Origin of the sequence: Acetobacter sp. P5B1 (assembly GCF_018811985.1) — a bacterium.
GTDB classification, from domain to species: Bacteria; Pseudomonadota; Alphaproteobacteria; order Acetobacterales; family Acetobacteraceae; genus Acetobacter; species Acetobacter cerevisiae.
In genome coordinates, this window is sequence record NZ_JACRVS010000010.1 from 57,672 (window position 1) to 113,672 (window position 56,001).

55 protein-coding genes and 1 pseudogene (1 of these 56 cut by a window edge) are annotated in these 56,001 nt (G+C 57.4%); 27 read left to right on the top strand and 29 right to left on the bottom strand.

From position 1 onward, the window contains the following. The 10 genes and pseudogenes from dxs to KP703_RS08520 all read left to right on the top strand — a co-directional run. Positions 1–303 (top strand): annotated as a pseudogene (dxs, locus tag KP703_RS08475) (1-deoxy-D-xylulose-5-phosphate synthase) (its annotated part extends 1,538 nt beyond the left edge of the window); the annotation flags it as partial. A 20-nt stretch (positions 304–323) separates the two neighbouring features. After that, positions 324–761: an ABC transporter substrate-binding protein gene (locus tag KP703_RS08480; RefSeq protein ID WP_373687460.1), complete on the top strand. Its 438-nt coding sequence runs from the start codon at positions 324–326 to the stop codon at positions 759–761. Between the two features lie 73 nt (positions 762–834). Continuing rightward, a complete protein-coding gene (gene hpnI / locus KP703_RS08485; protein WP_062141955.1) occupies positions 835–2,004 on the top strand; it encodes a bacteriohopanetetrol glucosamine biosynthesis glycosyltransferase HpnI in 1,170 nt (389 codons plus the stop codon). A gap of 91 nt (positions 2,005–2,095) precedes the next feature. Further along, positions 2,096–3,520 (top strand): hopanoid biosynthesis associated radical SAM protein HpnJ, encoded by a 1,425-nt coding sequence (hpnJ, locus tag KP703_RS08490; protein ID WP_043550193.1) that lies wholly within the window; start codon positions 2,096–2,098, stop codon positions 3,518–3,520. Between the two features lie 59 nt (positions 3,521–3,579). Next, positions 3,580–4,431: a hopanoid biosynthesis-associated protein HpnK gene (hpnK, locus tag KP703_RS08495; protein WP_215754501.1), complete on the top strand. Its 852-nt coding sequence runs from the start codon at positions 3,580–3,582 to the stop codon at positions 4,429–4,431. Between the two features lie 505 nt (positions 4,432–4,936). Beyond that, positions 4,937–6,658: a carbohydrate porin gene (locus KP703_RS08500; protein WP_215754502.1), complete on the top strand. Its 1,722-nt coding sequence runs from the start codon at positions 4,937–4,939 to the stop codon at positions 6,656–6,658. Positions 6,659–6,818: 160 nt separating this feature from the next. Then, positions 6,819–7,097, top strand: a complete 279-nt coding sequence (locus KP703_RS08505) for a hypothetical protein (RefSeq protein ID WP_082779638.1) — start codon at positions 6,819–6,821, stop codon at positions 7,095–7,097. Continuing rightward, on the top strand, positions 7,088–7,642 hold the full coding sequence (gene dcd / locus KP703_RS08510; RefSeq protein ID WP_043550190.1) for a dCTP deaminase: 555 nt from the start codon (positions 7,088–7,090) through the stop codon (positions 7,640–7,642). The genes KP703_RS08505 and dcd overlap by 10 nt, the downstream gene beginning before the upstream one ends. Positions 7,643–7,646: 4 nt before the next feature. After that, complete coding sequence (murA, locus tag KP703_RS08515; RefSeq protein ID WP_062141957.1) at positions 7,647–8,909, top strand: UDP-N-acetylglucosamine 1-carboxyvinyltransferase; 1,263 nt, start codon at positions 7,647–7,649, stop codon at positions 8,907–8,909. Positions 8,910–9,160: 251 nt separating this feature from the next. Continuing rightward, complete coding sequence (locus tag KP703_RS08520) at positions 9,161–10,231, top strand: hypothetical protein (RefSeq protein WP_062248449.1); 1,071 nt, start codon at positions 9,161–9,163, stop codon at positions 10,229–10,231. A 92-nt stretch (positions 10,232–10,323) separates the two neighbouring features. Here KP703_RS08520 and KP703_RS08525 read toward each other — a convergent pair whose 3' ends face one another. From KP703_RS08525 to budA, 6 genes are all read right to left on the bottom strand, one after another. After that, on the bottom strand, positions 10,324–10,911 hold the full coding sequence (locus KP703_RS08525) for an LUD domain-containing protein (RefSeq protein WP_061506107.1): 588 nt from the start codon (positions 10,909–10,911) through the stop codon (positions 10,324–10,326). Then, positions 10,911–12,320, bottom strand: coding sequence for a lactate utilization protein B (locus KP703_RS08530; protein ID WP_062274835.1), 1,410 nt, complete (start codon positions 12,318–12,320; stop codon positions 10,911–10,913). The genes KP703_RS08525 and KP703_RS08530 overlap by 1 nt, the downstream gene beginning before the upstream one ends. Then, positions 12,317–13,060 (bottom strand): (Fe-S)-binding protein, encoded by a 744-nt coding sequence (locus KP703_RS08535; RefSeq protein ID WP_062141960.1) that lies wholly within the window; start codon positions 13,058–13,060, stop codon positions 12,317–12,319. The genes KP703_RS08530 and KP703_RS08535 overlap by 4 nt, the downstream gene beginning before the upstream one ends. 27 nt (positions 13,061–13,087) lie before the next feature. After that, entirely contained in the window at positions 13,088–14,785 is a 1,698-nt protein-coding gene (locus KP703_RS08540; RefSeq protein ID WP_215754503.1) for a thiamine pyrophosphate-binding protein, read from the bottom strand. 278 nt (positions 14,786–15,063) lie between these two features. Next, a complete protein-coding gene (gene alsS, locus KP703_RS08545; protein ID WP_062141962.1) occupies positions 15,064–16,752 on the bottom strand; it encodes an acetolactate synthase AlsS in 1,689 nt (562 codons plus the stop codon). A 57-nt stretch (positions 16,753–16,809) separates the two neighbouring features. Further along, positions 16,810–17,592, bottom strand: coding sequence for an acetolactate decarboxylase (gene budA, locus KP703_RS08550; RefSeq protein WP_062141963.1), 783 nt, complete (start codon positions 17,590–17,592; stop codon positions 16,810–16,812). A gap of 117 nt (positions 17,593–17,709) precedes the next feature. Here budA and KP703_RS08555 point away from each other — a divergent pair, with 117 nt between their 5' ends. Then, positions 17,710–18,645: a LysR family transcriptional regulator gene (locus tag KP703_RS08555; protein WP_062274845.1), complete on the top strand. Its 936-nt coding sequence runs from the start codon at positions 17,710–17,712 to the stop codon at positions 18,643–18,645. 43 nt (positions 18,646–18,688) lie between these two features. On the opposite strand, the gene KP703_RS08560 is transcribed toward KP703_RS08555, so the two are convergent. The 5 genes from KP703_RS08560 to KP703_RS08580 all read right to left on the bottom strand — a co-directional run bounded on the left by KP703_RS08560 (position 18,689) and on the right by KP703_RS08580 (position 26,905). Beyond that, positions 18,689–20,884, bottom strand: a complete 2,196-nt coding sequence (locus KP703_RS08560) for a beta-N-acetylhexosaminidase (RefSeq protein ID WP_215754504.1) — start codon at positions 20,882–20,884, stop codon at positions 18,689–18,691. 65 nt (positions 20,885–20,949) lie between these two features. After that, positions 20,950–21,744, bottom strand: coding sequence for a glucosamine-6-phosphate deaminase (gene nagB, locus KP703_RS08565; protein WP_215754505.1), 795 nt, complete (start codon positions 21,742–21,744; stop codon positions 20,950–20,952). Between the two features lie 6 nt (positions 21,745–21,750). After that, positions 21,751–23,052, bottom strand: coding sequence for a glucose/galactose MFS transporter (gene gluP, locus KP703_RS08570; protein WP_373687461.1), 1,302 nt, complete (start codon positions 23,050–23,052; stop codon positions 21,751–21,753). A gap of 89 nt (positions 23,053–23,141) precedes the next feature. Further along, entirely contained in the window at positions 23,142–25,568 is a 2,427-nt protein-coding gene (locus tag KP703_RS08575) for a TonB-dependent receptor (RefSeq protein WP_215754506.1), read from the bottom strand. A gap of 197 nt (positions 25,569–25,765) precedes the next feature. Further along, the gene (locus KP703_RS08580) at positions 25,766–26,905 is read right to left on the bottom strand and encodes an ROK family transcriptional regulator (protein WP_215754507.1); all 1,140 of its coding nucleotides are present in this window, start codon (positions 26,903–26,905) and stop codon (positions 25,766–25,768) included. Between the two features lie 183 nt (positions 26,906–27,088). Between KP703_RS08580 and KP703_RS08585 the strand changes: the two genes are divergently transcribed. Genes KP703_RS08585 through KP703_RS08605 form a run of 5 tightly spaced genes read left to right on the top strand, consistent with a single transcriptional unit; the run spans position 27,089 to position 32,451 of the window. Then, positions 27,089–28,015 (top strand): ROK family protein, encoded by a 927-nt coding sequence (locus KP703_RS08585; protein WP_215754508.1) that lies wholly within the window; start codon positions 27,089–27,091, stop codon positions 28,013–28,015. Next, the gene (locus KP703_RS08590) at positions 28,002–28,733 is read left to right on the top strand and encodes a copper homeostasis protein CutC (protein WP_215754509.1); all 732 of its coding nucleotides are present in this window, start codon (positions 28,002–28,004) and stop codon (positions 28,731–28,733) included. Before KP703_RS08585 ends, KP703_RS08590 begins: the two co-directional genes overlap by 14 nt. Continuing rightward, the gene (locus KP703_RS08595) at positions 28,730–30,217 is read left to right on the top strand and encodes a sodium:solute symporter (RefSeq protein ID WP_215754510.1); all 1,488 of its coding nucleotides are present in this window, start codon (positions 28,730–28,732) and stop codon (positions 30,215–30,217) included. The genes KP703_RS08590 and KP703_RS08595 overlap by 4 nt, the downstream gene beginning before the upstream one ends. After that, entirely contained in the window at positions 30,214–31,518 is a 1,305-nt protein-coding gene (locus KP703_RS08600; protein WP_215754511.1) for an exo-beta-N-acetylmuramidase NamZ domain-containing protein, read from the top strand. Before KP703_RS08595 ends, KP703_RS08600 begins: the two co-directional genes overlap by 4 nt. Before the next feature lie 18 nt (positions 31,519–31,536). After that, positions 31,537–32,451, top strand: coding sequence for an N-acetylmuramic acid 6-phosphate etherase (locus tag KP703_RS08605; protein WP_215754512.1), 915 nt, complete (start codon positions 31,537–31,539; stop codon positions 32,449–32,451). Between the two features lie 24 nt (positions 32,452–32,475). Here the strand turns inward: KP703_RS08605 and KP703_RS08610 are convergent, their stop codons facing one another. The 7 genes from KP703_RS08610 to KP703_RS08640 all read right to left on the bottom strand — a co-directional run bounded on the left by KP703_RS08610 (position 32,476) and on the right by KP703_RS08640 (position 37,995). Next, positions 32,476–32,931: a 23S rRNA (pseudouridine(1915)-N(3))-methyltransferase RlmH gene (locus KP703_RS08610; protein WP_215754513.1), complete on the bottom strand. Its 456-nt coding sequence runs from the start codon at positions 32,929–32,931 to the stop codon at positions 32,476–32,478. A gap of 86 nt (positions 32,932–33,017) precedes the next feature. Continuing rightward, positions 33,018–33,470, bottom strand: a complete 453-nt coding sequence (gene rsfS / locus KP703_RS08615) for a ribosome silencing factor (protein WP_043550215.1) — start codon at positions 33,468–33,470, stop codon at positions 33,018–33,020. A gap of 89 nt (positions 33,471–33,559) precedes the next feature. Continuing rightward, positions 33,560–34,222 carry a nicotinate-nucleotide adenylyltransferase gene (locus KP703_RS08620; RefSeq protein ID WP_215754514.1) on the bottom strand — a complete coding sequence of 221 codons (663 nt, stop codon included), beginning with the start codon at positions 34,220–34,222 and terminating at the stop codon, positions 33,560–33,562. 8 nt (positions 34,223–34,230) lie between these two features. Beyond that, positions 34,231–35,460, bottom strand: coding sequence for a glutamate-5-semialdehyde dehydrogenase (locus KP703_RS08625; RefSeq protein WP_373687463.1), 1,230 nt, complete (start codon positions 35,458–35,460; stop codon positions 34,231–34,233). Between the two features lie 124 nt (positions 35,461–35,584). Beyond that, on the bottom strand, positions 35,585–36,679 hold the full coding sequence (gene ychF, locus KP703_RS08630) for a redox-regulated ATPase YchF (RefSeq protein ID WP_062248424.1): 1,095 nt from the start codon (positions 36,677–36,679) through the stop codon (positions 35,585–35,587). Beyond that, positions 36,679–37,260, bottom strand: coding sequence for an aminoacyl-tRNA hydrolase (gene pth, locus KP703_RS08635; RefSeq protein WP_062141976.1), 582 nt, complete (start codon positions 37,258–37,260; stop codon positions 36,679–36,681). Before pth ends, ychF begins: the two co-directional genes overlap by 1 nt. 84 nt (positions 37,261–37,344) lie before the next feature. Then, the gene (locus tag KP703_RS08640) at positions 37,345–37,995 is read right to left on the bottom strand and encodes a 50S ribosomal protein L25/general stress protein Ctc (RefSeq protein ID WP_252353949.1); all 651 of its coding nucleotides are present in this window, start codon (positions 37,993–37,995) and stop codon (positions 37,345–37,347) included. Between the two features lie 170 nt (positions 37,996–38,165). Here KP703_RS08640 and KP703_RS08645 point away from each other — a divergent pair, with 170 nt between their 5' ends. The 5 genes from KP703_RS08645 to shc all read left to right on the top strand — a co-directional run bounded on the left by KP703_RS08645 (position 38,166) and on the right by shc (position 44,906). After that, positions 38,166–39,224: a low specificity L-threonine aldolase gene (locus tag KP703_RS08645; RefSeq protein ID WP_373687462.1), complete on the top strand. Its 1,059-nt coding sequence runs from the start codon at positions 38,166–38,168 to the stop codon at positions 39,222–39,224. Positions 39,225–39,295: 71 nt separating this feature from the next. Then, the gene (gene aspS, locus KP703_RS08650) at positions 39,296–41,092 is read left to right on the top strand and encodes an aspartate--tRNA ligase (RefSeq protein WP_215754516.1); all 1,797 of its coding nucleotides are present in this window, start codon (positions 39,296–39,298) and stop codon (positions 41,090–41,092) included. Between the two features lie 64 nt (positions 41,093–41,156). After that, entirely contained in the window at positions 41,157–42,071 is a 915-nt protein-coding gene (locus KP703_RS08655) for an EipB family protein (protein ID WP_215754517.1), read from the top strand. A 143-nt stretch (positions 42,072–42,214) separates the two neighbouring features. Next, positions 42,215–42,781: a TetR/AcrR family transcriptional regulator gene (locus KP703_RS08660; protein WP_215754518.1), complete on the top strand. Its 567-nt coding sequence runs from the start codon at positions 42,215–42,217 to the stop codon at positions 42,779–42,781. A 43-nt stretch (positions 42,782–42,824) separates the two neighbouring features. Then, positions 42,825–44,906, top strand: coding sequence for a squalene--hopene cyclase (gene shc / locus KP703_RS08665; RefSeq protein WP_215754519.1), 2,082 nt, complete (start codon positions 42,825–42,827; stop codon positions 44,904–44,906). Positions 44,907–44,981: 75 nt separating this feature from the next. Here the strand turns inward: shc and KP703_RS08670 are convergent, their stop codons facing one another. The 5 genes from KP703_RS08670 to KP703_RS15790 all read right to left on the bottom strand — a co-directional run bounded on the left by KP703_RS08670 (position 44,982) and on the right by KP703_RS15790 (position 47,958). Next, complete coding sequence (locus KP703_RS08670) at positions 44,982–45,533, bottom strand: hypothetical protein (protein WP_215754520.1); 552 nt, start codon at positions 45,531–45,533, stop codon at positions 44,982–44,984. 22 nt (positions 45,534–45,555) lie between these two features. Then, on the bottom strand, positions 45,556–46,833 hold the full coding sequence (locus KP703_RS08675) for an aminopeptidase (RefSeq protein WP_062141982.1): 1,278 nt from the start codon (positions 46,831–46,833) through the stop codon (positions 45,556–45,558). Then, positions 46,830–46,973 carry a hypothetical protein gene (locus KP703_RS08680; protein ID WP_156470085.1) on the bottom strand — a complete coding sequence of 48 codons (144 nt, stop codon included), beginning with the start codon at positions 46,971–46,973 and terminating at the stop codon, positions 46,830–46,832. Before KP703_RS08680 ends, KP703_RS08675 begins: the two co-directional genes overlap by 4 nt. Before the next feature lie 10 nt (positions 46,974–46,983). Continuing rightward, a complete protein-coding gene (locus KP703_RS08685; RefSeq protein ID WP_215754521.1) occupies positions 46,984–47,538 on the bottom strand; it encodes a DUF1643 domain-containing protein in 555 nt (184 codons plus the stop codon). 288 nt (positions 47,539–47,826) lie between these two features. Then, a complete protein-coding gene (locus KP703_RS15790; RefSeq protein ID WP_256441391.1) occupies positions 47,827–47,958 on the bottom strand; it encodes a hypothetical protein in 132 nt (43 codons plus the stop codon). A 478-nt stretch (positions 47,959–48,436) separates the two neighbouring features. Between KP703_RS15790 and KP703_RS08690 the strand changes: the two genes are divergently transcribed. Continuing rightward, the gene (locus tag KP703_RS08690) at positions 48,437–49,372 is read left to right on the top strand and encodes a LysR substrate-binding domain-containing protein (RefSeq protein ID WP_215754536.1); all 936 of its coding nucleotides are present in this window, start codon (positions 48,437–48,439) and stop codon (positions 49,370–49,372) included. Between the two features lie 147 nt (positions 49,373–49,519). Further along, positions 49,520–50,806, top strand: coding sequence for a 4-aminobutyrate--2-oxoglutarate transaminase (gene gabT / locus KP703_RS08695; protein WP_215754522.1), 1,287 nt, complete (start codon positions 49,520–49,522; stop codon positions 50,804–50,806). 106 nt (positions 50,807–50,912) lie between these two features. On the opposite strand, the gene KP703_RS08700 is transcribed toward gabT, so the two are convergent. After that, entirely contained in the window at positions 50,913–51,422 is a 510-nt protein-coding gene (locus KP703_RS08700) for an RcnB family protein (protein ID WP_062272137.1), read from the bottom strand. A gap of 199 nt (positions 51,423–51,621) precedes the next feature. Continuing rightward, positions 51,622–51,768, bottom strand: coding sequence for a hypothetical protein (locus tag KP703_RS08705; RefSeq protein ID WP_215754523.1), 147 nt, complete (start codon positions 51,766–51,768; stop codon positions 51,622–51,624). A 3-nt stretch (positions 51,769–51,771) separates the two neighbouring features. Here KP703_RS08705 and KP703_RS08710 point away from each other — a divergent pair, with 3 nt between their 5' ends. After that, positions 51,772–52,011: a hypothetical protein gene (locus KP703_RS08710; protein ID WP_215754524.1), complete on the top strand. Its 240-nt coding sequence runs from the start codon at positions 51,772–51,774 to the stop codon at positions 52,009–52,011. Between the two features lie 51 nt (positions 52,012–52,062). Here KP703_RS08710 and KP703_RS08715 read toward each other — a convergent pair whose 3' ends face one another. Further along, positions 52,063–52,386, bottom strand: a complete 324-nt coding sequence (locus KP703_RS08715) for a hypothetical protein (RefSeq protein WP_062141987.1) — start codon at positions 52,384–52,386, stop codon at positions 52,063–52,065. A 352-nt stretch (positions 52,387–52,738) separates the two neighbouring features. On the opposite strand from KP703_RS08715, the gene KP703_RS08720 reads away from it, so the two are divergent. Both KP703_RS08720 and KP703_RS08725 read left to right on the top strand, forming a co-directional pair. After that, the gene (locus KP703_RS08720; RefSeq protein ID WP_167347324.1) at positions 52,739–53,317 is read left to right on the top strand and encodes an acyl-homoserine-lactone synthase; all 579 of its coding nucleotides are present in this window, start codon (positions 52,739–52,741) and stop codon (positions 53,315–53,317) included. A gap of 63 nt (positions 53,318–53,380) precedes the next feature. Then, a complete protein-coding gene (locus tag KP703_RS08725; protein WP_062247400.1) occupies positions 53,381–54,121 on the top strand; it encodes a LuxR family transcriptional regulator in 741 nt (246 codons plus the stop codon). A 394-nt stretch (positions 54,122–54,515) separates the two neighbouring features. On the opposite strand, the gene KP703_RS08730 is transcribed toward KP703_RS08725, so the two are convergent. The 3 genes from KP703_RS08730 to KP703_RS08740 form a co-directional block, all read right to left on the bottom strand. Beyond that, the gene (locus tag KP703_RS08730; protein WP_215754525.1) at positions 54,516–54,656 is read right to left on the bottom strand and encodes a BrnA antitoxin family protein; all 141 of its coding nucleotides are present in this window, start codon (positions 54,654–54,656) and stop codon (positions 54,516–54,518) included. A gap of 6 nt (positions 54,657–54,662) precedes the next feature. Beyond that, positions 54,663–54,818 (bottom strand): type VI secretion system baseplate subunit TssF, encoded by a 156-nt coding sequence (locus tag KP703_RS08735; RefSeq protein WP_215754526.1) that lies wholly within the window; start codon positions 54,816–54,818, stop codon positions 54,663–54,665. A 233-nt stretch (positions 54,819–55,051) separates the two neighbouring features. Continuing rightward, positions 55,052–55,816, bottom strand: coding sequence for a peptidoglycan-binding protein (locus KP703_RS08740; protein WP_215754527.1), 765 nt, complete (start codon positions 55,814–55,816; stop codon positions 55,052–55,054). On the opposite strand from KP703_RS08740, the gene KP703_RS08745 reads away from it, so the two are divergent. Continuing rightward, positions 55,800–56,001: transposase (locus KP703_RS08745; protein ID WP_215754528.1), on the top strand; the 202-nt coding region annotated here is incomplete at its 3' end. The two genes, KP703_RS08740 and KP703_RS08745, sit on opposite strands and share 17 nt — an antisense overlap.

A 56,001-nucleotide genomic window follows, 5' to 3' on the forward strand; every position in this document is an offset into this window, starting at 1 on the left:
ACCGTAGCCGATGCCCGCTTTGCCAAACCGATTGATACCGCACTGGTAGAAAATCTGGCCCGCAACCATGCCGTGCTGATCACGCTGGAAGAAGGCGCGATTGGCGGGTTTGGCGCGCAGGTGGGCCAGCATCTGGCCAATACCGGCCTGCTGGACCATGTCCGCTTCCGCCCCATGACCCTGCCCGATATCTTCATCGACCATAATACGCAGGACGCCCAGTACGAGCAGGCCGGTCTCACCGCCCCCCACATCGTCAAAACCGCTCTCAGCGCGCTGGGCACAGCAGCTTTGCAGAGCGCAGCCAGGTCGTCGGCGCTGGCGTGGATCAGGCTTTTGATCTGGATGCCGTGCTGCATGCCTCCATTGGCGTGCGCTATCAGGCTCTTGCTCCGGCGGACAAAGCCAAGCTGCTGGCAGCCTTCCGGGACTTTACCATTGCGCGGTATGTGTCCAGCTTCAAACCGGGGACTGACGCCCGATTCACCATGAAGCCGGGCCTTGAAAACTCCCCCGTTGGTGGTAACAAGATCGTGAACACCTATATCGGAGCGGATGACAGCATGCCCGGCACCCCGCTGAGCTACATCATGCACAGCACGCCGTCCGGCTGGAAAATTGTTGATGTACTGCTGGGCGATTCCCGCATCAGTCAGGCTGCCGCCCAGCGTTCCGACTTCAGCTCCACACTCACCTCCGGTGGCGTGTCGGGCCTGATCAATGTCTTGGAACGTAAAGTTAAAACTTTCTCCAACGACTGAGCAGGATAACGAGCGTGATGCGTAGCGGACATACAAACTGCCCGGTCATGGGCCGCACAGCGGCTGGTTTGTAATGTCCGCTTTCTCCATTCTGGCGCTGGCCAGCAGTGGTCTGGCTGCGGCGGGCTGCCTTCAGTCCATTGCCGGGGCCTCCCTGCTGGCGCGCTTCCGCCGCACGGAGCGCCGGCCCGTTACCCTCAAACCCCTGCCGCCGGTAACCGTCCTCAAACCTCTTTACGGGGATGAGCCGTTACTGGAAGAAGCGCTGGAAAGCTTCTGTACGCAGGACTATCCCGAATTCCAGATTCTGTTTGGCGTGCGGGACCATGATGATCCCGCCATCGACATCGTTCATCGCCTGCAGGCGCGGCATCCGCATCTGGACATGCAGCTGATCGTGGACCCGACTGTTCATGGTCTGAACCGCAAGATCAGCAATCTGATGAACATCCTGCCGTATGCCCGGCATGATCTGCTCATCATTTCCGATTCTGACATTCATGTCAGCCCGGATTACATGCTGCATATCGTCAGCGCCCTGCACAAACCCAATACCGGTCTGGTCACCACGCTTTATGCTGGTCTGCCTGCGCATAACACCATTGTGCAGATGCTGGCCGCTTGCCAGATCAATCATAATTTTCTGCCCGGCGTGCTGCTCTCCCGTTATCTGGGCCGGCAGGACTGTCTGGGCGCCACCATGGCGCTGCGGCGCGATGTGCTGGAGGCCGTCGGCGGTCTTGAGGCGCTGCTGCCGCATGTGGCGGATGATGCCCTGCTGGGGCGGCTGGTCCGCCTGCTGGGCAAAGATATCACCATTGCCGACTGCCTGACCTGGACCACCATCGGTGAGCCCAACTTTGCAGAACTGCTCTCCCATGAACTGCGCTGGGGCCGCACGGTCTGCACGCTGGCTCCGGCTGGCTATGGGGCCTCCTCCATTCAGCTCCCGCTGTTCTGGGCCACACTGGCTATCCTGTTTCAGCCCCACGCCCTCTGGCCACTGGTGCTGTTTGGGTGCGTCTGGGCCATCCGGGTTGTTACGGGGCTGGTCATTAACCGCGCCGTAGGCTCGCGCCCCCTCTGGCCGCTGCTGTTGCTGCCGGCGCGGGACTGGCTTTCCGCCGCTATTATGGTGGGCAGCGCCAGTGGTACCCGGGTGGACTGGCGGGGGCAGACCATGCACGTTGCTCCCCACCCGGTCGGGCCTCCTCCGGCCAGCCAATTATCACCGGAAGGCTGAGACGGGTTGTCTCGCCTCTTCCGCAAGAGTAAATCCCTACCCATATTCCTCTGATTAACTCAGATCACATGCCCTGGCAGGACACAGAACAATGATGAGAACCCTCTTTCTCCAGCCTCCGTCCTTTGATGGCTTCGATGGCGGAGCTGGTTCGCGCTATCAGGCAAAGCGCGAAATCAAATCGTTCTGGTATCCGACATGGCTGGCCCAGCCGGCCGCCATGGTGGAAGGCAGCCGCCTGATTGACGCTCCCCCGGCCCGCATGGGCATGGAGCCGATTCTGGAAGACGTGAAGAACCGCGATCTGGTGATCCTTCACACCTCCACCCCGTCCTTCGCCAAGGACGTTCAGGTCGCCCAGATGCTCAAGGACGCCAACCCGAACCTGAAAATCGGGATGGTTGGGGCCAAGGTTGCCGTACAGCCGGATGAAAGCCTGCTGAAGGGTGCGCCGATCGACTTCGTGGCGCGCAATGAATTCGACTACACCATCAAGGAAATTGCTGAAGGCCGTGACCTGAAGGATGTAGACGGCATTACCTGGCGGAACGAGAAGGGTGAGATCATCACCAATCGTGACCGCGCCATGATTGAAGACATGGACAGCCTGCCCTTCGTGACCGAAGTGTACAAGCGCGATCTGAAGATTGAAGATTACTTCATCGGCTATCTGATGCACCCGTACATTTCCATCTATACGGGCCGTGGCTGTAAATCCCGCTGCACCTTCTGCCTGTGGCCGCAGACAGTGGGTGGCCATCGCTACCGCACACGCAGCCCGGAGCATGTGGCTGCGGAAATCCGTCTGGCGAAGCAGTATTTCCCGCAGGTTAAAGAATTCTTCTTTGATGATGACACCTTCACCGATGACCTGCCCCGTGCAGAAGCTATTGCGCGTGAGCTGGGTAAGCTGGGTGTGACGTGGTCCTGTAACGCCAAGGCCAATGTACCGCGTGAGACGCTGAAAGTCCTGCGTGACAACGGCCTGCGCCTGCTGCTGGTTGGCTATGAAAGCGGGAACCAGCAGATCCTGCACAACATCAAAAAAGGCATGCGTGTTGAAGTCGCGCGGGAGTTCACCAAGAACTGCCACGAGCTCGGCATCAAAATTCACGGCACCTTCATTCTGGGTCTGCCGGGCGAAACGAAGGAAACCATTCAGGAAACCATCAACTTCGCCAAGGAAATTAACCCGCATACGCTACAGGTTTCTCTGGCCGCACCGTACCCCGGCACAGCCCTGCACAAGCAGGCGACGGAAAACGGGTGGCTGGACGAAAGTAATGCGGAACTGATTGACGAAAACGGCGTGCAGATGGCTCCGCTGCACTACCCGCATCTGTCCCACACGGAAATCTTCAACAGCGTGGAAGAATTCTACAAGAAGTTCTACTTCCGCGCGCCGAAGATTGCCTCCATCGTGAGCGAAATGGTCCGTTCCCCGCAGATGATGAAACGTCGCCTGCGTGAAGGTGTGGAGTTCTTCCACTTCCTGCGCGACCGTAACGCCGCCTGATTCTCCCTCATCATGCCTCCGCCCGGCCTTAGCTGCGCGGGGGCAGAGTTTTTTAGCCTATGAAGCGCGCCATAATTTCTGCCGATGATTTCGGCTTGTCGGTTGAAGTCAACGAGGCGATTGAAATCGCTCATCGTGACGGCCTGCTTTCCACAGCCAGTCTGATGGTGGCTGGCCCGGCGGCGGACGACGCCATTGAGCGTGCCAAACGCCTGCCCACTCTGGGCGTCGGCCTGCATCTTGTGGTGATTGAGGGCGCCTCCGTGCTCCCGCACCAGCGCTTGCCGCTTGTCACCGGCCCGAATGGCTGGTTTTCCTCCTCACAACTTGGGCTGGGTGTCGACTATTTCTTCCGCCCGGAAGGCCGCAAGGAACTGGCGGCAGAAATTACTGCGCAGTTTGAAGCCTTTGCCCGCACGGGCCTGCGGCTGGACCATGCCAATGCCCACAAGCACATGCATCTGCACCCCACTGTGGGCCGCATGATGATTGATATTGGCCGCCGCTACGGGCTGCGCGCTGTGCGTGTGCCGCTGGAACCGCCAGAACCGCTATACGCGGCAGGCACCTATACCGATACCCTGGGCGATGCCGCCCTCCGCCGCTGGACAAAGCTGCTCCGCTATCAGGCGCGCTCGGCTGGCATGGCGACCAATGACTGGTGCTTTGGTCTGGCATGGAGCGGCCATATGACGCCGGATCGGGTTGCGGCTTTAGCCGCCCATCTGCCCGAAGGTGTTTCGGAAATCTATTTCCATCCCGCCACCCACAAGAATGCTTTGCTGCAAAAACTGATGCCTACCTATGAGCATGAGGCAGAATTTGATGCCCTCTGTTCCAGTGGGTTCCGCACCGGGCTGGAACAAGCCCATGCCACGCCTTGCGGATGGCAGGACATTTTACCTGTCTGAACACACCCATGTTATAACAACTTGTTATAATATGATATATTTACCACAATTTTCGCAATTTGCAGCTCTCCTCCACTCAAGATCCTGTCATACCTTGCGGAGCGCGTTGACCGGTCCTCTGCTTTCTGATTGTAATTCTGACTGACCAGTTAAATAACAATAAAGAAACGGTCTCCTTATTATGTCAGAATGCCTCTTCCCGCATTCGTTCTGCCAGACGGCATCTTATGCTGTCTTACGGGAAGAACGGATTAAAGGACTGCCCTTTTTTTCTGCCCGCACTCCGGTCAGGCTGGTAGCAACGCTTGCCAGCCGTCAGCTATGGTCCGCAAAAATGGCGTGTCTACAGGTGCCTGCCGGGCACGTATTCCTACGCCAGCTATAAGGCAACGGCAGGCTTGGATGCCTGCGTGCCTGAATGGCTCAGATGCCCGGACATCCTCGGTTTTAGCCGTTTTTGTCCGGTCCATATCCCCCATAAAAATCAAAAAGACTGAATGCGGATATGATCTCACACAGACCACGCTGCCCTACGCCGCGCCGTGCCTCACTGCGTGCCCGGTTCTGTTTTGCCTCAACGCTGGTGGGCCTGCTGGGCCTGAAGGCAGGCGCTCCTCTGGCGTATGCTGCCCCCCTTACCTCGCAAACGCCAGTCGCTCCCGTCTCGGACGTCATCATCAGCCCGAACAGCAAGGCGCGCGCCAATCCACCGATGTCAGACCGTCCTGTGGATGCGGAAGCCATGGGGCCGGAACTCTCGGCAATCCGACGGCCGCCCAATACGCCTATTCCGCCCAGTGGTGTGCCGTTGCTGCCAACCGCAGGCTTTGCAACCATGAGCTTCACGCCTCTGATGCCGTCGGAAGACAAGAACTCCGCCCATCAGATTGAGCTGGACGCACTGCTGCCGAGCGAAGGCCCCTCCGCCCTGCTCCCGCCTCGTCTCGACGCACTACGCGACTCTGACCTGAATGACCCGTACTACGTGCCAACGGCGGGCTCCGGGCACCTGTTGCGGGCTATTGACCCCATGCGGGAATGGTTACGCAAGCGCGGCTTTACCTTCTCCTTCTCCTACAAAGGGGAAGCGATGGGGCTGATGAGCGGCGGCATCGAAAAAGGCATGAGCTACGTGCATGAACTGACGTTGCAGGCCATTTTCGATCTCCAGAAAATGGCCGGGCTGAACGGGTGGTCCGTGCATACACTGGTCATGGAACGCGCCGGGAAGGCCATTCAGAACGGGCGCGTGGGTGAATATTATGTCGCACTGCAGGAGGTCTATAGCCTGTCCGGCAACGTGGCCGCGCATCTGGTGGATTTCTACGCCGAGAAGAAAATGATGCAGAACCGGCTGGACCTCACCTTTGGCCGTATGTCGCTCACCCATGTGTTTGCAACGTCACCGCTGCTCTGCTCCTTCATGGTCACCTGCTCAGCCCCCGTTGGCCTCAAGCAGAATCCTGCCATGAGCGTGTATCCCAAAGCCACATGGGGTGGCCGCCTGCGCTTCCGCCCCACGCGTGATACCGCCGTACAGGTCGGGGCCTATTCCGTCAGTGCGCTGACGGACAACCCCAGCGGCTGGGCATGGGGCGCGGAAAACACGACCGGGCTTTCTCTGCCCATCGAATTCACCTGGCAGCCGTTTTTGACCCGCAACCGTATGCCTGGCCATTACGTGATTGGCTATGCGCATGACACCACGCGCTATGCCGACAAGATCAGCTCGGTTTATCCCGTCAAACTGGCGGATGTCCGGCGCGGCACACGTTCTGCCCCGGCCGACATGATGTGGGTGGAAGCAGACCAGATGGTGTATCGTCTGGGTGGTCGTAACATGATGGCCGGTGGCTATCTGATGGCGGGCTATGTCCACACTACACCCCACGTTGCGAACATTTCTGATCAGGCTTATGGCGGCTTTTCCATGGTCGGCATGATCCCCGGCCGCCTGACGGACCGGTTTGGCGTGCTTTACTCCTGGTATCACGTCAGCCACCGGCGGCGGCTTAGCCAGCAACTGGCGCAGGATGCCGGCCTGCCTCTGGGCTCCAGTATTCATGGCGTGCAGAACAGCTCTCACATTATCGAGGCTTATTACGGCATTGATGCCTTCCCCGGCATCCTGATCCAGCCGGAATTTCAATACATGATCCACCCCGGCGAAACGCACCGTATTCCCAACGCCGCCATGGCGGGGCTGAAGCTGATCGCCAACCTCTGATGAGCCACAAAGACTGAGACCAGAAGCAGGATGCAGGCCTGATACAGACTGCATCCTGCTAGAATACCAGTTTGTGCCGGGAATGCCCCCACCGGACCCTAGGCATGGCAGCATCGCTCTGCTACTCAGCAGGACGAACGTTCATTTCTGCGATCCTGGCATGACTGATACGCCTTCTTCCTCCTCGTCCGGCACCCGACTGTCTCCCAAAGCGGAGACGGCGCGTGCAGAGCGCGCGGCCCGTCAGGCTGCCGCCCTGCGAGCCAACCTGCGCAGACGCAAACAGCAGGCGCGCAGCAGAGAAGAGATGGAAGCCGAGGCCCCCATCAGCCAGCCGGACGCCTCTTCCTCACCTTCCGGGCCGGATGAACGTACGGCCCAACAGACCTCATCCGCTCAAAACGACCCGGATAATGGAGATATGCCACCATGCCAGTGATGCCCGATACATGGATCCGCCGTATGGCGCAGGATCACGGCATGATCGAACCGTTTGTCGAATCCCAGAAGCGCGAAGGCGTGATTTCCTACGGCCTGTCCTCCTACGGCTATGATGCCCGCGTGGCGGATGACTTCCGTATTTTTACGGATGTGAACAACGCCATTGTGGACCCCAAGAACTTCAGCCCCGATGGTTTTGTGTCCCGCAAAGCAGATGAGTGCATCATCCCGCCCAACAGCTTTGTGCTGGCACACACCATTGAATATTTCCGCATCCCGCGGGATGTGCTGGTGGTCTGCCTGGGCAAATCCACCTATGCGCGCTGCGGCATTATTGTGAACGTGACCCCGCTGGAACCGGAATGGGAAGGCCAGGTCACCATCGAGATCAGCAACACCACACCGCTGCCGGCCCGCATTTATGCCAATGAGGGTATCTGCCAGTTCCTGTTCTTCAAGGGTGAAACCCCGTGTGAGACCAGCTACGCAGACCGCTCCGGCAAATATATGGGCCAGCGTGGCGTTGCCACGCCGCGTATGTAAGCCCATGGATCGGTTTATTATTCGGGGTGGTCGCCCCCTGCATGGCGAAATCACCATTGGTGGCGCGAAAAACGCTGGGCTGAAACTGCTGGTTGCTGGTCTGCTGACCTCCGAACGGCTGGTGCTGACCAACGTGCCGCATATTGCCGATATCGCCACCATGCAGGCCCTGCTGCGCCAGCATGGCCTGACCGTGGAAACGGTGGACGGTGACAAGACAAAGCTTTCTGTTGGTGGTGAGATTACCAGCACGGAAGCGCCTTACGATATCGTCTCCAAAATGCGTGCCTCCATTCTGGTGCTCGGCCCCCTGCTGGCCCGCTGCCGGGAAGCCCGCGTCTCCCTGCCCGGTGGCTGCGCCATTGGCACCCGCCCGGTGGATCTGCACCTCAAGGGGCTGGAAACACTCGGCGCCAAGATCACGCTGGAAAACGGCTACATCAACGCCCGCGCACCCAACGGCCTGACGGGTGACCGGATTGTGCTGCCGTTTGCCTCCGTGGGGGCCACCGAAAACCTGATGATGGCTGCCACGCTGGCCCATGGCCGCACGGAAATTGTCAACGCCGCGCGCGAGCCGGAAATGGTGGATCTGGCAGACTGCCTGAACGCCATGGGCGCGCGCATTACCGGCGCTGGCACCGGGCACATCATTATTGATGGTGTCGAAGCTCTGCACGGCGCGGAACACCGCATCATGCCGGACCGGATTGAGTGCGGCACCTATGCCTGCGCCGCGGCCATTACCGGCGGAGACCTCCGCCTTGTAGGCGGCAGCGTGGACCATCTGGGCGCTGTGGTCCGGGCTTTTGAAGAAGCCGGTGTGGAAGTCACGCAGGAAGGTGATGCCATGCGGGTGCGCCGCACCGGTGCGCTACGCGGCATTGATATCATGACGGAACCCTATCCGGGCTTCCCGACCGATATGCAGGCCCAGTTCATGGCGCTGCTCTCCGTGGCGGAAGGTGCGTCCATGATTACGGAAACCATTTTTGAAAACCGGTTCATGCATGTGCCGGAACTCAACCGGATGGGTGCCCGCATTAACGTGCATGGCTCTTCCGCCATTATCCGTGGCGTGCACAGCCTGTCTGGCGCCCCTGTGATGGCGACGGACCTGCGGGCCTCCTTCTCCCTCATTCTGGCAGGCCTTGCCGCGCATGGGGAAACCATCCTCAGCCGCGTCTATCATCTGGACCGTGGCTATGAAGCTGTGGAACGCAAGCTGGCCGCCTGTGGCGCCCAGATTGAACGCGTCAAAGGCTAACCGTCTTTCTGCGAGGCTGGTTGGCATTCTGCCTACAGCCTCGCCGCAGAATTTTCCCTTTCCCGACAAAACACCGCCGCACGGACGCATGCCACGCACCCTTTTTGTCATGGTGTCAGACCGGACAAGACTACGCTGCCCAGCATATCCGAGGCACTTTTGCCCCGCAGGGATACACCACCAAAGGTTACGCCCCGCTCCACGCCTCTCTGAAACAAAGACCCGACTCCCTCCATCCGGATCTCTGCTCCATGTTTAAAGCCGCTCCCAAATTCCTGCTTGGCGCCCTGCTGCTTTTAACCGGCTGTTACAATATCGGATCCCGGCGGCTGGATCAGGATCAGAGTGATTATTCCTTCGCGCTTATCACCGCAGGTAAACGCCAGACGCTGCTGAATATTGTGCGCCTCCGCTATGCCGATACACCGGGCTTTCTGGACACTACACAGCTTATTTCCGGCTATCAGCTACAACGGAGTTTTGCTGTGGGCGTTGGTACAGCAAGCCCCGTCAGGCCGAGCGGCAATGCCGGAATCCAGTTTCAGGAAAGCCCAACCTTTACCTTCCAGCCTGTCACGGGCGATGCCTATGCGCAAAGCTTCCTGCGCCCCATGCCGATTGGCAGCCTGCTCCCACTGGCCATGGGTGGTCTGCCGATTGATGTGCTGTTCCGGCTGGCAGTGCAGTCGGTCAATCTCATCAGCAATGCCGGGTCCATTGGGGGCGATGTTGGACGCGGCTCCCCGGAATTTTTTGAACTCATTCATGACCTGCGCGTGTTGCAGGTTGCCGGGCTGCTCGGCATACAGCTTGAGCATAGCGCGGAAATTCCTGGAAAAACGCCTTCTTTTGACCGGGTTTTCCTAAACGTTTCCTCCACAGACAATCCCATTCTGGCAGAAACTGTTTACGAAACACGCCGCTTTTTCCAGATGAAGCCCAAAGACGAGCGTGTGGAAGTGGTCTACGGCGCAGGCCAGCCGCGCCCGGGGCAGATCCGCATTCTGACCCGCACCATGCTGGGCGCACTGGGGCAGATTGCCTATCAGATTGACGTGCCGCAGGATGATATTACGTCCGGACGTACCCAGCCCAGAATTCAGCTCATTGGGCGTGAGACAAAACCGATTGTGGTTGTGCATGTTGGTAAAACGGTGCCGGACAACACTTTCACCTCTGTCCAGTATGATAAGAAATATTACTATATTTCCGAAAATGACTTTGACAGCAAACTGGCCTTTACAATGCTGCAAATTCTTCTGGAACTTTCCAAAACGACCAAGAGCCCGGGAACGATTGTCACAATTCCCGTCAATGGGTGAGCCAAACAGCGCCTGCCTCCTGAAGCATACCTCATAAAAAAAGCCGGATCAGGACTTCCCCGATCCGGCTTTTTCTAAGCTTCAGGCTGGTGTTATTCCCACCAGACTGACAGGGAGCGCACACCCTGCGCACCACGGATCAGCACGCCCTGAATATCTGCCGTGGCAGACGGGCCAGTCATCAGCACACCGTAGTTTGCCGTATGGAATTCCGGCCGCTCGACATAGGCTGTGTGCATATTGGCTGTCAGATTTTTCTCGGACAGAATAACTACAATATGCTGTGTCAGATGCGCGGCAGAATTCAGGCTGTTCAGCTGGGCTTCACTTAAAAAGATAGATCCCATTTCTGAAATCCCGAACGGGCTGCGCACCACCAGCACATCCGTCGCAGCTGCCTGCTGCGGAGACGTCACATCTTCCAGACGAATGGTGCCTTCAAAATCCGGCACAGCGGAGCAGATGATTTTGGCATCTGGAAAGCGCCGGGCAATGGCCGTTGCCAGCGTATCGCCTTCCTGCGGCAGTAGGATCTGGCCGCCCAGAAGCTGAAGCGCATCTTCAAAACGCGCTTTACCGGCATCCATATCACCCAGCACGGCAACGGGGGGCAGTTCATGCGCAGCAGGGTCCGGGCGGTTGGCCCGGAGCGTTGCCAGAATTGTGTCGCGGGAACTCATCAGGCTTTCCCTCCCTGTGACTCTTTTTTGTCTTTAAGGCGGTTTTTCTTATACCAGCTATGGAAGGTCTGCTTGACCGGATGCGGCAGCTCGCGATGTTTGCCCCACGGGTTCAGCCAGTTATACAGCACAAAGCGCGGCAGGGTGCTCAGAGCGACTTCCGTGCCGTTAATAGCCGTGCGGTACAGGGTCGGCTGGCCCATCAGCTTACCGGCCATATGCATGATTTCCCGTTTCACAAACGGCAGTTCATGATGTTCGGCCAGCACACGACGCCATTTATAAAGCTGCTCGTGAATGTTGATCTTGACCGGGCAGACGTTTGTGCAGCTCCCGTTCATGGTGGAAGCAAACGGAAGCGTGCTGTATTTCCGCTCGTTAAAGGTCGGGTCAATAATCGCGCCAATCGGGCCGGAATAAACGGCACCGTAGGACAGACCACCGGAACGACGATACACCGGGCAGGTGTTCATGCAGGCGCCACAACGAATGCATTTGAGCGACGTCCAGAACTCTTCCATCCCCAGACGCGCAGAGCGGCCATTATCCACCAGCACGATATGCATTTCGCCGCCCTTCTGCGGGCCACGGAAATGCGTGGTGTACTGTGTGATGGGAGACCCCAGCGCACTGCGGGACAGCAGGCGGATAAACACACCCATATCCGCCATGCGGGGCACAATGCGCTCAATCCCCAGAGTGGCAATATGCAGGTTGGGGACGGTAGCGCTCAGATCCGCGTTACCTTCATTGGTGCAGACCACAAAGGTCCCGGTTTCTGCCACCAGGAAGTTACCACCCGTCATCCCGGCATCGGCTGTCAGAATAACCGGGCGGGCGGCCATACGCTGCGATTCCGCCAGAGACTGCGGGCTGTCGTCGTTCGGGTCGGTATTGTAATTTTTGGCAAAAATCTTCGCCACATCTGGCACCAGCTTATGCACGGCGGGCACCACAATATGGCTCGGCATCTGGCCATCAAGCTGCTGAATGCGCTCGCCCAGATCTGTTTCCGTCACGGTCACGCCGCGCGGTTCCAGATAAGCGCGCATGTCGCACTCTTCCGTGACCATGGATTTGCTTTTGATCAGCGACTTTGCGCCATGCTTTTCCAGAATTTCGCCAACAATGCGGTTATGTTCCGCACCATCCGCAGCCCAGTGAACATGAATGCCGTTCTTTTTGGCATTAGCTTCAAACTGCTCCAGATATTCGGGCAGATTGGCCAGCGTATGCTCTTTAATGGCGGACGCCCGGCTGCGCAGCTCCTGCCATTCCGGCAGCAGGTGCATCTGCTGGTCGCGCTTCTGGCGCATGTCCCACAGCCGCTCATCATGGAAGGTCAGATGCGGGGCATCGTCCAGAAATTCTTCCGCCGCTTTGGCGTGATTGACGGGTTTGACCTTCATGACCGCGCTCCATTCAGAATTTCAGCGATATGAATAAAGCGGATAGGCACACCGCCACGTTCTGCACAGCCCTGCTGGTGCATGGTGCAGGACGTATCCGCCGAGACAATATATTCCGCACCGGCCTGATAATGATCCTTGACTTTATCCAGCCCCATACGAGCGGACACAGCCTCTTCCGTTACCGAGAACGTGCCGCCAAAGCCGCAGCATTCATCAGGGCGTTTAGGGGTTGCGAAGGAAATACCCTTAACCTTGGTGAGCAAATCCATCGGCTTGGAGAAATACGGCTCACCCAGTTCGGACATGCTGGCCGTGCGCAGGGCACGCAGGGTGCCGCAGCTGTTATGCAGGCCAACCTTGTGCGGGAATTCGGCCCAGGGGAATTCTTCAACCTTCAGAACATCGTGCAGAAATTCGACCAGCTCAAACGTGTTTTTGCGAACGTGTTTGACCTCTTCCGTCTGGGGGATGGCATCAAAATTATCCCGCACATGGTGTGTGCAACTGCCCGACGGCATGACAATGGCATCATACTTGGCAAAGTTGCGCACAAAGAGGGCTTCTGCTGCGGCGGCGTCCGAATTACAGCCAGAGTTGGCCATGGGCTGACCACAGCAGGTCTGATCCATCGGGTATTCCACGTCCTGCCCCAGCTTTTCCAGCAGTTCCAGCGTGGCAATACCCGCGTTTGGATAAAACGCATCAATATAACACGGAATAAAAAGACCTATTTTCATGCAAACCCCCGACGGTAGAACAGGTTTTCAGCCTGTTGTAATCATGATCTCAACAAGAGAGGGGCCATCGGAAGCCAGCGAAGCCTCAATGGCGGGTGCGATATCAGAAGCGCGTGTCACCCGGCAGGATGGCACACCCATGGATTTCGCCATGGCCTGATAGTCGATACTCGGATTAACAATATCCATGGCCGGATATGTTCCCTCACGTGCAGAAAGGTAATCTTTCTGTTGTCTCATGAAGTTTTTGAGAACGTTATATTCCTGATTGTTCATCACCACGAACGTAACAGGAAGTTTTTCATGCGCGGCGGTCCAGATGGCCTGCGGAGAATAGAGCGCAGCCCCATCCCCCACTAGAGAGACCACGCGGTCCCGGCCCAACCCCAGAGAAGCCCCAACAGCTGCGGGCATCCCCCAGCCAAGAGCACCACCGCGCAAAAAAGAATACTGGCCAGCCCATGAGCTTTCCAGAAACAGTCGCACGTCGGACGAGGTGGCAATCGCCTCATCCACAATCGCCACATCCGGACCAATAGCACGCACAGCCTCCCATGCCGCCACACGCGGCGGGATAGCGGCCTCGTTGCGCCGGGCCTTGGCTTCCGCCACAGCCTCGGCCCGCTGGGCACGCCGTGCCTGCGCCACCTGCTCGGCCTGTACGGCATAATCTGCCTGATGCGGCGTTGCAGCCTTCCGGAGCATCGGCAGCAACGCCTGCAGGGAGGCCTTGATATCCCCCACAACAGAGAGCGGCGTGTTAAAGGTGCGGCCAAGGTCACGCACATCGGACGACATCTGATACACAGAGCAGCCCGGCGGCAGAGCGGGGCCTTCCGTGTAGAGAATGGTGATGAGCGATTTGCCACCGAGTGCGAAAATCGCATCATAGGCGCTTAGACGTTCAGAAATAGCTGTGGCCTGCGTTGGCATATTTCCACACCAGAGCGGATGCGCCGTAGGAAACGGCACACGAGACGGCCAGGATGACCCAAAGACCGGGGCTCCCAGACATTCCGCAACGGCAGCCACTTCTGCTGCGGCATCGGACGCATAGACTTCATCGCCCGCAATCAAGGCAATACGACCCGGCGCGATGCTCGTCAGAGCTTTAGCCAGATCGTCCAGCCCGCCCGCCACAGAGGACCGGTTGATGACGGACGGGGTACCGATATCCACCCCGCTCATTTCTTCCATTACATCCATGGGCAGGGAGAGAAAAACCGGTCCAGCTGGTGCAGCCATGGAGTCGTGAAAGGCGCGACGCAGCAGAACAGGCAACTGGTCCGCATGGGCCACTTCCTGCGCCCATTTTACGGCGGGACGGGCAATCTGCACCAGATCCCCAAACAGGAGCGGATCGGAAATAGTATGGCGGGAATCCTGCTGGCCAGCGGTGACAACCAGCGGCGTCTGGGAAACACTGGCATTCAGCAAATTGCCCATACCATGCCCCAGCCCACCGGCGGTGTGCAGGTTCAGGAAGCCGGGTTTGCGAGCCGCCTGTGCATAGCCATCTGCCATGGCCACCACACTGGCTTCCTGCAGGCCCAGAATATAGGAGACGTTCGGGATTTCCAGCAGGGCATCCATCAGTGGCAATTCGGTTGTGCCCGGATTGCCAAAAATATAGTCGACACCCTCACTGCGCAGAATTTCGAGCAACACAGCTGCCCCGCGCCGCATGCCACTCTGCCCGGCTGCATCAAGCGATGAAATCTGCATTCCGATTATCCTTCTGTTGTGCCCTGCAAAGACCTGTCCGCCTGAACTTTCAGGCAGCATCGCCCTTTATGGCACCCCATCTGTCATCTGGTAACTGCCCCTCAACACCAGAGGGAACAGCGCAGACTCTCTCTGCCAACGGGCACTCACGCCCGGAGGTCCGGCAAAGATGATGATCTTCCTGCATAATCAGCCCTTAATCTGCATATGGCGCTTTCTGTTATAACAGAAAGCGCCACATTAAAACAGTTAGAAACAGATTTCTGCTCTGAAAGTTATCAGGCTGCTGCGGAAGTTTCCCCAAGCTGAGCCAGCGGCTTCATCAGCAGGTGGTTCTGGGAGTAATCAACCGGCACAGCAATCACCACCGGGCCTTCAATATCCATGGCGGCCTTCAGAGCCTTACCAACGCCATCCGCGGATGTGACGGTAATCCCCTTGGCGCCACAGGCTTCTGCATACATGGCGAAGTCGATCGGCCCGAAGTCCACACCGGATCCACGGCCATATTTCTTCTTCTCCTGCATTTCCACCATGTTGTAGGCCTGATCGATCCAGACCATGTGGATCAGGTTACATTTCAGGCGCACAGCTGTTTCCAGTTCCATGCTGGACATCATGAACCCACCATCACCGGAAATGGAAATGACCTTCTGCGCCGGGTTCACCAGACTGGCGGCAATGCCCCACGGCAGGCCGACACCCATGGTCTGCTGACCATTGCTGATCAGAACCTGACGCGCACGGAAGGACAGCAGATACCGCGCCAGCCAGATATGGAACGTGCCCATATCAAGACACAGCGTGACATCCGGTGTGACAATCTGTTCCAGCTCCCGCACAATCTGCAGCGGATGCACCGCCGTGTTGCTCGTGCTGCGGGCATCACGCAGCGCGCCGGAGCGGGCAGCCTTGTAGCCTTCCAGAATGGCTTCCAGTTCCGGCGCACGGGCCAGCTTGCCTGCTTCCTTCGCAAGGGCTTTGACCGTCGGGGGGATTTCACCCACCAGTTCAACAACCGGGACGAAAGCGTTATCGAGTTCAGCCGCAACAATATCAATATTGATGATCTTGCGGGCGTCATTCACGTTCCACAGCCAGGGATCATATTCCACCGGGTTGTAGCCCACGGTCACAACCACATCGGCTTCATGCAGAAGCTGATCACCATGCTGGTTGCGGAACAGCCCAACGCGGCCACCAAAACGGTCCACCAGTTCATGCGAGACCGCACCAGCAGCCTGATAGGTGCCCACAACCGGCACGCCCGTGGTTGCCACAAAAGCACGCACAGCTTCCGCCACATCCGGACGGCTGGCCAGCAGGCCCAGCAGAACTACCGGACGCCTGGCGTTTTTCAGCAGTTTAGCAGCTTCTGCAATCGCCTCCGCTGCAGCGGTACCACTTTTCGGCACAGCACGGTCCGCCAGCACAGGCGCATCAGCCGGCATGGACAGCACATCCATCGGCGTGCTGACAAAAGACGCACCCGGACGGCCACTTTCTGCAAAGCGGAAGGCATTGGCCATGACTTCAGAAATTGCCAGCGGGTTGGTAATTTCCACGCTGTATTTGGTGATCGGCTTGAACAGGCTGACGGTATCCATCGTCTGATGCGTCAGCTTCAGCCGGTCAGCCAGCTTCACCGCACCACCAATGGCCAGAACCGGGTCACCTTCTGAGTTTGCCGTTGCCAGACCTGTCACAAAATTGGACGCACCCGGGCCGGACGTTGCAATTGCCACACCCGCCTTACCTGTCAGACGGCCAAGGCCACCGGCAATAAAGGCTGCGTTCTGTTCGTGCCGTGTCACCACCGTTTCAATGGGGGAATCAACCAGCGCGTCAAACAGACGGTCAACTTTGGCACCGGGAATCCCGAAAACATGGGTTACGCCATGTGCCACAAGATTTTTGACAATAAGCTCCGCACCGCATTGTGCGGCGTGATCAGAAGGCTTGGTCATTTCTTTAAGTCCTGCAAAAAGACCACTGCACACGGGGCGCAGTGGTCAAAAAAAGCTTCAGCCGCCTTCGGCAATCCGAATAGCTTCACTCAGATGCTCAGGATTAAGGTTTGCTTTTGCAAACTGTTCTGTGCGCGGCAGCTGAATTTCAAGATCGGAGATCACGGCAACCTCAAGCTGACCACGCACCAGCCGGTATTCCGTCACGTGACCACCGCGTTTCTGGTCTTCCGTCAGGAAGTGCAGATGGTAGCCCGCCACGTTCACACCCTGCATATAAACCGGGGTGCGGAAGCCGATCATGGTGCCGGTCACGGATTCCATGGTCAGAGTGGGCTGCTTTTTCACAACATCCAGCATATGCGGATAGGGCTTGCACTGGCAGAACACCGTGCGCGTATCGACCCGCTCAAACTGGCCCGTAAAGCGAACGGCACCAAACAGGTTGGGGTTACCCACCAACTGGTCGACCAGCGCTTCAAATGTTTCTTTTGTCTGCGGTGTATCAATATTGAGCGTTTTTTCCGGCTCAAAATATGTCACGCAGGCAAAAGGTGTTTTGAGAGAACCGGGAACCTCGGCAGCCTGCCCTTCCGCACGGAACTGGCGTGCGACACCATCGGTCACAATCATTTCGCCATCCAGAGCGTTGAACGTGCCAAGGCCGAAATTGCCGTGATGCAGCACTTCGTCCAGCGTGGTTTCGCCATCGTACACGGCATCCAGCAGAGCGGCCATGGTGGAGGTCTGGTAAAGACGGTTGGCGACGGGTTTCTTACCCACACCGTTTCCGAGTGCAGAAGACCGAACGTCCATGTCTGCCACCGGGCTGTTCTTCATGCTGCGCACTGTTCCAAACTCATTGTTGCTGATCTCAATGACACAGACGTTATTACAGCGGGATCTAGTCTTCCAATATATATTGAACGCATTATCCATATCCTATAAATATGGCACATGGATATCAGACACCTGCGCTACTTTGTAACCGTGGCTGACCACGGCAGTATTACCCGGGCTGCAGAAGAGCTGGGGATGGAACAGCCGCCCCTCAGCCAGCAGATCAAGCAGCTGGAGCAAAAACTGGGCGTAGCCCTGTTTGAACGGCAGACGCGCGGTGTGAAGCTGACCGAAATTGGCGCGACCCTCCTGCCCCGCGCCCGCACCATTCTGGACCTGCAGGCCCAGTTTCTGGTGACCGCCCACGGTCTGGCCCGGGGTGAGCTGGGACATATCCGGCTGGGGCTGGCCGGGGCTGTGCCGCTTCTGCCGCTTATTCCGCTGGCCATCCGCCGCTTTCGGGAAAGTGCGCCTGATGTCACTCTTTCTCTGGAAGAAAGCAATACGCCTGCTTTATGTGCCGCGTTGCACGACCACAGCACAGATCTCGCCATTATCCGCCCCCCCGTGCCGGACCCGACTCGCCTTTCCGTTTTTCATCTGCTGGATGAGCCCACCGTGATTGCTCTGCCACGCGGGCACCGGCTTGCGCATCATCCTGTTATCAGTCTGGATATGGTCGCCAAGGACCCGCTGATTATCTTCCCGCGTGAACTGGGTCCGGGGTTTCATGACGCCATTCTTTCCGCCTACCAGCTGGCAGGAGTCACACCCCCTATGGGGCAGCAGGCACCACAGATTGCTGGCACTGTGCCTCTGGTTGCAGCAGGGCTGGGCGTGTCTGTTGTGCCCCGCTCGCTCAGCCAGATTCATGCGGGGGGTGTGACATTCCACACCCTGAGCGAACCTGCGCCACGCGCCACACTAGCCGTTGCCATTCGCTCCGGCCAGAACATGCCGCTGGTATCGCGCTTTGTAAAAATTCTTCGTACAGCCTGCCGCAAGTGGGAAAATATGAGCCTTGAAGACCAGTTTCCCGCAGCTGACGTATAATATCTCCGGGCCTTGCCATCCAGCAAAGCCCGGAAAACAAACCTTACAGACCGACAAGTTTCCTGAGAGCCGGTTCCGCCACAATCATCAGTCCACCCGGCGGGAAGCTGGTGCCGGAGAAAGACCCGGAGACATCGGCCGAGCTGTTGATGAGTGTGTCTTCCTGATCAAAAATTGTTTTGTCAGCAGGGGAAAGTTTCTTCTTATGCCCATTGAGGGCATTCAGCCCTGCTCCGGCCATAACTGCAAGGTTATGAGAGGTCGGGATTGCTTCTGAGAGGCCTCGCGCCGTCGCCACCTGCTGGAAAGCAGCATCATTATCCCGCCAGACCTGCATCTGGGCTTTCAGAGCCGGTGCCACGGAATGGTCCCCGGCAACATACTGATCAACCAGCATGCTGAACCGCACAGCGGGGAATGGATCGGGAGATGTGACTTCCCCAATCTCATCCAGTGCATTGTCACGATGGCTGACATAGCGATTCATGACGTAATTGCGCAAAGGTACCGTCGCACTCGCCAGACACTCCACCGGGTCAGCATTGCCGGGTGAGAGCCGCAGCGCCATCCGGTGCGTGTTGGCTTGTGCCTGCAGGCCGGTAATCTGCAATTCCGTGTCCACCACCGCAAGACGACGATACATATCGTTCACATCTCGCACAGAGGCCGGAGACCAGAACCGCTCGGCAATGGCGGCAGCACGCGGCCAGTAACGGGCATCCAGCATCTCGTCCGTGACCAGTTCGGACCACAGAGGCGCTTCCCCGCCCAGAATATACTGCTTCTGCTCGTCTGTCAGAGGGGCCGGAGCGGGTTCTTTGAGGAACGCATTGACCAGATCAGGCCGGCCACCTTTAGCCAGAAGCTTGTCCGCCTGCTCACGCGTGATGCCGTTAGCTGCCGGGTCATAGGGGTCCACCAGATAGTGCTGGGCGGCTGGCTGAAGCAGATCAAGATAATAGCCAGCCGAGACAATCACCGGGTGATGATCAGCTGAAGCAGATGCCAGGAATTTTGAACTTCTCCAGACATCCACAACAACGTCCTTGGGAATAGGTGCTTCACTCACCTCATCCCAGCCGACCATGATTTTACCCTGATCAGCAAGAACCTTCTGAACCTCTGCCGTAAAGTGCGCCTGCAAAGCCTGCGGCGTGGCAAAGCCATTGTCCTTCATATAGGCAACAATTTTCGGATTTTTCATCCACTCTCTGGGGTCCACTTCATCCCCGCCGGAATGGAAGTAGGCATCCGGGAACAGTTTACCCATTTCTGCATACAGTTTGCGGACAAAGCGCAGCGTGCCGGGTATCGTCGGGTCCAGCGCGGCATTGTTCTTGTTTTTAGGCTCAGGATTAACGGGGCTTTGCGCCGCCAGTTCAGGATGCGCCAGCAGGAATGCCAGTGCATGCCCCGGCACGTCAAACTCCGGCACAATACGAATCCCGCGATCAGCCGCGTAAGCCACAAGATCTTTCAAGTCACGCTGCGTATAATACTGGCCGTGCGAGCCTTTTTCCGTCAGCTCCGGAAACTTTTTGCTTTCAACCCGGAACCCTGTGCCATCGCTCAGATGCAGATGCAGCACGTTCATCTTGAGCAATTCCATAGCATCCAGCTGCCGCTGAAGCGTTGAAACCGCCATAAAATGCCGGGATGTATCAATCATGATGCCACGCCAGGGGAAGCGCGGACTATCGGTAATTTCAGCAAACGCCAGCTGCGGCCCGTTCTCGCCGCGTGTCACAAGCTGCGCCAGCGTTGCCAGCCCATGCAGAACCCCATCCGGGCCTTCTGCCGTCAGCGTTACACCGGACGCATTCACTTGCAGACTGTACTTTTCCTTAGCATGGACCGTCAGCGCATCCCGGTCTTCACCCACCTGAATATGCACGGGAATACTGGTAACTGGGCCAGCCAGATCCTTCTGCTGGGGAAGGACGCGTCCGGCAAGTGCATCAATCCGATGTGTAAAACGGTCCGCAGCACGGCTGAGCAGGGCAGACGGTTTCTGGTCCCACAGGATGGTCATGCCGCCATTCAGCGGCAACGCGCCATTAGGTAAAGAGACAGACGCCGGAACTGGCATAAGAGCGGGTGTCGCCGTCGCAACACCGGCAGAGAATGCCACCGGCGCGACACCTTGCGTGGCGGCGTAGGCCGGAGCCACTGCCAGCGTCAGAACAGCGGCGCTGCCCAAAAGCACGCGACGAAATTTTGAAAAACTCTGTTTTGTCATGCTGCGTCCTATTCTTTTGAACAACGGTGCTGCGTTAGCTGGCCGTGCGTCTCTTGTGTTCTGCTCTAGGCAGAAAGAAATGTGCGCAGCTCGGGATCATGCTGCATCTGCCAGAGAATGGCCTCTCGCTGTGTCAGGCGTGAAGCGGCGGCCTCATCCAGCAGCACAAGACAGTGTGGATGGAGTTGCAAAGCAGACCCCGGCACCAGCGCACTGACTGGCCCTTCAATCACCCGCGCCACGATATCGGCCTTTGCTTCTCCCGTGACCACCAGAAGGGCTTCCCGTGCGTCCAGAATGGTGCCGGTTCCCATGGTCAGCGCCCGTGCGGGCACCTGCTCCATATCGTTATTAAACATCCCGGCATTCTGTCTAAGGGTGGCCTGCGCCAGTGTCACCACATGGGTGCGGCTGTTCAGAGCGGAAAGGGGTTCATTAAACCCGATATGGCCGTTCTCCCCCAGCCCCAGCAGCTGGAGGTCAATGCCACCTGCCTGAGCAATCCGGCCTTCGTAAGACTGTGCTTCAGCTTCCACATCCGCAACAGCACCGTCCGGAACATGCGTGTTATCCACTGGAATATTGATCAGCTGGAACAGATGGGTCTGCATATAATAGCGATAGGACTGAGGGTGATCCGCCGTCAGGCCGATATACTCATCCAGATTGAAGGTGGTGACACGGCTGAAATCCAGAGTCTGCTGCTGCGCCGTTTCCGCCAGCTGGGCATAAATAGCTTCCATAGTGCGGCCTGTTGCCAGCCCCAGCACGGATGTCGGTTTGCTTTTAACCTGTTGCGCAAGAACCTGTGCCGCCAGCCGCCTTGTTTGAGCTGCATCGGAACATATGACGATTTTCATAAAAAATCAGTCTCCAACCGAAGTAATCAATGATTTTGGAGCAGACGCACCTGTTTTGGCACGCAGGGCAAGGGCCCATACGGCGATAAACAGATACGCCGGAATGACCAGCGCCATAAAGGCATACAAATTCCCCAGTATGGGGGCAATGTGGACAAAAATCTGCGGCAGCACAGCACCACCAGAATAGGCCATAACCAGAAAAGCGGTTGCCTTTGCGCCATCTGACCCGGCCTCTGCCAGCACAATGGGGAAAAGGGCTGGCAAAATCATGGCGTTGGCAAAACCCAGCAGGGCGACACAGAAAACCGGGATGAGACCGGGCGCCACAAGAGCCACAAGGCAGATGAGAATACCCAGAACACAGCAGGTGAGCATATACGCATCCTGACTGATGAAGCGCGGCACAACAAGCATGCCCGCCAGATAGCCCAGCATCATGGAGGCCAGTGTAAGCGCTGTCAGATATTTGGTAATGTCCAGAGATAACCCAAAAGCATGACCAAACAGGCCAATGGCATCCCCGGCCATCACCTCGACCCCGACATAGAGGAACATGGCGAACACCCCGGTGATCAACCAGCCCGGCTTTGCCTTACGTGTTGGCGCATCCTGCGGGCCCTCGGCATCAAGAGTAATCTCCGGCAACGGTGCGCGCGCCACGAGAATGGCCAGCAGCACCAGCAGCCCCGCCATGACCTGATAGGGCACGTGCACCGCGTGCGTAAACTGCGTGAGAACGGCATCACGCACCGGGCCTGCGGGCGTGTTGCTGATATTGGCCACCACCTGCCCCACATCCGGCATGACAATCAGCGCGAACAGAACCGGGGCGACTATTCCGGCAAATTTGTTGGCAATCCCCATGATGGCAATGCGTTGCGCAGCACGGTCATGGTCACCCAGCAGACTGACGTAAGGATTAACCGTAATTTGCAGGAGAGAAAGACCCGCACCGATGACACTCAGCCCACTCAGAGCCCCTGCATACCAGCGGCCATTAACACATTCCCCAAACAGCAAGGTTCCAGCGGCCATAATAGCAAGCGCGACAACCAGACCCCGCCGTAGGCCAATGCGTCGTGCCAGTAACGTGGCAGGCAGCGGGAACACAAGATAGGCCAGATAAAAGCAGACAGGCACCAAAAAGGACGCCACATCACTCAGATTGAAAGCGATCTGGACAAAGGTGATCAGCGGTCCGTTCAGCCAGGTCACAAAACCGATACTGAAAAACAGGGCTGCCATCATCAGCACGGGCCGCCAGCCATACGCACCTGCCGGACTTGCAATCGGAAACCTCAGCACGCCGCACTCCTTCAGCAACGGGCCGGAGACGAACTCCGGCCCCAATCGACCTGTTTCTCAGGCAAAGCGTTCTGCCCTGCCACGCCTCTTCAGAACCCGGAAGAGACCGAGACCATAGCGGCAAAAACCCCACCCACATAATAGACCGGCGCACTCCCCGCAGCGATAGCCCCTGTGGAGGTCACCTGCGGATGCGCATTGGCCGTGTAGCTTGAACCGGACCGATAGTGGTTATCACCAATATTGGTCAGATTGAGCTGAATCTGCGGATGTTTCAAATAACTAAATGACTTCATGCGATAACCCAGCGTCAGGTTGGACGTGACATAGGCCGGCATTTTTTCATCATTCATGAAGGTAGTATACTGGGTATCCACATAACGCAGATCAAAGTTTCCAAAGAACCGGCCATCATCATAGCTCAGACCAATGGCACCGGTAAATTTAGGAGCCTGCACCGCAATTTTCCCAGCCGTTGGCAAATAACCACTCCCGGTATTGAAGTTGTTATCAAATGTGGAATGCAGGAACTGGCCGGACAGATAGGGGCTGAAGTGATGCCAGCGTGCCAGCCCGAATTCCGCCTGCACGCCGCGGGATGTCTGGCCACCAATGTTAATCGGGGATGCCACCATCATATTCGTGTTGGGAATATACCCCGTAGACGTCACCTGATGGTTGGTCAGGTTGATATTAAACAGAGACATTGAGAAATTATAGAATTTCCCCTGATGCCGATAACCAATTTCCTCACTGATGGAATATTCTGGCTTCAGGCTCTGCGGCTGCATGGTGGCATGGGCAGAATTTGGATCAAAAATCTGCGAATAGGCTTCCACGGATTCCGGTGCACGGAAAGAGGTCGTGCCGTTGATATAAATCTGATCTTTAGGCGTGATCATATAACTCGCAGAAAACTGCGGAAGTGGTTCAAAATAGTTTCCCTGCATTTTATAGGGATCCGCACCCGGCACGAGGTTTGTACCCTGACGGGACACCATAGCAACACGAAACCCTGCGCTCAGGGTCAGCTTGTCATTCAAAAGCTTCTGCGTATCCGCAATAAAGAGCGTATTGACCTGCTGCATGAAGTTCAGGTCATACCCGGTAAGGATTTTACCACCCACACGGATGACGTCCCCAGACCAGCCGCTGCCATCGGCATAGACCGGACGGAAGTCAGAGAGTTCCTCATGCGTGGTATAGGCATACCACCAGCCGAAAGAGAGCGTATTGCTCTTGGAAAGACGCCAGTCGGCGGACACATTCACACCGCCGGTTTTCTGATTCCACGGGTCGCGGCTGGAGGTAAGAATGCTACCATTGACCGGCGTGCCGACATTCAGATCCCCATATTGCTGCGTGCCAAAATATCCACCGGAGGCCGGAATATTTTCGCCGCCCAGAGACGGGCCAAACTGATGCACATAATAGGGCGAAACATGCAGATGCAGGTTATCCGCCAGCGTAAAGTGCATGGGGAGAACAACAAGCTGCTGATTCAGGTTCTGCTGGTTCAGCTTGTAATACGTGGACTCTCCCGGAGCAAAATGTTTGTCGTAGGAGAAGCCAACACCATACTGGTCCCACTGCGCTTTTGTGGGAGAACGCCAGGACGTCGCTGATTGTTTGTTATAAGAGAAGATTGCGGAGATGCTGTTGCCATCACCCCATTCTTTCACAAATTTTGAATCCACATGATACCGGAGCAGCCCACCCGGCCCACGCGCCCCATTGTCATACCCTGTGTGCGAGAAAGAGACATAGCCACGCACGCCGGAATTGCCGATATCCCCGGTATCCAGACGGATAAATTCCTTATTATAGCTGTAAGACCCGCCACCGAGGTCAACAAACCCACCCGCCCGATGCGACGGGTTGAGCGCTGTAGCGGTAATCTGCCCACCCACAGCGTTATAAAACGGCGCATTCAGATCCGGGGCGCCCTGTGAGACCGTGACCGAACCAAGGTTTTCAGAATCAACAAGCGTTGAGGTGTAAGGGGCGTAGTTGATGGGGTCCGCCAGCGGTGCCCCTTCAAACAGATAGCCCATCTGTGTTTCATTCAGTCCGCGGACCTGAAGATGATCCCCCGTCATCCCAAATGGGTCCTGACTGGTGACGGTAACCCCCGGCAAATCTGCAACCAAAGACGTGATGTTTGAAGAGGGAGCCTGCTTGGCAATGAAATCCCGCGTCACACCACTTTGTGAGCGCGGCGCCGTCTGGTGAGGCATCAATCCACCACCGGGCGTGCGATTGGTCACACCGGTTGAAGAGACGGAATGGCTGGTCACAGAAATTTCTTCTGTGCCACCTGTATATTGCCCCAGAACGGAAGAGCTTAACCCATTACCCGAAGAGGATTTTTTCCGTGCCTGAGCAGACGGTTTGGAAACTTTTTTAACCTGACTGCCAGATGACAATGCTGGTGCTGACTGTGCATGCGCTGAGGTGGCCAGAAGCCCCGTCAGCGCAACACAGGAGACTGAAAGCTGACGTAGTGAAAGACGCATGATAACAACCCCCTCCCCGGATCCTGGGAATGCTCACTTCATTCCCAAACAGAAACATAATCCTGCAAACTCCGTTGTTAGTATGCAATGGGGGTTCAAGGAGAACGATTTAATTCATATTGAAAACAAAGCTTTTGCAGCATGTTCTCGTTTTTCGTTGCATAAATGACACATTCCGAAGGCGGTCTGACTCGGTTTCAGACACCACCATGCCCAAATATGAAGTAACGGGCAGCAAGGCTTGCCGCCCCTCGCGCAAAACTATCTGGCTCAAAATCGCGAAAATTGATCATGGTATGGGCATTTGTCCAATGCAGGATGTGAGATTCGGCCTCATATTGCAGGGCATTCCCGTACACGCCGTCTTTCAAAGCCGGGTCAAGCATCACAACCACATGGCTGGGATCGAGCATCTGAATCAGCTGGGCTGTTGCTATCCCCATGGCAGACCCCGCCCTGTGCAGAATACTCAGGGCATCTGAGTGCCCCTCCGCCGCCAGACGTGTCAGATCCATCGTATTGGTGGGCAAACCCGCCTGCCTTGCTGCATTCCCAATCGCGAGAAGTGACGCCACAGTTTCCAGACACCCGCGATTCCCACAGCGGCACGGCAAAGCTTTCTGAGCATCTACTGTGATGGGCGCATGAGAAATTTCACCAGCACCACCCGCATTTCCCCATAACAGGCGGCCATTCACAATATGGGCGCACCCAATGCCATGACTGACAAAAATCATGCTGAAATCCGGACTGCCTTTAAGCGGACCAAAAAGCTGCTCCCCAAGAATCAGCGCCTTGGCATCATTTTCCACCCAGACAGGCAGGCTCGCGCGCTCCGCCAGCATTGCCCCTATCTTGATATTCCGCCACCCCAGCGCCGTACAGGCCAGACAGGTCTGACGGTCTCTGGCGACAAAGCCGGGAAGAGCGAGACCAATGCCAGACAGTGTCCCGCGTTCTTTCCCCAAAGACGCCCGTAAAGTTTTGATCGTTTTGACCAGAAGGGCCACGCAGGCCTCCGGGTCTGCAAGGCGCGGCACTTCAATCCTGTTCAGCGTTGTTCCATGCAGGTCCGTCAGCACAACAACAGCCGGGTCATCCTGTAGGGAAATTCCTATGAACGATGCCGCATTGGCCCGCACAACCAGCGGCACAGAAGGGCGCCCCGCTCCATAAACAGGGTCCTGTTCACTCAGGATTTCCTGATCCAGCAGGTCACGAACCAGTGCCGAAATAGCCGCCTTACTCAGCCCGAGTTCTGCCGCAAGTTCGGTTCGGCTTTTTGCCCCGCTGCGGCTGAGAACGCTGAGAATCTGATAATGGCCTGAAGACAGCATGGTCTGCCCTTTACCTGCAAAAACGAGCGGAAAGATAATTTATGACATGAAACAAGTCCCGCAAACAGGTGGAATGTTATTTACAAACTCCTTTTGAAACATTAACCCGGAAGACTATATGTTTAACGGGGCGCTCTTTTTGCGCATCGTGTTCTCCAGCGCGTTACAATCACGGATGTCCTTATGCTTCTTTGTGCAGACATCGGCGGATCGTTTATCGATTTTGCTCTCGTCCATCCTGATGGCAGACTGGAACAGCGCCACGCCGTGCCAACGCCGACTGACGATGCCGAGACCTTCATTACCGCTCTGCAAACACTCTGCGCACCTTATCCGGGGATGCCGCTGCATATCGCCATTGCCGGCGTGGAAAACCCGGAAACCGGCCATGTGCATGCCGCCAATATTCCCGGCATTTGCACCATACCGCTCAGAGAACAACTCAGCCTGCGCACCCATCGCCCCGTTCGGATCGGGAATGATGCAGACTGTTTCGCTCTGGCCGAAGCACGCTTTGGCGCAGCCAAAGGACACCGTAATGTATTCGGTCTTATTCTGGGCACCGGCATTGGGGGCGGGTTTGTGCTTGACGGGCAGATTGTGCCAGGGCTGGGCGGCATAACCGGAGAGCTTGGCCATGCGCCAGTTGTTATTGCGCCGCCACTCATGAAAGACCCGGATGAGATCCGCGCAACCGTGCCACTGTTCCCCTGTGGATGTGGCCAGTCAGGCTGCCTGGATACCATTGCCGGGGCCCGCTCTCTTGAACGCCTGCATCTCTGGGCTGGCGGGCAGGCTGAAACAAGCCATACCATTCTCAACCTTTGGGAAATGGGTGATGTGCAGGCCACAAAAACCATGTCCGTCTGGATGACCTATACCAGTGCGGCACTGGCCCATATCCTTAACGTGATTGGCAGCACAGTTGTCCCTGTTGCGGGTGGGCTGAGTAATTCCGCTTTGCTTGTTCAGACTCTGGACCGCGCAGTGCGGGACCGTATCCTCTCCCCTACCACTCAGCCCCTCCTCCGGCGTGCCATTCTTGGAAAAGATGCCGGAATTCTTGGTGCTGCCTGTCTTGGCCCGGAGCTTTGTTATGATCCGTGTTGAAATCTGCATAGAAACCCCGCAAGGCATTGAAGCCGCCTATTCAGCCGGAGCGGACAGGCTGGAGCTCTGCGCCTCTCTGGATGTCGGCGGCCTGACCCCCAGCATGGGCCTGATGCAGTATGCCGCCCAGCGCCCCTTGCCTGCCCTCGCCATGATCCGCCCACGTGCCGGGACATTCATTTTTGACGCGGATGAAGCCTCCGTCATGCGGGATGATATCCGTGCGGCGCGCCAGGCCGGTCTGGCGGGCGTTGTTCTGGGTGCACTCAGGCCTGACCGGCATCTGGACCATGAGCTGCTTCTGCGCCTGTCCGACGCATGTGGAGACATGGAGCGCACGCTGCACCGGGCGTTTGATCTGACGCAAGATCCTTTTGCTGAGCTGGAATTTGCAATTTCCGCAGGCTTTACACGTATTCTGACATCCGGCCAGAAGCCCTCAGCACCGGAAGGTGCCGACTGTCTCGCCCGTTTGCAGCAGCAGGCGCGGGGCCGGATTATCATTCTGGCAGGCAGCGGCGTGAAGGCGGACAATGTGGCCCCCCTGATAAGCCAGACGGGTGTTACGGAAGTACACGCCTCCTGCCGCAAACCTGCTATTTCTATCGCAGAGGATGCAGCCTTTGGTTTTGGCTCCCAACCGGTTGTAACAGACCCTGATGCCATTCGCGCCCTGATTACCGCCACACGGCAGACTGAACGGAGCCGCCCCGTATGAACTTGCTCGACCTGACTGTCATGCTGGCCTATCTGGCAGGGATGCCTCTGCTGGCCGTCATGCTGTCCGGTCGGCAATCCTCCACCACCGCTTATCTGGAAGGTGGGCATGATCTGCCATGGTGGGCGCTCTGCTTGTCCATGGTGGCGACAGAAACCTCCACTCTGACGGTCATCAGCGTTCCCGGTGTCGCGTTTGGCAATGGGATGGTGTTTGTCGGGCTGGCGCTGGGCTATCTGTTGGGCCGGGCGATTGTGGCGTGGAAATTTCTCCCACTTTATTGCTCGGGCCGCATGCTGAGCGCTTATGATTATCTGGGACAGCGCTTTGGTTCCCGCCTGCAGCGTGTGGCCTCCGCCACCTTTCTGGGCACACGCGTTCTGGCGGAAGCCGTCCGGTTGTTTGCCGGCATGCTACCCCTGACGGCCATGCTTGCTGCCACGCATATGGCCGTGCCGCATCTGGTACTTCTGACAGGTGTTGTTGGCATCACGCTATTTTATACTTTGTGCGGCGGACTACGCGCTGTGGTTTGGTCAGATGCTATTCAGTTCTGCCTGTATCTGGGGAGCTCGGCTATTTGTGCGGCCCTGCTGATGCACGGCCTGCCAGCAGGCAGCTTCAGCGCCTTGCAGCATGCCGGAAAATTCGCCCTGTTTGCCCATGCCAGTTCCCCTTTTAGCAGCGCCTTCACCCCCCTTGCTGCCCTTGGAGGTGGGACGCTGATGACTCTGGCCTCCCACGGCACAGACCAGTTGATGGTGCAACGTGTGCTGGCAGCCCGCAGCTTGAAAGAAGCCCGCATGGCTCTGATGGGCAGCGCGGTTGGGGTCACGGCTCTGTTCTTTTTGCTGTCTGGGGTTGGTATTTTGCTGTGGCTGTATCATGGTCAGGTGCCGTTACAGGCAACCGGCCTGTCTTCACCAGACGCCATTTTTCCTGACTACATTGTGCACGGATTGCCTGCTGGCCTGCGCGGCCTGATGGTTGCGGCCATTCTGGCGGCTACCATGGGGTCCCTCTCCTCCACCCTGTCCGCCATGACCGCCGCCACTGTAGGGGATTTTTCTTCTTTCTGTGCATGGCTGGGCCGAAAGCTTTCCCTGAGCCAGCTGGGGCTGGCACGTGCCTTTACGGTATTCTGGAGCGTCATTCTTGTTGGCTGCTCCTTGCTGTTTGCACAGGGGAGCCAGTCTGCTGTGCTGCTGGGATTCTCCATCGCAGCTTGCGGCTACGGCCCTATGCTGGGCACGTTTCTGGCTGGCATGGCGATCCCGTCTGCCCGTGCGACGGAACTGATCCCGGCCTTCTGCCTGACCGTGCCGCTCGTGCTGCTGGCCATGGTCAGCCTGCATCCGGGTGGCCACCCTCTGGCCTTTCCCTGGCTGATTCTGACAGGAATTTGTCTGCTGTTTTTCTTTGCGGTCAGCCTGCGTCTGGCTCGCGGTCTCCTGCCCCGTTTTGCACGGAAACCTGACGCATGACCCAACTGCCACGTCGCACTCTGGCTCGCCAAAGCGGCAAGGCCCTGCTTGGGCTTGGTGGTGCCCTGCTTGCCACCCGCATTCCGGCACAGGCCGCCACGCCGCAAGCTGTCACGTCGTGCCAGAAGCCGCCAGCAGGCCGTGTTAAAATTGGGTTTGAGAAACTGCGAGACGGAGGCTATGCGCCTCTTCTGGGCCACAAGGTGGGTGTGATTGCCAATGTGGCCAGCGTGGATAACAGCCTGACATCCATTGTGGATTGTCTGCATCAGGCTCCTTCCGTGCAGTTGCAGGCCATTTTTGGGCCGGAGCACGGATTTCGGGGTTCCATGCGGGAAGGCTTTTCAGAACCGGAAATGCAGGACCCGGATACAGGCTGCACGGTGTATGATATTTACACAAAAACCGGCGACGCTCTGAAAAGTATTCTGAAAAAATCAGGAATTACGCTTCTCGTTTTTGATATTCAGGATACCGGGTCCCGCTTCTACACTTATATCTGGACCCTGTTCGACTGCATGATGGCCTGCGCAGAGTTAGGGCTCCCCCTGCTGGTGCTGGACCGCCCCAATCCTATTTCCGGGCTGGACGCATCTGGCCCGGTTCTGGACCCACGGCTGGCGTCTTTTGTAGGCCGCGCGCCCATTGCCCTGCGCCACGGCATGACGGTGGCGGAACTCGCGCGTCTGTTCAACGCTCTGTTTGTGAAGAAGCAAACGGGGCAGAAGGCCTCTCTCGACATCATCCCGATGGACGGCTGGCAGCGGGACATGTTTTTTGAAGACACCGGCCTGACATGGTGCCCGCCCAGCCCCAACATGCCTACCCCTTTAACGGCATTAGTCTATCCGGGAACCTGCCTGTTTGAAGGCACCAGTTTTTCGGTAGGACGAGGCACCACAATGCCTTTTCTCTATCTGGGGAGTGCCGCCGTGGATGGTCGAATCTGGGCAGAGGCTGCTACAAAAGCCGGATGCGCAGGCACGGCCTTTCGGGATGTGTGGTTCACCTCCCTTGTTGATCCGTTTAAAAACACGCTGCTCCACGGGCTGCACTGCGCAGTGACGGACCGTGCCAGCTTTGACCCGATTGCCACCGGCATGACGCTGCTCAGCACGGGACGTCATTTGGCTGGCTCCTCTTTCTGGCGAAGCACTGGAAAAACCTTTGACCAGCTCAGCGGGAATACGCAAATCCGCACCCTGCTGGATAAGGGAGCAGAAGCTCCTGCTCTGGCAGCACTGTGGGAGAAAGACCTCGCGTCTTTCCGCGCCCTGCGCCAGACATTCTTTTTGTATTAATCACAGGATTTTTGTTGCATGACCCAGCAGGTTGCATCTTCCGCCGGTGTCCCGGCCAAAACCGAAACATATGATTCCCGGTATGAAGCGCTGGACCTCTGGCCGACCGGCACGCTGCTGGACGCCCTGCTGGAAAGCCAGCTTGGGGCCGTGGCCTCTGTCAAAGCCGCACTTCCCGGTATGGAAGAGGCCATTACGGCGGCTCTCCCCCGCCTACAACGTGGTGGGCGGTTGTTTTACGTGGGTGCCGGCACGTCTGGCCGCATTGGCTTGCAGGACGGTGTGGAACTCATTCCCACCTATGGCTGGCCGGAAGACCGGCTGGTTCTGCTGCTGGCAGGCGGTGACGCCGCCCTGTTCCAGCCGGTAGAAGGGGCTGAGGATGATGAAGAGGCCGCCCGCACCGCCATCATAACGCATGAGGCTGACCCGAATGACGTGGTCATTGGCGTCGCCGCCAGTGGTGGCACGCCTTACACCTGTGCGGCCCTGACCTGTGCGCGTGCTGCTGGCAGCCTGACCATTGGCCTCTCCTGCAGTCCGAACACCCGCCTCCTGCGTGATGCGGAACTGGGCCTGCTGATTGAAACCGGGCCGGAAGTGGTCGCCGGTTCCACCCGCATGAAGGCAGGGACCGCGCAGAAAGTGGCGCTCAACATGCTCTCCACTGCGCTGATGATCCGGCTTGGCCATACATGGCGTGGGCAGATGGTCGATATGAAGATCGTCAACGCCAAGCTCGTGCGCCGCGCCCACCGCATGGTGCAGCAGTTGACGGACTGCACGGAAACCGAAGCAAAAGACGCTCTGGAAAAAGCCGAAGGCAGCATCAAGCTTGCCGTTCTGGTCTGTTTTGGCTTTGCCCCGGACGAAGGTCGTGCTCTTTTAAAACAACACGCAGGCAATCTGCGGACTGTGCTGAAAAACCGCTAAACGACGCTTTGGACTAGCCGCTTTTTAAGGCCGCCCGGCCCGATGGTACGGGTGACCTGCGGCAATCGCCTGTGCGCGGTAAATCTGCTCAACCAGCATGATCCGCACCAGCATGTGCGGCCATGTCAGTGTACCGAAGGTCAGTTTGGCGTCGGCCCTCTGGATGACGGATGCATCCAGCCCCTCCGCGCCCCCAATGACAAAACAAAGTGGGCGCCCCAGAGCGGACCAGTCCGCAATGGCTGCGGAAAACGCCAGACTATCAAAGGCGCGTCCGGCTTCATCCAATGCAACCAGAAAAGCCTGATCCGGACAGGCAGCCAGAATGGCCTGAGCTTCCCGTCGCTTGATCTCGTCCGGGCTGCCGCGACCATCGGCCAGCTCTACAATATCAAGCTTGGGGCGAAAGCGTTTAAGATAGCGTGCAACAAGCGCCTGTTCAGATTTGTCCTTCATGCGCCCGACAGCAATCAGCTTCATCCCGCACTTTCCCCTGATGTAAAAAAATTGGGGAAGCAAAGCTGCTTCCCCATTGCATAAGCGCAAATCTTAAACCTGATACGGGATCAGACAGGCGTCACAGCCTCTTCATTCCCGTCATCAAGCTCAGCGCCCCACATTTTTTCCAGACCGTAGAGTTCGCGCGCTTCCGGCTTGAAGATGTGGACCACGATATCGCCCGTATCCAGCAGCACCCAGTCGGACCCGTTTGCGCCTTCAACCAGAACGCGCTTGATGCCGATATCTTTCAGCTTGCGCTCGATATGCTGGGCCATGGCAGAAATCTGACGGTCCGCCACACCGGTGGCAATGACCATGCGGTCTGCAAAAGAAGCACGGCCTGTCAGATCGATAACAACGATGTTCTCGCCTTTATCATCTTCCAGGCTGCTGACGATGATGTCGAGCGACTGTGCTATGATATCCGGAGAGGCGGCCTCACGCTTGACCTTACCCTTAGGCCCGGCTGCGGCGGCTTTTTTACGGACAGACCCCGTGACCTTGGCGGCCCCGGCCAGAGCCGGTTTGGGGGATGCTGTCTTTTTGGTGGCGGCCGTGGAGGACCTGCTGCGCGCAGATGCTTCGGCGGGTGGCTTGCTGGTTATGATCATTCTCCTGAATTTAACGTATTGGGCACGGTGGCATGGCCCGCACCATCCCCAAAGCCGCCCCGCTGACGAATTGATGTTGCAGATATACCGTTTTGTCGCCCCGGAAGAAAAGTCCATACTGGGGGTGAAAGATCGGGCAGCAGACGTGCCTGCCGCGAGGGCAGGCGATAATGCGCCAGATAATGCGCCGCAGCCCCCCGTAAAGCCTGCATATTCTGCCCCGGGCGCGGCATGACGGCCACTGGCACACGATGCAGCAGACGCTTCCACCCTTTCCATTTTGGCAGGGTGACAAAGCCATCCGCCCCGGTCAGCCAGACAAAATGCACATTTGGGAAGCGCATTTGCAGCTTACCCAGCGTATCAAACGTGTAGCGCGTACCGAGTCGGGCTTCGATATCCGTGGCAATCAGCCTGCGTCCATCGGCCAGAGTCGCCGCCGAGGCCAGACGTCTGCCAAAAGGTGCCATCCCCGCCGCCGGCTTGAGCGGATTGCCCGGTGAGACCATGAGCCAGACCTGATCCAGCCCCAGCGCCCCCAACGCACGGCGCGCAATGGTCTGATGCCCCAGATGCGCGGGATTGAAAGACCCACCCAGCAGACCAATCCGCGCAAAGCGACGGTCTCCCCAGGTGGGAATCCTATCCCGGCAGACCATGCCAGGTTTCAGGTCCGCACCTGCCCTGTGCCGATCACCTCGTAACGGAAGGTCGTCAGTTGCTCCACGCCCACTGGCCCACGGGCATGGAAGCGGCCTGTCGCAATGCCGATTTCCGCACCAAAGCCGAACTCGCCACCATCACAGAACTGGGTGGAAGCATTCCACATCACCACCGCACTATCCGTCCCGTTCAGAAAACGGGTTGCGACGGCTTCATCAGACGTAACGATGGCTTCTGTATGGGAAGAACCGTATTTCTGGATATGATCCAGTGCTTCATCCACACCATCCACCACGGCGATGTTCAGCACGGCATCCAGCCATTCCGTGGAAAAATCCTGCTCTGTCGCGGCAGGCAGATCCGGCATAATCGCCCGGGCTTCTGCATCTGCATGGAAGGTGCAGCCGAACTCCGCCAGATCACTTACAATCAGGGGCAGCAGAGAGGGCGCAATCGCAGCATCAATCAGCAGCGTTTCAGTCGCGCCACAAATGCCCACACGCCGCATTTTGGCATTCAGCACAATACGGCGGGCCATGCTCGGGTCCGCAGCAGAATGCACATAGGTGTGGCAGAGACCATCGGCATGCGCCAGAACCGGCACACGCGCTTCCCGCTGCACACGTTCCACCAGAGAACGGCCACCACGGGGAATGAGCAGGTCCACCAGACCCGCAGCCCCCAGCATATCCGCCACATGAACACGGTCTGCATCCGGGGCAATCAGCACGGCATCTTCCGGCAGATCAGCCGCACGCAGGCCAGCCTGAATAGCTGCATGAATAGCCCGCGCACTGTGCAGGCTTTCCGACCCACCGCGCAGCAGCACGGCGTTGCCGGACTTGATGCACAGACCCGCGGCGTCCGCACCCACATTGGGCCGGCTTTCATAAATCACGCCAATCACGCCAACGGGTGTTGCCACACGGCGGAAGCGCAGGCCGTTGGGGCGCGTCCATTCTTCCAGAATTCGACCAACAGGGTCCGGCAAGTCCGCCATTTCCTCAAGCCCAACCGCCATGGCCTCCACCCGCTCGGGGGTAAGGGTCAGGCGGTCACGGAACGCATCGCGCGCCGTAGAGGCTTCCAGATCCTTCGCGTTGGCTTCCAGAATAGCCGGACTGGCCTCACGAATAGCAGCGGCAGCAGCCCACAGGGCCCGGTCCCGCGCGGAGGACGGAGTTTGTGCCAGAGTGCGGGACGCCAGTCTGGCCCGACGCGCCAGGGCTACCATTGGGCCTGGCACAGCCCCGGAAACCGTCTGCTGTGCCACGCCCTGTTGCCCGTCTTCCTGCGCCTTCATGATGGCGTCCTTCATCCCCGTTTCTCTGTTGTCCAAACGCTCTGTGCGGTCTCGCTCAGACGTTAAAGCGGAACAGCAGGACGTCCCCGTCCTTCACCACGTAATCCCGCCCTTCAATCCGTAGGCGACCGGCTTCTTTCGCACCGGCCTCACCCCCGAACTGAATGTAATCATCATAGGCTACTGTTTCACATGCAATGAAGCCGCGTTCAAAATCATTGTGAATTACGGCAGCGGCCTGCGGTGCCTTGGTGCCTTCGGTAATGGTCCAGGCACGGGTTTCCTTCGGCCCCACCGTAAAGTAGGTGCGCAGGCCCAGCAGGCCGTAACCTGCTGCAATCACACGGTCCAGACCGCTATCGCTCAGGCCCAGACCTTCCAGAAACTCGCGGCGTTCTTCATCCGCCAGCTGGCTGACTTCGGCTTCAATCGCGGCGGAAACAATCACCACGGCAGCGCCTTCTTCTGCCGCCTTGGCCTGCACTTTTTTGGAGAAATCATTCCCGGTGGCTGCGGAGTCTTCATCCACATTGCACACATACAGAACCGGCTTGGTGGTCATCAGCTGCAAGCGACGCACAGCCTCTTCCGCCCCGGCCGGAATGGCGGTGCGGGCCGGACGGCCTTCCTTGAGCGCTTCAATCAGCGGTTCGACGACTTCAACCTGCGCCATGGCTTCGGCATCACGGTTCTTGGCGCGCTTTTGCAGGGCAGGCAGACGCTTTTCCAGCGAATCCAGATCCGCCAGCATCAGTTCCGTTTCGATGATTTCCGCATCACGCACGGGGTCCACGCCCCCTTCAACATGCGTAATGTCATCATCTTCAAAGCAACGCAGCACGTGGATAATGGCGTCCACTTCACGGATATTGGCCAGAAACTGGTTGCCCAGCCCTTCCCCGCGGGACGCGCCCCGCACGAGGCCGGCAATATCCACGAATTCCAGACTGGTGGGCACTTCTTTCTGGGATTTACCAACCGTTGCCAGCTTTTCCAGCCGGGGGTCCGGCACGGCCACGCGGCCCACGTTGGGCTCAATGGTGCAGAACGGATAGTTGGCCGCCTGCGCCGTGGCTGTTGCTGTCAGCGCATTGAACAGGGTGGACTTGCCCACATTGGGAAGACCGACAATACCGCAATTAAACCCCATCAGCCTTTACTCCCATCTGGCAACGCAACCTGCGTCATGAATTGATCCGACCGGCCTTCAGCCAGCAGAGGCGCTGCATCTGCCATTTTATCCAGCAGAGGCTCCAGCCAGGTCTGTCGGTCCGTGTCTGTAAAATTTCCAAGCACCCAGCCATGCACGCGCTCCTTGGCACCGGGGTGTCCGATACCAATCCGCACACGCCAGTAGTCCGGAGTGCCAAGCATCTTGTCCATGGAACGCAGGCCGTTATGCCCTGCAGCCCCGCCACCGCGCTTGACCCGCACCTTACCCGGCGCAAGATCCAGCTCGTCATGAAAAGCGGTAATATGGTCGGGCGTAATCTTATAAAACGCCGCGGCTTCCTGCACACTTGTTCCGGAAAGATTCATGTACGTCATGGGGCGCAGCAGCAGCACGCGATGCGTGCCAATCCGGCCTTCCGAAACGAGTCCCTTAAAACGGGTCCGCCATGGAGAAAATCCGTAGCGGCTGGCAATGGCTTCCACTGCCATGAAACCGACATTGTGCCTGTGTCGGCTCATCGAAGACTCGGGATTACCGAGTCCGGCCCAGAGCAACATCACTGGTCCTGCATCTTGGTGAGTTGGGGGCACGTGCTGTGCACATGCCCCCATCCTCTAATTTTCAGAACGTCAGTCTGGCGTTCAGGCAGAAGGAGCTTCTGCTGCTTCGCCTTCTTCAGCTTCGTCAGCTGCATCAACGCTCGGTGCGGCGATCGTGGCGATCACGAAGTTGGGGATGTGCACCAGCGGGGTCACATTTTCCGTGCCCTTAAGGTCTTCCCAACGCACGTTGTCGTTGATGTCCAGTTCGGACAGATCAACCGTGAAGAATTCAGGGATGTGTTCTGCATCCGCTTCAACTTCAACCGTGTGACGCACGATGTTCAGAACGCCGCCGCGCTTGATGCCCGGAGCTTTTTCTTCACCAGAGAAGTGAACGGAGACTTCAACGGTCACTTTCTGACCAGCTGCCAGACGCATGAAGTCGATATGTTCCGGAGAGTCTTTCACCGGGTGCAGCTGGATGTCACGAATCAGGGCGCGTTCGGTACCACCACCGGCAACCTTGATTTCGTAAACGCGTGAGCGCCAGCCGGAAGCCTGAATCCCTTTAACAACAATGCGGGGATCAAGAGCGATCAGAGTCGGTTCTTTTTTACCGCCATAAATCACGCCCGGTACCAGACCAGCACGTCTCGTTGCACGCGCTGCCCCCTTACCAGCCTTCGCGCGCGCCGAAACTTCGATAGATGTAATCTTGGACACGTTGAATTCTCCTAAAAACCAAAACATGCAGGCCTCCAGGGGTGCCTGCACGGTGCGGTCGCCATACCGGAAAGGGGGGAGAAAAGCAATGCTCCCGACCATTGGGCGGCAGAAAACCCCGCAATTAAGGCTATGACGGACAGAGCCGGAGACGGTATAGAAGCCCCTCCCCGCGCCCGCCAACCCGGACCATGCCGATGTCAGACACGCCGCAGCAATTTGCCAGTGACAATTATGCGGGCATCTGCCCGGAAGCACTGGAAGCCATCACCCGCGCTTCCTCTACCGTCTCCGCCCCCGCCTATGGGGATGATGCCTGGACCCGTCTGGCGGCCGACGCCATCTGCACCCTGTTCGGCACGCAGGCCTCGGTCTTTTTTGTTCTGACGGGCACGGCGGCCAATGCGCTGGCGCTGGCCACGCTCTGCCCGCCGTATTGCAGCGTAATTGCGTCTGACATTGCCCATATCGAAACATCGGAACGCGGTGCGGCCGAATTCTTTTCCGGCGGCAGCAAGCTGCTCACACCCCCCTGCCCGGATGGCAAGCTGACGCCAGACGCCATCCGCCTGTGCCGTCGCAAGGCCAGCAGCCCCCATGCCTCGGAACCTGCTGTGGTCAGCATCACGCAGCCGACGGAAAATGGCTTGGTTTATACGCTGGAAGAAATCCGTGCGCTGGCCGAAGTCTGCAAGGAATGTGGGTTAAAACTGCATATGGACGGGGCCCGGTTCGCCAACGCTGTTGCTGCACTAGGCTGCACACCAGCCGCCATGACGTGGGAAGCAGGCGTGGATGCGCTGAGCTTTGGTGGCACCAAGAACGGTCTGGCCGTGGGCGATGCCGTAGTGTTTTTTGACCGCTCTCTGGCCCGCGGCTTTGCCGAACGCGCCAAGCAGGCCGGGCAACTGGCCTCCAAGATGCGGTTCATCACAGCTCCCTGGCTGAGCATGATCAAAAGCGGTGCGTGGCTGCGGAATGCGGAGCATGCCAATGCCAGCGCCCGCCAGTTCGCACAGGCCATAGAGACTATTCCCGGCGTGCAGCTGGCCTGGCCCGCGCAGTCCAATGCCGTGTTTCTGCTCATGCCCGAGCAGGCCATGAACAGCCTGCGCGCCAGAGGCTGGCGATTCCATACCTTCTTTGGTGCGGCGGCCCGCTTCCTGTTTGCATGGGATGCGCAAAGTGCTGCCATTGAAGCGCTTGCAGCCGATATCCGCGCCTGCATGACACGGCATCCCACGTCTTTTCCTTGACATCTGCGCGGCTCCCCGGCTTCCTCCCGCGCAGTTATAGAAACACAGGCCCTCAATTTCAGGACGAGAGAATGCACCCTTACCGTACCCATAGCTGTTCGGCTCTTCGCGCACAGGATGCCGGCACCACAGCGCGCCTGTCCGGCTGGGTCCACAGCAAACGGGACCACGGCGGCCTGCTGTTTATCGATCTGCGCGACGAAACCGGCATCACCCAGATTGTGATCCCGGCGGGTGACCCGGCCATGGAACTGGCTGAAAACACCCGTGTTGAAAGCGTGATTACGGTCACGGGGGAGGTGGTCCGCCGTGAGGAAGCCACCCGCAATCCGGATCTGGCCACCGGCGATATTGAAGTGCGCGCCCGTGAGTTTGTGGTGCAGTCTTCCGCCGCTGTTCTGCCCCTGCAGGTCGCTGGCCATGAAAACTATCCGGAAGACCTCCGCCTGCGCTATCGCTATATCGACCTGCGCCGCGAGAGCGTGCACCACAACATGCTGCTGCGCGCCCGCGTGATCCAGAGCATGCGCAAGCGGATGACGGATCTGAACTTCATTGAGCTTCAGACCCCCATCCTGACTGCATCCTCCCCGGAAGGCGCACGCGACTTCCTCGTTCCCGCCCGCATGCACCCCGGCAAGTTCTACGCCCTGCCGCAGGCCCCGCAGCAGTTCAAACAGCTGGCAATGGTTGCCGGGTTTGACCGCTACTTCCAGATTGCTCCCTGCTTCCGTGATGAAGCCTCCCGTGCCGATCGCTCTCCGGGTGAGTTCTACCAGCTCGATTTCGAGATGGCCTTCGCCACGCAGGATGAAGTATTCGCGACACTGGAAGACGTGATGTCCGGCCTGTTCACCGAGTTCGGTAATGGCCGGACCGTCAGTCAGGCCCCGTTTGAACGGATCCCCTACGCGCGCGCCATGAAGGTCTATGGCTCCGACAAGCCGGACCTGCGGAACCCGCTGCTGATTTCTGATGTGACGGAAGAGTTCGCTGGCTCCGGCTTTGGTCTGTTTGCCCGCATTGCGGCAGGTGGCGGCGAAATTCGCGCCATTCCGGCCCCCGGTGCTGGAGACAAGCCGCGCGCGTTCTTTGACAAACTGAATAACTGGGCCCGCGAGTCCGGTGCCGGTGGTCTGGGCTACATCATTTTTGAGGCAGAAGGCGGCAAAGGCCCGATTGCCAAGAATCTGGAAGCGGACCGCGTTGAAGCCATTCGCACCAAGCTGGGCCTGAACGCGGGTGATGCCGTGTTCTTTGCCGCTGGCAAAGGTGATGAAGTGGCCAAGTTCTCCGGTCTGGTCCGCACCCGCATTGCGGAAGAGCTGGACCTGATTGAGAAGAACGCCTTCCGCTTCTGCTGGATTACCGACTTCCCGATGTATGAAATGAACGAGGAAACGGGACGCATCGACTTCTCGCACAACCCGTTCTCCATGCCGCAGGGTGGTCTGGAAGCGCTGAACACCAAGGACCCGCTGGAAATCAACGCTTACCAGTATGACATTGTGTGTAACGGCATTGAGCTCTCATCCGGCGCAATCCGTAACCATCTGCCAGACGTGATGATCCGCGCCTTCGAGATTGCCGGTTATCCGGAAAGCGAAGTGGAGGCCCGGTTTGGCGGCATGCTGAACGCCTTCCGTTACGGTGCGCCGCCGCATGGTGGGTCTGCTCCGGGTGTGGACCGTATTGTCATGCTGCTGGCGGATGAGCCGAACATTCGTGAAGTCATCCTGTTCCCGCTGAACCAGCAGGGCGAAGACCTGATGATGGGCGCTCCGGCCACCGTACCGCCGGAACGGCTGAAAGAGCTTTCTCTGGCTCTGGACCTGCCCAAGCCGAAACCGACCGTTAAAAAAGACTGACGCACGTCAGATGCCGCATTCGGGGTGGTTGCGCTCCCGCCCCGGATGCTCTTTTCTCGCAGGCATGACTGCATTCCTCCGCCGCCATGCCCGTCGGGCGTTCAGCCACATTAACCCGACACCCCGACCAGACGGGGGCCGCCCCTTCCGGGCCTATCTGGCCTCGGCGTTTCTTTTAAGCGCCCTGCCCTCCGCCTGCCTTGCAGCAGCACACCCTTCTTCCCCCACACCGGCATCCGCCCCAGCGACCGCCACCAGCACACTGGTTGGCCAGCGGGCGCTCTATGACCTCAGCCTGGCGGAATCCGGCGGCAACACGCTCTCTGCCACGGGCAGCATGACCTATGTGGTGCGCGATACCTGCTCGGCATGGTCCACCCAGCAACATCTGGACATTCAAAGCGCGACCCGCAACGGCGGCGCCGTCAATATGGTGTCCGACTACACCACGCTGGAAAGTAAGGATGGGCGGCATCTGGTATTTCGCACTGTGCAGAAATCCAATGATGCTGTGCTGCAGGTTGTCAGCGGAGAAGCCAATGTCGATGCGCAGGGGCACGGCGTGGTGCAGTATGAGAAGCCGATCAAGAAAACGCTGAAGCTGCCTGAGGGCACGCTGTTCCCCATGGCGCACACCGCCGCCATTCTTGCTGCCGCCCAGCGTGGCGCACCGAATATTGCCCCCTTGCTGTTTGACGGCACCGGCCCCGATGGCGCGCAGGAGACGTACATCACGCTTTTGGGCTGGGGACCGCCAAAAGACCCGGTCACGTCCCCCACTCTGACCAATCAGTCTGCCGGGCGCGTGCATGTGGCGTTCTTCAGCCGCACACCGGACAGCATCTTGCCAGACTACGAGATTGGCATGCGCTATTTTGCAAATGGCGTTTCCGACATGCTGGATATGGATTTTGGCGATTTTCGCATGCGCGGCACCCTCCATAGTTTGACCCTTCCGCCGCGCGCCGCCCACTGCTGACGCCGCGCCCCCTTCGTAAAGCGCGGAAGCACCGCACCACAGGGCCACGCAACGGGCATGGCTGTATGCCCAAAACAGGCTTGTAAGGGAAAAATATCTCGTTTAATTCCGATTGGACGGAAACAACGAGCAAGAGTAAGGTTATGGCACGCCCCAGAACCATCAACCGGGAACGGGTCATGGAGTGTGCGGAGCAGCTAGTCCAGAGAGACGGCGCAATCGCCCTCACGCTCGACGCGGTCGCCCGGGAGGCCGGAATTACCAAAGGCGGGTTGCAATACTGTTTTGGCAGTAAGGACGACCTGATTACGGCCCTGATTGACCGCTGGATTACAGCTTTCGATTCAGAAGTGCAGAAACACACGCCGCCGGACGCCAGTCCTGCTGATAAGGCACGGGCATATGTTCTGGCCTGTGGCCAGCTTGATGATGCAACCCGCACCCGGATTGCCGGCACGCTCATCACCCTTCTGCAATCTCCAGATCATCTCAAAAAAATACGAGACTGGTATGCCAGCTGGCTGACAAACGATGTCTGCCATTCTGATGAAGCACGGCAGATCCGCACAATGATTTTTGCTGCAGAAGGTGCTTTTTTTCTCCGCAGCTTTGGTTTTATCACCATGCCAGACGCAGAATGGCATGCGGCCTTTGCGGATATTCAAAAACTGATGTTGCCGAAAGAGGCAGCCAGACCATCAAAAACCTGAATCGTCCAGACAAGATCTTCTATTTTTTGTAGGTGTTTATAGAATGAATATGCCACTATTCAAAAGTATGGGAAACAGCCTGACCCATACTGTCTCTTCCGCCTGTGAGTGGTTGATCAGCCAGCAAAAGCCCGATGGTCACTGGGTTGGGCCAGTTGGGTCCAATGCCTCCATGGAGGCAGAATGGTGTCTGGCACTGTGGTTTCTTGGTCTGGACGACCATCCGCTGCGCCCGCGTCTGGGCAATGCGCTGCTGCAAACGCAGCGGGACGATGGCGCATGGGGGATTTATCTGGGCGCAGGCAACGGGGACATCAACGCGACGGTTGAAGCCTATGCGGCCTTACGCTCACTCGGCTATGCGGAAGACCATCCCGCTCTGCACAAGGCCAGCACATGGATTGCGCAAAAAGGCGGCCTGAGAAACATCCGGGTTTTCACGCGCTACTGGCTGGCGCTCATCGGGGAATGGCCGTGGGAGAAAACCCCCAACCTACCGCCGGAAATTATCTGGTTCCCCAATAAGTTTGTTTTTTCCATCTATAATTTTGCGCAGTGGGCGCGTGCCACGCTGGTTCCGCTAGCCGTGATATCCGCGCGCCGCCCCAGCCGCCCCCTGCGCCCGCAGGATCGCCTGAATGCGCTCTTCCCTGAAGGGCGTGCGAATTTTGACTATACGCTCCCCAAGAAGGAAGGTCGGGATCTCTGGTCAGATTTCTTTCGCACGACAGATAAAGGCCTGCACTGGCTCCAGTCCAAATTTCTCAAGCGCAATACAATGCGTGAAGCCGCCATCCGCCATATGCTGGAATGGATCATCCGCCATCAGGATGCGGATGGGGGCTGGGGCGGTATTCAGCCACCGTGGGTTTATGGCCTGATGGCTCTGCATGGAGAAGGGTTCCAGTTCCATCACCCCGTCATGGCCAAGGCGCTTGATGCGCTGAATGATCCCGGCTGGCGTCATGATAAAGGCGATGCCTCCTGGATTCAGGCCACGAACAGCCCGGTCTGGGATACCATGCTGGCCATTATGGCTCTGCATGACGCCAAAGCCGAAGAACGCTTCACACCGCAGATGGACAAAGCTCTGGGCTGGCTGCTGGACCGGCAGGTCCGCGTGAAAGGCGACTGGTCCATCAAACTGCCCAATGTGGAACCGGGCGGCTGGGCCTTTGAATATGCCAATGACTTCTACCCGGATACGGACGATACCGCCGTCGCGCTGATCGCCCTCGCCTCCTGCCGCCACAGGCCGGAATGGAAAGAACGCGGCGTTGAAGAGGCCATTGCGCGGGCCGTACGGTGGCTGGTCGGCATGCAGAGCTCCTGCGGCGGCTGGGGGGCTTTTGATAAAGACAATAACAAAACCCTGCTTTCCAAAATCCCGTTCTGTGACTTTGGGGAAGCGCTTGACCCGCCCTCTGTGGATGTGACGGCGCATATTCTGGAAGCCTTCGGGATTCTTGGCCTCCCGCGTGACCTGCCGTGCATTCAACGCGCGTTGGCGTATGTCCGGGCTGAACAGGACCCGCAGGGACCGTGGTTTGGCCGCTGGGGCGTGAATTATGTCTATGGCACCGGGGCTGTTCTGCCTGCTCTGGCTGCCATTGGGGAGGACATGACGCAGCCCTACATCACCAAAGCCTGTGACTGGCTGGTCGCCTACCAGCAGGACGATGGAGGCTGGGGTGAAAGCTGTGCCTCCTATATGGAGGTTTCCTCCATTGGACGCGGTAAAACCACACCGTCTCAGACAGCGTGGGCGCTGATGGGGCTGATTGCCGCTGGCCGTCCACAGGATTATGCCGCGATTGAAAAAGGCTGCCGCTATCTGATTGACCGGCAGGAGCCGGATGGCAGCTGGACGGAAGAAGAATATACCGGCACCGGCTTCCCCGGATACGGCGTTGGTCAGACCATCAAGCTGGATGATCCGGCTTTGTCAAAACGTCTGCTTCAGGGCGCAGAACTCTCAAGAGCGTTCATGCTGCGGTATGACCTGTACCGGCAGTTTTTCCCCATCATGGCGCTTAGTCGGGCAAGCCGCCTGATAACGCCAAACGTCACCACGGAAAAGGCGATTAACGCTGCCAAAAAAAATCTGGCAGAAGCCGTCGCTTAAACTTTCCACAAACAAAAACGGGCAGCATTTTTACAATGCTGCCCGCCTGCAAAGAGTGAATGATCGTTCCGCGTCTTACTGCGCAGCAGGCTGATGCTCCGCCCGTAAAACAGTAATCAGCTCCTGCATTTCCTGCGGATTGCTCTTCAGAATTGCAACATTGGCCGCCTCCGGTGTCGGGACACCGCCCGTCGCCTGCCCCGGCGGCACATTCATCAGGCTGCCGGTCAGACCCACACAGGTCAGGCTCATAACAAATTCGCGTGCCGTGAAACCGTTGGTTTTCAAAATCGGTTCCAGACCCGACACTTTTCCGACCATAGCAATCTGCTCTTCCAGGGACATGCCAAACCGCCCCGGCGGCTGAATATGGGCTGCCTGAATGGATTTAAGCGTAGACGTCAGACGCGGCACCACATTGGACGCCAGTTTGTAGTGCAGAGCGGTCGTCATATCCCGCTGCAAAGTGGTGATCTGCTCCGGGGTCAGGTTGGGACGGGCAGCCGGTGCGCCCTGCGGCTGGGCGGGTGCCTGAGCCGGAGCTGCGGTCTGCGCCAGAGCAGGCTGAGCCAGCACGCTTCCTGCCGTCAGAACTGCGGCCAGAGCGGCCTTCTTCATTCCATGCATAAAAAGACAATCCTTCTTCATATCAGGCTGAAATAGCCCATTCACCTTTGCGCATCAGGGGCACGGCGGTCCCATTTGCATCAATGCCATCGACGTCAATTTCACCAGAGCCGATCATCCAGTCGATATGGATCATGCTGCTATTGGCGCCACGCGCGGCCAGAGCGGCTTCATCCTGCCCGGCCGTATCCAGCATGCATTTGGTGTAAGCCTGGCCCAGTGCGATGTGGCTGGCAGCGTTTTCATCAAACAGCGTGTTCTGGAACAGGATTCCACTCTGCGAGATGGGCGAGGAATGCGGCACGAGGGCCACTTCACCCAGCCGGCGCGCACCTTCATCCGTATCCAGCACGCGAGCCAGAACCTCTTCCCCTTTTGCGGCATGCATCTCGACAATCTTGCCGCCTTCAAACCGCACGCGGATTTCATCAATCAGCGTGCCCTGATGAGAAAGCGGCTTGGTGCTGGACACATGCCCATCCACCTTCAGGCGGTGCGGAGTGGTGAAGACTTCTTCCGTCGGGATATTCGGGTTGCAGATAATGCCATTACCCGCTTTTTCAGACCCGCCAGCCCAGTCATGCCCATCGGCCAGACCCACCATCAGGTCCGTCCCCGGTCCGGTAAAATGCAGTGCGGCGTAACGGGCGTCGTTCAGAAACTTAGCGCGACGATGCAGGTTGGCGTTATGCTCCGCCCAGTCGGCTACCGGGTCAGCCCCCGTCAGACGAGAGGCTGCAAAAATAGCCTGCCACAGACGCGCGACTGCCTGATCTTCCGGCAGATCAGGAAACACCACTTTGGCCCATGCGGGCGTGGCGGTTGCGACGATATTCCAGTTCACATCAAAATTGGTGATGATCTCCATGGCGGGTCGGTTCACACGGGAAGCTGCCCGGCTGGCACGGGAAATATGCTCCGGGTTCTGCCCTGCCAGAAGGGCCGGGTTGCTCCCGGTAATAGCCAGACGCGCGGCCCCGGCACGGAAACCCTCCGTCATGCCGCGCGCCATCCAGTCGGCTGCGGTGTCAAACGTGTCCTCATGCCCAAAGCGGTAGCGGGCCAGAGTGGTTTCTTCATCCGCATAAAAGGTGGTGACGAGCGACGCCCCGGCCTTATAAGCGTGTTCTGTCACGCGCCGCACCAGCGGCACGGCATCCAGCGGCGCGGTGATAATCACCTGCTGCCCCGGCGCCACATTCAGGCCGGTGCGTACAGCCACTTCTCCCAGCCGGTCCAGCATGCGGGCCTGCGTGTTCTCTTCCGGTGCGGCGTTCTGCGCCTGTGACGAACCAGTCATTCCAATCCTTCCCCTACAGGAGCGAGGCATGCATCCCCGCCGTATTCCCGGCCCTGCCGCAGGGACTGTGCTGCGGCCTGACCCTGTTCCTGCTGATCGGATACTGAAGGCGTGCTTTCGTCAACCGTCTGAGCCGCCACGCAACCCTGATCAGGACGCAGGCAGCAGCACAGGCTTGAGAGCAGATGGCAGATAAAGCGGGTGACAGGGGCGGCCATTAACCCCCACTTTCATGCCATACACAGGAATGCCGTGCTGCTGGAGCGTGTGTACAACGGCTGGACCACGATCACGCAGGGCCTTGTGCTGGGGAGAGCCATAGGCGGCGATCACCAGATCCGCCTCGCGCGCCATTTCCAGAAGAGCGGCATCATTCTCCGGCCCGACCGGATCCGGCGTTTCCAGCAGGCGCTTCTGGTCGGTGCAGCGATAGGCAAAGGTATTGCCCACCAGAATGCCGCCATACCCCCATGCGCGGGCATAACGCTGGCATTTGGCCACAGTGCGGTCATCCCCCACTTCCGTTGCAACGGAGGGGTTCATCATCAGCCACATCACGACAGGGCGCGACGCATCCCACACACGTTTAAGCGTGTAACGATAGCACTGGTCCGGGCCGCCATAGGTTGCGGTGCTGACAACATCGTCAGACAAACCAAGCGGGCGGGAATTCCCGACATGATGCGCGTTAAAAAGATCCTGCATGTGCAGCCCCGAACAGTGATGAACAACACGCCTTAATCAAAAGACGGATCACCCGGTTTTAAACAGAAACATCTGTCAGGGAAGATGGAGCCGCACGGTAAGTCAGCATAAAGGGGGAAAAGGCTGCACGAGGCAGCAAGGTCGGGCTCTGCTCTGGCAGGCGGCCCGCCCCGGACTGACGTCATTCCTCAGGAATGACGGTCCGGACACCTGCGTTCGCCTTAATGATGTGGCACAACGCCACAGCAGGCTGACACAGGGAAAACAGACTGAAACGCGTAAAAACGCTCAGGCTGTGCGGTCAGAAAACACAGTAGCCAGCATCAGCATGGCAACAATCGGCAGGAAGGCGAGCATCGGAGCCATCGGGGCAACCTGCATGGCGGCGGACATGGCGTCATTAACAACATGAATAAGCATTATTTATTTTCCTCTGGATTTATCGTGTGGACGGCTAAAACCACACCTCGCTTCCCTTCCGCAACAGGAAAATAAAAGCACCCAGATATTCAGAAAATGCAGAGTTAATCAGTCTGCTTCATACCTAATCTTCCAGTAATCACTCCTAAAAAACACTGTATTTTATCAGCATATCCCGATAATATTTGTAGTATAAAAAACAGGCAGTCGTGATGCGGGGAGGCGTCCCACCCACAGGAGTGGATCATTTTCAAAGCATTTGATTAAATTTCAGGCATAACGATTTCGTGATAAAAAATCGGTGGTTTTCCGGGATTTTTGCTCTTTTTTCGCAAAAAAATTTGCCTTTCCTCTTTCCTTACCCTGCTCACACTCAGGAAAGACGGGGAGTCGCGCCGCATTGTGGTCCACGCCGTATCCCTTGCGTACAACCCATTTTGCGCCCAAGTAGCAGGCTCAACAGTTGTCTTGCGCCCCTATGGACCAGCGATACCGCATCCCTCCTCTGGCTGCCCTGAATGCCTTTGCTGCCTTTGCCCGTACCGGGGGCATTCGGCGTGCAGCTGCGGAACTGCGCGTGGATCACGCTGCCATTAGCCGACATGTGCGCGACCTTGAACAGATGCTCGGCACACCGCTCCGCAACCGCACCACAGGCGGCCTCACACCAGCAGGGCAGACTTATTATAACCAGATCCTTCCTCATCTGGAGGGACTGGCCCGCGCAACCGCAGAAATCCGGCAGCAGACACCCAGCCTGACCGTGACCTGCGTGCACGGCTTTGCATATCACTGGCTGCTTCCACGCCTTGCTGCCTTTCGCCGGACTTATCCGGGGATCGATTTTATGCTGCGGCCGATTGATGCGAACACGGCCTTCCACGCCACCGGCATTGCGGCCGAGACCCATGCAGACATTTGCTATGTACGAGATACCGCCGCAGCCCTCACTCTGCGCGGCCTGTGCAGCGTAGATATTGCGCGGCCTCCCGTTTTTCCGGTGATCTCCCCGGTAGGCCTGGCAGCACTCGGCGGGCAGCCGGAAACCGTGGCGGATCTGCTCCACGCCCCTCTGCTGCAGGAAGAAGATGATGCAGAATGGCGTTTGTGGTTTCAGGCCCAGCATGTGCCGGCCAAAACCATTCCCAGTGCAGGCCGCCTCTGGCAGGCCCATATTACGCTGGCTGCCGCCCGTGCGGGGGAAGGCATTGCCCTGAGCAACCCGTTCCTGCTGGGGGATGATCTGGAAACAGGACGCCTGATCCGCATCCAGCCCACCCGAACGCCCATCCAGAACACGCCCCTCGGCTCCTACGTGCTGCGGACCACAGACAGGGGCTGGGAAAACCGGGGCCTGAGCCTTTTTCGGGACTGGCTGCTGGAACAAATCTCACGAGAGCGACTTGCCTCCTGATATACCTAAGAGGGGTGGTGACCATTCATCACCATGCACGCAAGAAAAAATCGCCTCCCGTGCAGCCTGAAAACCACTTACGACATTGAAACAATTCTGTTCGGGCAGCCGCTTCCGCGCAGCCTTCTTTTTCAGGAGCCAGACGGCATGAGCACCACCAACAAGGACCTTCTGACGCGCCGGGCCAATGCCGTGCCCCGTGGCGTGGCCTCCTCCACCCCCATTTTTGCAGACCGTGCCGAAAATGCGGAACTGTGGGACGTGGAAGGTCGCCGTTATATTGATTTTGGCGGCGGCATTGCGGTGCTGAATGTCGGGCACCGCCACCCGAAGGTTATGGCCGCCGTCAAAGCTCAGCTTGAACGCTTCACGCATACGGCTTTTCAGGTTTCTCCCTACGAATCCTATATTGATCTTGCTGAAAAACTGAACGAACGCGCCCCGTTCTCCGGCCCGGCCAAGACCATTTTCTTCTCAACCGGTGGGGAAGCAACGGAAAACGCCGTAAAAATTGCCCGTGCTGCAACAGGCCGGAATGCCGTCATTGCATTTTGTGGCGGCTTTCATGGCCGCACCCTGCTGGCCTCTGCCATGACGGGAAAAGTGCTGCCTTACAAGGCTCCTTTCGGAACGCTTCCCGGTCAGGTCTATCACATCCCCTTCCCCGACAGTGATGTGAGCGTGGAAGACAGCCTGAAAATGCTGCACTTCCTGTTTGCGGCTGATATTGCCCCTACGCAGGTCGCGGCCATTATTATTGAACCTGTGCAGGGTGAAGGCGGATTCCGTGTCGCCCCGACAGCTTTGCTGAAAGAACTCCGCCGCCTGTGCGATGAACACGGCATCAAACTGATTGCTGATGAAGTGCAGAGTGGCTTTGCCCGTACCGGTAAGATGTTCGGCATTGAACATTCCGGCGTTGAGCCGGATCTGGTCTCGGTTGCGAAATCTCTTGGCGGTGGCCTGCCAATTTCCGGCGTAATTGGCCGTGCAGACCTGATGGATGCAGTCCCGCCCGGCGGCCTTGGTGGCACGTACGCAGGCGCACCACTGGCCTGTGCCGCCGCACTTGCCGTGCTGGACGTGATTGAAGAAGAAAAGCTTCTGGACCGCGCCAATGCCATGGGTGAGCGCCTGCGCACCCGCATTGAAAGCTGGCACAAACGCTCCGACCTCCTGCCCGTCAGCATGCCTCGTGGTCTGGGGGCAATGGTGGCGTTTGATATTCTGGAAACCCATGGGAGCACCGAACAGCGGGCGGGTGCCGCTGGCAAACTCTGCGCTCTGGCCTGTGAAAAAGGGCTGATCCTGCTGGCGTGTGGCGTGAAAGGGGCGACCATCCGTATCCTCACCCCTCTGACCGCCTCTGATGCCCTGCTGGATGAAGGTCTGGACCTGATCGAACAGACGCTGGCAGACGCAGCCAAAGCCTGACGTCGGACAGATCCGCACAGGTTACAAAAAAGGGGATGCGCCAGATCTGGCTGCATCCCCTTTTTTATTGATATGCAAATGGCGTTTTTTCAGAAAAGCCTTTGAATTAGTACGGGCTGCCATAGTTGCCGGTCGGATAGCCCTGCGTTGCCGGGTAACCCGGTGCAACAGGCACCATCGGAGTTGCGGGAACAACGGGAACAGCCGGTGTGACCGCCGTCATGCCTGCATTTACAACACCAGCGATAATGCCCGTGGTGAGCGCTGTCAGAAGGAACTGGTTGCCGTAACGCATCCACTGATACCCACTAGGCGGAGCCCACAGGCCCGGCTGACGCCGCCAGTCATTCACCATCCAGCGGGATTCACGCGGGCCATCATACCGTTCGCCACGCGTCCAGCGGCGGTTCATATCGTAAGCCTGCTGCGGGCCACCACGGCCATTGCCCATGTTAGGACCACGGTTGCCGTGCTGACCGCCACCACCGGGGCCGCCTGCGCCACCGGGCCCGCCATGACCACCCGGCCCACCCTGACCACGCGGATCAGCATAGGACTGGGGTGCTGCTACGGCAAAACACCCGAGAGCCAGAGCAAGGATAAATTTTGTCTTCATAAGAGACCTCATCTGTAACATGACCACTGTTCCGCCGGGGGTGTGGCAAAAGTTTGTCCGGGCTTCATTCTTTTCATTTTTGAAATAATGATAAACCCCTCTTTCCAAACCAGAAATCATCACCTTTATGGAAAAGGCTCATACACGCATGGCCTGTATGAAACGATCCTGATGACAAAGGTTTCCCATGATCAGCCGTTTACGTATTGGCCTTGTCGTACTCAGCCTCAGCATAGCTGGGTGTGCCTCCCATAAAGAAAAAACGGCTGAAACAACTTGCCAGAATACGGCCCCGGCTCACCATCGCGCCTTCCACGGCAGGATAGAGGTTGGAAATGCCATGCAAACAATGTTGCCGGCTGCCCTGGGAGCCATTCCCGGAGCGGGAAATATGGCTGGCGGGTTAGCCGGAATGGGCATGCGGCAGGCCATGAATGGTTTTGGCCCTCACCCTCATCAGCCGCCTCCAGAGAAAACCGATCAGGAAGAACAGCCTGAGGCAACGCGTCCCTCTTTTCCCTGTCAGCCAGAAAAAGACGTCGTCCCAGACCTGAAGGCTGACGATATTAAAATGGAAGAAGCCCGTTAACTAAAAATAGCGATAAGCTGGCAAACTGAACTGCCCGCGCGGGGAGCCTTTTTACAAATGCGGCAGCCCCATCCAATGAGGCCGTTTGGCTTCAACCCACGCCAACGCTTTATTGGTCAGGCGCTGTAATGGCGGAACATCATCGGACAACAGTAAAAAGCCGAGTGGCAGCATCCACACCCCAAACACCGGCAGAATAGCCAGACACCCACCCAGAATAAAGAACGCGCCCGCCGGCATACGCACCCAACGCGCCTGAGGCCGCCGCAGCCAGTGAACAGCATTCTGCATGCGCGCAGGCAACCGTTTGACCAGCAGTTCTATCCGCCTTTCGCGGTCCTCAATGTCCTGAGCTATCGCGTGTTCTGTTCGCATGCCTATACTCCCTCATCTTTCAAAAGAGTGAGCTTTTAGAACACACCCTCTCCATTCAAAAAAAACGATCTAGCCGCTTCCCTACGGTGCCCTTTAACGCCTGGCAAAGCGCTTCGTTTTCCCTCACGCCCCAAATCTGCAAACGACTGCCAGAATCCAGCCCCAAGCAGGATGAAGGTGTTCAAATATTCACTTCGACACAAATATGTAAAATAGTTAATAAACAAGAGCGGTGCAGAAAGCCTGCCAGAATACAAAACAACTACGCACAAATAAATATATTATAATCGATATATTTTTATTTATCCGTAGAAAGTTAATTTTCATTATCCGCAACCAAATGGATAGTGACATGATTAAAGTATTCACATTCTCAGAAAGAATGAAAAATTACAGAACGTATGAAAATATGGTCCGTGCACGGGCTGATGTTTTTCACACACGCATGCATTGGGATGTGAAAGTTGAGCATGAGAGAGAAGAAGATGAATATGACCGGCAATATAACCCGCTTTATATTGTCGTAGAACGTCCTGATGGGTCCCATGCCACATCCATCAGACTATTACCGACAACTGGCCCGACAATGCTGCGGAACGTTTTCCATCGCTTTTTCCCCAACTGCCCCGATATCTACGGCGCAAACATTTGGGAAGTAACAAGGTATTGCGCAACATACCGGAAAGGAGATCCTGCATCCTATACTGGAGAACTTTTTGTAAAGCTTTCCGAAATATGTCTGGATGCAGGAATTGATATTGTCACTGGTGTCTTTTTTAAACCAATGTATCGTATCCTGATGCGCTCAGGATGGGATCCTATCCCGGTTACAACATCTGAATGGGATGGCAAACCTATCGTGCTGGGAACGTTTGAGATGTCAGAACCCCGCATGCATGACATCGCGCATCGATACGCCCTCGCCGCATAATAGACACCCCTTGCCCCCGCTCATACAGTATCAGACCCATCCTCTGAATGGTGTCTGTGCTGTATGACGAACTCAGAATTTGACCCGCAGATCATCCCCATCAACGATAGTCTTTTTGATGATATAAACGAGTCTGATACACAAAACGACATTTTGAAAATTATTGAAGAAATCAAAAAATCTTCAGGTATTGAAAACCTGACTTACGCCATGCTTTCTTCCATCCCGCAGCAAAGCAAAGCGCCACCTCTTATTACAACATATAATGAGAACTGGCAGGAACTCTATCTTTCCAAAGGCTTTCTAAAAGACGACCCGACCGTTAACAGACTCTTTGAAAGTGCCTTACCTTTTGAATGGTCTAAAATCGTCTGTCGCACCCCCCGCGAACAGCACGTGATGGATTTATCCCGGGAATATGGTGTGGGAGAGTCTGGACTCACTATCCCCCTCCGGGGACTACGGGGAGAACTCGGCATCTTGACCATAACCGGTCCGAACGCCTTCAATCCGCCTCTCAAGAGTTGTTACGCAAGAACATTCAGTCAGGTTGGCCTTTACCTGCATGAATGGCACGCCCGCAAAGCCGGGCTGCGATCAGAACAGGATATCCCGCGTTTATCGGCGCGCGAGAAAGATTGCCTTGCCCTTTGCGCGGCAGGCCTGATGGCCCAGAGAATAAGCGAAAAACTCGGCATTTCTGAAGCAGCGATACGCCTCTACCTGTCTTCAGCACGCACGAAATTACGAAGCCAGACAACCTGCGGCGCCGTCGCTAAAGCTATTCGTTTGGGAATTATATGAGGCGGAGAATGTCCCCCTACCTAGCCCCCCAAATCATTCCATAATCTCTTTATATCCTCGTGCATTACCTATCTCTCCGCCACGGTCGTTTGCGGACATTTCTTCAAACTCCATGTTCCAAGGGGTAACTTGTCCTATTTTTCCCAGCATTACTGCGGAAACGCGGGAAGCCTCAACCTTACCAGCCCAAGTCTCCCGCCGTACAGCCGAGCATAGACGAACGCTGAGGTTAATTTCCAAATGTCCCGTCTCAGGTAATATGCCTAGCCGGACATTGAAGCTCTTTCGGTTTCTCTGAGCGCGAAGGCGTCAGATCGTGGAGTCAGCCTCAATCGACTGGTACAGGATGTTTTGCCTCAGGGACGCGAACGTCAATTATGACTGCAAGCTGTGGCTAGAGCCCCACCGCCTCGTGCTGCATGTCATTCACGCGCCCTTGCCAGCCCGGACCATCCTGTTTCAGGCGATCAACAAGGTCAGGGTCAAGCCGGATAGAAACCAGCTTCTTTATCGGGGCTTTCTGTGGGCCGCTCACCCACCGCTACGAAGCAAAATCAGGCACAATAGCGGAAGCAGGAACCGGCCGCCGGAAATCCCGCTCGGTCAGTTCAGGATTGTCTGCGTCCAGAGTAATGCCCTGATTGATACGGGCATCTTCCTCGTCTGTCGGCATGATAAAGTCAGGTTTGCGCGGCATAGAGCTTTGCCTCTCGTTTGTTAGCCTTGCGCAGGCTGATGATTCGGACGATGTGCGTCTCAATGCTGAATACCAGCACATGAAGGCGCATGATGTCCTTGTGAACGAGTAGTACCAGAACGCCCATGTATTCTGCTCAATATTATTACCTTACCCCGTCAGGGTAAGGCTTGCTCAAGTAGTATCTTGTAAAGTCTGTACAGATGAAATTCGTACGGACAGCACGATATAAATCAGTTCACGTATTTCAGGACTTCAAGCGTGGGAGCAACGACCATTTCCCCAGAAGCAGCTGTGTATTTGGTGGGGTCAACACCTATCACTATTGCGACCTTACCATACTGAATGTGGCCGTTTGGATCCTGCACGATCGTTTCATAAGCCTCTGAACTCGATGGCAGGCTATCAATAATCAGAACGGTATGCTCATCAATCCACTGACGTCGACCAAAGCGAGACGCAATCAGGACCTCGTAGCATTTTCCCTTAGCGGCGTAAGGGTCATTAAAACCTATAATGAGGTTCATAGGCTGAGGTTGCCCAATACAAACTCCTGATACCGGGTCGGCTGGAGCCGGTGTTACTGCCTGCTGTGGCGGCGCATAATTTACCGGAGGCGCAGAAGCTATCTGCGTTTGTTGCGGTGCATTGGCACCTGACAATACAACCGCATCAGCATCAGAAATAAACCCATCATCAGAAGGGCGGTGAGACACACGCTGCCATGTGGAAATAGCCTCTCTCGTGCCTTCGCCGTACACACCGTCCGCAATGCTGCCAACAGGAAGATATCCAAGATCAATAAATTTTTGCTGAAGCGCAATGTGCTGGTCAATCGGGCGACTAGCCTCTTCCAGGGCGCTCCCGGACAAACGCGCTTTATATTTCTGCGTTATCTCGTCCATCTTGGAGATATAATAGCTTGGATCTGCTTTAGAGGGTGTTATGTACTTTCTGGCGTAAGTGTTCCAGAACAGATGGATGAATACTGCCCGCAAACCGTATCCGTCTGATATCAGTGACGAAGAGTGGTCTCTGATTGTTCCATACCTCCTTTTGATGAAAGAAGATGCGGACCAGCGACACCATAATCTGAGAGAGTTGTTCAACGGTCTTCGGTATGTGATCCGTTACGGCATTGCATGGCGTGCGATGCCGAACGATCTGCCGCCATGGACTGCGG

Bases quoted from the DNA above. Each gene is read 5' to 3' on its own strand.
- KP703_RS08625 (WP_373687463.1), bottom strand. From the start codon at position 35,460: ATGGTAGCCCTGGCGCGTCGGGCCAGACTGGCGTCCCGCACTCTGGCA.
- KP703_RS08585 (WP_215754508.1), top strand. From the start codon at position 27,089: ATGCTTCTTTGTGCAGACATCGGCGGATCGTTTATCGATTTTGCTCTC.
- KP703_RS08700 (WP_062272137.1), bottom strand. From the start codon at position 51,422: ATGAAGACAAAATTTATCCTTGCTCTGGCTCTCGGGTGTTTTGCCGTA.
- alsS (WP_062141962.1), bottom strand. From the start codon at position 16,752: ATGACCAAGCCTTCTGATCACGCCGCACAATGCGGTGCGGAGCTTATT.
- KP703_RS08555 (WP_062274845.1), top strand. From the start codon at position 17,710: ATGGATATCAGACACCTGCGCTACTTTGTAACCGTGGCTGACCACGGC.
- KP703_RS08670 (WP_215754520.1), bottom strand. From the start codon at position 45,533: ATGCATGGAATGAAGAAGGCCGCTCTGGCCGCAGTTCTGACGGCAGGA.
- KP703_RS08690 (WP_215754536.1), top strand. From the start codon at position 48,437: ATGGACCAGCGATACCGCATCCCTCCTCTGGCTGCCCTGAATGCCTTT.
- KP703_RS08505 (WP_082779638.1), top strand. From the start codon at position 6,819: ATGACTGATACGCCTTCTTCCTCCTCGTCCGGCACCCGACTGTCTCCC.
- ychF (WP_062248424.1), bottom strand. From the start codon at position 36,679: ATGGGGTTTAATTGCGGTATTGTCGGTCTTCCCAATGTGGGCAAGTCC.
- KP703_RS15790 (WP_256441391.1), bottom strand. From the start codon at position 47,958: ATGCTTATTCATGTTGTTAATGACGCCATGTCCGCCGCCATGCAGGTT.
- budA (WP_062141963.1), bottom strand. From the start codon at position 17,592: ATGAAGAACAGCCCGGTGGCAGACATGGACGTTCGGTCTTCTGCACTC.
- KP703_RS08735 (WP_215754526.1), bottom strand. From the start codon at position 54,818: ATGCCGCGCAAACCTGACTTTATCATGCCGACAGACGAGGAAGATGCC.
- KP703_RS08640 (WP_252353949.1), bottom strand. From the start codon at position 37,995: ATGTTTTGGTTTTTAGGAGAATTCAACGTGTCCAAGATTACATCTATC.
- KP703_RS08525 (WP_061506107.1), bottom strand. From the start codon at position 10,911: ATGAGTTCCCGCGACACAATTCTGGCAACGCTCCGGGCCAACCGCCCG.
- KP703_RS08605 (WP_215754512.1), top strand. From the start codon at position 31,537: ATGACCCAGCAGGTTGCATCTTCCGCCGGTGTCCCGGCCAAAACCGAA.
- murA (WP_062141957.1), top strand. From the start codon at position 7,647: ATGGATCGGTTTATTATTCGGGGTGGTCGCCCCCTGCATGGCGAAATC.
- KP703_RS08580 (WP_215754507.1), bottom strand. From the start codon at position 26,905: ATGCTGTCTTCAGGCCATTATCAGATTCTCAGCGTTCTCAGCCGCAGC.
- pth (WP_062141976.1), bottom strand. From the start codon at position 37,260: ATGTTGCTCTGGGCCGGACTCGGTAATCCCGAGTCTTCGATGAGCCGA.
- KP703_RS08675 (WP_062141982.1), bottom strand. From the start codon at position 46,833: ATGACTGGTTCGTCACAGGCGCAGAACGCCGCACCGGAAGAGAACACG.
- hpnK (WP_215754501.1), top strand. From the start codon at position 3,580: ATGAAGCGCGCCATAATTTCTGCCGATGATTTCGGCTTGTCGGTTGAA.
- KP703_RS08560 (WP_215754504.1), bottom strand. From the start codon at position 20,884: ATGACAAAACAGAGTTTTTCAAAATTTCGTCGCGTGCTTTTGGGCAGC.
- KP703_RS08720 (WP_167347324.1), top strand. From the start codon at position 52,739: ATGATTAAAGTATTCACATTCTCAGAAAGAATGAAAAATTACAGAACG.
- KP703_RS08655 (WP_215754517.1), top strand. From the start codon at position 41,157: ATGACTGCATTCCTCCGCCGCCATGCCCGTCGGGCGTTCAGCCACATT.
- dcd (WP_043550190.1), top strand. From the start codon at position 7,088: ATGCCAGTGATGCCCGATACATGGATCCGCCGTATGGCGCAGGATCAC.
- KP703_RS08500 (WP_215754502.1), top strand. From the start codon at position 4,937: ATGATCTCACACAGACCACGCTGCCCTACGCCGCGCCGTGCCTCACTG.
- KP703_RS08660 (WP_215754518.1), top strand. From the start codon at position 42,215: ATGGCACGCCCCAGAACCATCAACCGGGAACGGGTCATGGAGTGTGCG.
- KP703_RS08710 (WP_215754524.1), top strand. From the start codon at position 51,772: ATGTTGCCGGCTGCCCTGGGAGCCATTCCCGGAGCGGGAAATATGGCT.
- KP703_RS08590 (WP_215754509.1), top strand. From the start codon at position 28,002: ATGATCCGTGTTGAAATCTGCATAGAAACCCCGCAAGGCATTGAAGCC.
- KP703_RS08535 (WP_062141960.1), bottom strand. From the start codon at position 13,060: ATGAAAATAGGTCTTTTTATTCCGTGTTATATTGATGCGTTTTATCCA.
- KP703_RS08530 (WP_062274835.1), bottom strand. From the start codon at position 12,320: ATGAAGGTCAAACCCGTCAATCACGCCAAAGCGGCGGAAGAATTTCTG.
- hpnI (WP_062141955.1), top strand. From the start codon at position 835: ATGTCCGCTTTCTCCATTCTGGCGCTGGCCAGCAGTGGTCTGGCTGCG.
- KP703_RS08725 (WP_062247400.1), top strand. From the start codon at position 53,381: ATGACGAACTCAGAATTTGACCCGCAGATCATCCCCATCAACGATAGT.
- nagB (WP_215754505.1), bottom strand. From the start codon at position 21,744: ATGAAAATCGTCATATGTTCCGATGCAGCTCAAACAAGGCGGCTGGCG.
- hpnJ (WP_043550193.1), top strand. From the start codon at position 2,096: ATGATGAGAACCCTCTTTCTCCAGCCTCCGTCCTTTGATGGCTTCGAT.
- aspS (WP_215754516.1), top strand. From the start codon at position 39,296: ATGCACCCTTACCGTACCCATAGCTGTTCGGCTCTTCGCGCACAGGAT.
- KP703_RS08595 (WP_215754510.1), top strand. From the start codon at position 28,730: ATGAACTTGCTCGACCTGACTGTCATGCTGGCCTATCTGGCAGGGATG.
- KP703_RS08715 (WP_062141987.1), bottom strand. From the start codon at position 52,386: ATGCGAACAGAACACGCGATAGCTCAGGACATTGAGGACCGCGAAAGG.
- KP703_RS08620 (WP_215754514.1), bottom strand. From the start codon at position 34,222: ATGGTCTGCCGGGATAGGATTCCCACCTGGGGAGACCGTCGCTTTGCG.
- shc (WP_215754519.1), top strand. From the start codon at position 42,825: ATGAATATGCCACTATTCAAAAGTATGGGAAACAGCCTGACCCATACT.
- KP703_RS08575 (WP_215754506.1), bottom strand. From the start codon at position 25,568: ATGCGTCTTTCACTACGTCAGCTTTCAGTCTCCTGTGTTGCGCTGACG.
- gabT (WP_215754522.1), top strand. From the start codon at position 49,520: ATGAGCACCACCAACAAGGACCTTCTGACGCGCCGGGCCAATGCCGTG.
- KP703_RS08610 (WP_215754513.1), bottom strand. From the start codon at position 32,931: ATGAAGCTGATTGCTGTCGGGCGCATGAAGGACAAATCTGAACAGGCG.
- KP703_RS08645 (WP_373687462.1), top strand. From the start codon at position 38,166: ATGTCAGACACGCCGCAGCAATTTGCCAGTGACAATTATGCGGGCATC.
- KP703_RS08685 (WP_215754521.1), bottom strand. From the start codon at position 47,538: ATGCAGGATCTTTTTAACGCGCATCATGTCGGGAATTCCCGCCCGCTT.
- KP703_RS08520 (WP_062248449.1), top strand. From the start codon at position 9,161: ATGTTTAAAGCCGCTCCCAAATTCCTGCTTGGCGCCCTGCTGCTTTTA.
- KP703_RS08600 (WP_215754511.1), top strand. From the start codon at position 30,214: ATGACCCAACTGCCACGTCGCACTCTGGCTCGCCAAAGCGGCAAGGCC.
- KP703_RS08540 (WP_215754503.1), bottom strand. From the start codon at position 14,785: ATGCAGATTTCATCGCTTGATGCAGCCGGGCAGAGTGGCATGCGGCGC.